General features: G+C 72.9%; 54 protein-coding genes and 1 riboswitch (2 of these 55 cut by a window edge). Of the genes, 34 read left to right on the top strand and 20 right to left on the bottom strand.

Translation table 11 applies throughout. The features are described from left to right. From JL106_RS06620 to JL106_RS06605, 4 genes are all read left to right on the top strand, one after another. Positions 1 to 703, top strand: partial view of an RNB domain-containing ribonuclease gene (locus JL106_RS06620; RefSeq protein WP_205259890.1) — the 3' portion only. The gene continues 767 nt to the left of window position 1, outside the view; only the last 703 of its 1470 coding nucleotides appear in the window; its start codon lies beyond the left edge, outside the window; its stop codon occupies positions 701 to 703. 123 nt (positions 704 to 826) lie between these two features. Further along, positions 827 to 3319, top strand: a complete 2493-nt coding sequence (locus JL106_RS06615) for a CaiB/BaiF CoA transferase family protein (RefSeq protein ID WP_205259889.1) — start codon at positions 827 to 829, stop codon at positions 3317 to 3319. Positions 3320 to 3396: 77 nt separating this feature from the next. After that, positions 3397 to 3594 carry a hypothetical protein gene (locus JL106_RS06610; RefSeq protein WP_205259888.1) on the top strand — a complete coding sequence of 66 codons (198 nt, stop codon included), beginning with the start codon at positions 3397 to 3399 and terminating at the stop codon, positions 3592 to 3594. 81 nt (positions 3595 to 3675) lie between these two features. Further along, the gene (locus JL106_RS06605; RefSeq protein ID WP_205259887.1) at positions 3676 to 5364 is read left to right on the top strand and encodes an alpha/beta hydrolase; all 1689 of its coding nucleotides are present in this window, start codon (positions 3676 to 3678) and stop codon (positions 5362 to 5364) included. 28 nt (positions 5365 to 5392) lie between these two features. Here the strand turns inward: JL106_RS06605 and JL106_RS06600 are convergent, their stop codons facing one another. Next, positions 5393 to 5725, bottom strand: a complete 333-nt coding sequence (locus tag JL106_RS06600; RefSeq protein WP_205259886.1) for a hypothetical protein — start codon at positions 5723 to 5725, stop codon at positions 5393 to 5395. A gap of 136 nt (positions 5726 to 5861) precedes the next feature. On the opposite strand from JL106_RS06600, the gene JL106_RS06595 reads away from it, so the two are divergent. Next, complete coding sequence (locus tag JL106_RS06595; protein WP_205259885.1) at positions 5862 to 7202, top strand: glutamine synthetase family protein; 1341 nt, start codon at positions 5862 to 5864, stop codon at positions 7200 to 7202. A gap of 21 nt (positions 7203 to 7223) precedes the next feature. Here the strand turns inward: JL106_RS06595 and JL106_RS20785 are convergent, their stop codons facing one another. Further along, on the bottom strand, positions 7224 to 7547 hold the full coding sequence (locus JL106_RS20785; protein ID WP_205259884.1) for a DUF2087 domain-containing protein: 324 nt from the start codon (positions 7545 to 7547) through the stop codon (positions 7224 to 7226). A gap of 4 nt (positions 7548 to 7551) precedes the next feature. Continuing rightward, complete coding sequence (locus JL106_RS06585) at positions 7552 to 8223, bottom strand: DUF3043 domain-containing protein (protein ID WP_328841580.1); 672 nt, start codon at positions 8221 to 8223, stop codon at positions 7552 to 7554. 248 nt (positions 8224 to 8471) lie between these two features. Between JL106_RS06585 and JL106_RS06580 the strand changes: the two genes are divergently transcribed. From JL106_RS06580 to JL106_RS06570, 3 genes are all read left to right on the top strand, one after another. Then, a complete protein-coding gene (locus tag JL106_RS06580; RefSeq protein ID WP_205259882.1) occupies positions 8472 to 8846 on the top strand; it encodes a HesB/IscA family protein in 375 nt (124 codons plus the stop codon). A 100-nt stretch (positions 8847 to 8946) separates the two neighbouring features. Beyond that, positions 8947 to 10005, top strand: coding sequence for a carbohydrate kinase family protein (locus JL106_RS06575; protein ID WP_205259881.1), 1059 nt, complete (start codon positions 8947 to 8949; stop codon positions 10003 to 10005). Between the two features lie 25 nt (positions 10006 to 10030). Continuing rightward, positions 10031 to 10474 carry a VOC family protein gene (locus JL106_RS06570; protein WP_205259880.1) on the top strand — a complete coding sequence of 148 codons (444 nt, stop codon included), beginning with the start codon at positions 10031 to 10033 and terminating at the stop codon, positions 10472 to 10474. Between the two features lie 17 nt (positions 10475 to 10491). Here the strand turns inward: JL106_RS06570 and JL106_RS06565 are convergent, their stop codons facing one another. Beyond that, the gene (locus JL106_RS06565) at positions 10492 to 11163 is read right to left on the bottom strand and encodes an HAD family hydrolase (protein ID WP_205259879.1); all 672 of its coding nucleotides are present in this window, start codon (positions 11161 to 11163) and stop codon (positions 10492 to 10494) included. Continuing rightward, on the bottom strand, positions 11163 to 13112 hold the full coding sequence (gene asnB, locus JL106_RS06560; RefSeq protein WP_328841577.1) for an asparagine synthase (glutamine-hydrolyzing): 1950 nt from the start codon (positions 13110 to 13112) through the stop codon (positions 11163 to 11165). Before asnB ends, JL106_RS06565 begins: the two co-directional genes overlap by 1 nt. Positions 13113 to 13367: 255 nt before the next feature. Between asnB and ctaC the strand changes: the two genes are divergently transcribed. From ctaC to JL106_RS06535, 5 genes are all read left to right on the top strand, one after another. After that, positions 13368 to 14324 (top strand): aa3-type cytochrome oxidase subunit II, encoded by a 957-nt coding sequence (gene ctaC, locus JL106_RS06555; RefSeq protein WP_328841575.1) that lies wholly within the window; start codon positions 13368 to 13370, stop codon positions 14322 to 14324. A gap of 74 nt (positions 14325 to 14398) precedes the next feature. Then, complete coding sequence (ctaF, locus tag JL106_RS06550) at positions 14399 to 14803, top strand: aa3-type cytochrome oxidase subunit IV (protein ID WP_205260071.1); 405 nt, start codon at positions 14399 to 14401, stop codon at positions 14801 to 14803. A 175-nt stretch (positions 14804 to 14978) separates the two neighbouring features. Beyond that, positions 14979 to 16049, top strand: a complete 1071-nt coding sequence (locus JL106_RS06545) for a FecCD family ABC transporter permease (protein WP_205259877.1) — start codon at positions 14979 to 14981, stop codon at positions 16047 to 16049. Between the two features lie 14 nt (positions 16050 to 16063). Continuing rightward, positions 16064 to 17113 carry a FecCD family ABC transporter permease gene (locus JL106_RS06540; RefSeq protein ID WP_328841572.1) on the top strand — a complete coding sequence of 350 codons (1050 nt, stop codon included), beginning with the start codon at positions 16064 to 16066 and terminating at the stop codon, positions 17111 to 17113. After that, complete coding sequence (locus JL106_RS06535) at positions 17110 to 17964, top strand: ABC transporter ATP-binding protein (RefSeq protein WP_205259876.1); 855 nt, start codon at positions 17110 to 17112, stop codon at positions 17962 to 17964. The genes JL106_RS06540 and JL106_RS06535 overlap by 4 nt, the downstream gene beginning before the upstream one ends. Before the next feature lie 209 nt (positions 17965 to 18173). Here JL106_RS06535 and qcrB read toward each other — a convergent pair whose 3' ends face one another. From qcrB to ctaE, 4 genes are all read right to left on the bottom strand, one after another. Continuing rightward, positions 18174 to 19778, bottom strand: a complete 1605-nt coding sequence (gene qcrB / locus JL106_RS06530; RefSeq protein WP_205259875.1) for a cytochrome bc1 complex cytochrome b subunit — start codon at positions 19776 to 19778, stop codon at positions 18174 to 18176. Continuing rightward, on the bottom strand, positions 19778 to 20893 hold the full coding sequence (gene qcrA, locus JL106_RS06525) for a cytochrome bc1 complex Rieske iron-sulfur subunit (protein ID WP_205259874.1): 1116 nt from the start codon (positions 20891 to 20893) through the stop codon (positions 19778 to 19780). Before qcrA ends, qcrB begins: the two co-directional genes overlap by 1 nt. Further along, complete coding sequence (gene qcrC / locus JL106_RS06520; protein ID WP_205259873.1) at positions 20890 to 21708, bottom strand: cytochrome bc1 complex diheme cytochrome c subunit; 819 nt, start codon at positions 21706 to 21708, stop codon at positions 20890 to 20892. The genes qcrA and qcrC overlap by 4 nt, the downstream gene beginning before the upstream one ends. Positions 21709 to 21821: 113 nt before the next feature. Next, positions 21822 to 22439 carry an aa3-type cytochrome oxidase subunit III gene (gene ctaE, locus JL106_RS06515; RefSeq protein ID WP_205259872.1) on the bottom strand — a complete coding sequence of 206 codons (618 nt, stop codon included), beginning with the start codon at positions 22437 to 22439 and terminating at the stop codon, positions 21822 to 21824. A 204-nt stretch (positions 22440 to 22643) separates the two neighbouring features. On the opposite strand from ctaE, the gene JL106_RS06510 reads away from it, so the two are divergent. Both JL106_RS06510 and trpD read left to right on the top strand, forming a co-directional pair. Continuing rightward, positions 22644 to 23090 carry a hypothetical protein gene (locus JL106_RS06510; RefSeq protein ID WP_205259871.1) on the top strand — a complete coding sequence of 149 codons (447 nt, stop codon included), beginning with the start codon at positions 22644 to 22646 and terminating at the stop codon, positions 23088 to 23090. Next, entirely contained in the window at positions 23087 to 24190 is a 1104-nt protein-coding gene (trpD, locus tag JL106_RS06505) for an anthranilate phosphoribosyltransferase (RefSeq protein ID WP_407940108.1), read from the top strand. Before JL106_RS06510 ends, trpD begins: the two co-directional genes overlap by 4 nt. A gap of 29 nt (positions 24191 to 24219) precedes the next feature. Here the strand turns inward: trpD and JL106_RS06500 are convergent, their stop codons facing one another. Both JL106_RS06500 and JL106_RS06495 read right to left on the bottom strand, forming a co-directional pair. After that, a complete protein-coding gene (locus tag JL106_RS06500) occupies positions 24220 to 24501 on the bottom strand; it encodes an Lrp/AsnC family transcriptional regulator (RefSeq protein WP_205259869.1) in 282 nt (93 codons plus the stop codon). Positions 24502 to 24593: 92 nt separating this feature from the next. Further along, complete coding sequence (locus JL106_RS06495; protein WP_407940112.1) at positions 24594 to 26348, bottom strand: DEDD exonuclease domain-containing protein; 1755 nt, start codon at positions 26346 to 26348, stop codon at positions 24594 to 24596. Between the two features lie 226 nt (positions 26349 to 26574). Here JL106_RS06495 and JL106_RS06490 point away from each other — a divergent pair, with 226 nt between their 5' ends. The 6 genes from JL106_RS06490 to JL106_RS06465 all read left to right on the top strand — a co-directional run bounded on the left by JL106_RS06490 (position 26575) and on the right by JL106_RS06465 (position 32341). Further along, positions 26575 to 26883, top strand: a complete 309-nt coding sequence (locus JL106_RS06490) for a hypothetical protein (RefSeq protein ID WP_236006912.1) — start codon at positions 26575 to 26577, stop codon at positions 26881 to 26883. A gap of 288 nt (positions 26884 to 27171) precedes the next feature. Further along, positions 27172 to 27357: riboswitch (cyclic di-AMP (ydaO/yuaA leader) on the top strand. 95 nt (positions 27358 to 27452) lie between these two features. After that, the gene (locus JL106_RS06485; RefSeq protein ID WP_205259867.1) at positions 27453 to 28679 is read left to right on the top strand and encodes a C40 family peptidase; all 1227 of its coding nucleotides are present in this window, start codon (positions 27453 to 27455) and stop codon (positions 28677 to 28679) included. 24 nt (positions 28680 to 28703) lie between these two features. Further along, the gene (locus JL106_RS06480) at positions 28704 to 29873 is read left to right on the top strand and encodes a glycosyltransferase family 4 protein (protein WP_205259866.1); all 1170 of its coding nucleotides are present in this window, start codon (positions 28704 to 28706) and stop codon (positions 29871 to 29873) included. A gap of 43 nt (positions 29874 to 29916) precedes the next feature. Then, positions 29917 to 30708: a metallophosphoesterase family protein gene (locus tag JL106_RS06475; protein ID WP_205259865.1), complete on the top strand. Its 792-nt coding sequence runs from the start codon at positions 29917 to 29919 to the stop codon at positions 30706 to 30708. Between the two features lie 86 nt (positions 30709 to 30794). After that, on the top strand, positions 30795 to 31241 hold the full coding sequence (locus tag JL106_RS06470) for an SRPBCC family protein (RefSeq protein WP_205259864.1): 447 nt from the start codon (positions 30795 to 30797) through the stop codon (positions 31239 to 31241). Next, positions 31238 to 32341, top strand: coding sequence for an ROK family protein (locus JL106_RS06465; RefSeq protein WP_205259863.1), 1104 nt, complete (start codon positions 31238 to 31240; stop codon positions 32339 to 32341). Before JL106_RS06470 ends, JL106_RS06465 begins: the two co-directional genes overlap by 4 nt. Before the next feature lie 7 nt (positions 32342 to 32348). Here the strand turns inward: JL106_RS06465 and JL106_RS20780 are convergent, their stop codons facing one another. Then, positions 32349 to 33152 (bottom strand): hypothetical protein, encoded by an 804-nt coding sequence (locus JL106_RS20780; protein WP_236006911.1) that lies wholly within the window; start codon positions 33150 to 33152, stop codon positions 32349 to 32351. An 81-nt stretch (positions 33153 to 33233) separates the two neighbouring features. Between JL106_RS20780 and JL106_RS20775 the strand changes: the two genes are divergently transcribed. The 3 genes from JL106_RS20775 to JL106_RS06450 are packed head-to-tail and all read left to right on the top strand — an operon-like array spanning position 33234 to position 36046. Continuing rightward, a complete protein-coding gene (locus tag JL106_RS20775) occupies positions 33234 to 34082 on the top strand; it encodes a lysophospholipid acyltransferase family protein (protein WP_328841562.1) in 849 nt (282 codons plus the stop codon). Beyond that, the gene (locus JL106_RS06455) at positions 34079 to 34612 is read left to right on the top strand and encodes a polyadenylate-specific 3'-exoribonuclease AS (protein ID WP_328841561.1); all 534 of its coding nucleotides are present in this window, start codon (positions 34079 to 34081) and stop codon (positions 34610 to 34612) included. The genes JL106_RS20775 and JL106_RS06455 overlap by 4 nt, the downstream gene beginning before the upstream one ends. Positions 34613 to 34621: 9 nt before the next feature. Next, positions 34622 to 36046 (top strand): class II 3-deoxy-7-phosphoheptulonate synthase, encoded by a 1425-nt coding sequence (locus JL106_RS06450; protein WP_328841559.1) that lies wholly within the window; start codon positions 34622 to 34624, stop codon positions 36044 to 36046. A gap of 46 nt (positions 36047 to 36092) precedes the next feature. Here JL106_RS06450 and pknB read toward each other — a convergent pair whose 3' ends face one another. Next, entirely contained in the window at positions 36093 to 38183 is a 2091-nt protein-coding gene (pknB, locus tag JL106_RS06445; protein WP_205259861.1) for a Stk1 family PASTA domain-containing Ser/Thr kinase, read from the bottom strand. A 110-nt stretch (positions 38184 to 38293) separates the two neighbouring features. Between pknB and JL106_RS06440 the strand changes: the two genes are divergently transcribed. Beyond that, positions 38294 to 38701, top strand: coding sequence for an Rv2175c family DNA-binding protein (locus tag JL106_RS06440; RefSeq protein ID WP_205259860.1), 408 nt, complete (start codon positions 38294 to 38296; stop codon positions 38699 to 38701). 24 nt (positions 38702 to 38725) lie between these two features. Here JL106_RS06440 and JL106_RS06435 read toward each other — a convergent pair whose 3' ends face one another. Then, complete coding sequence (locus tag JL106_RS06435) at positions 38726 to 39886, bottom strand: polyprenyl synthetase family protein (protein WP_328841556.1); 1161 nt, start codon at positions 39884 to 39886, stop codon at positions 38726 to 38728. A 33-nt stretch (positions 39887 to 39919) separates the two neighbouring features. Between JL106_RS06435 and metF the strand changes: the two genes are divergently transcribed. The 3 genes from metF to JL106_RS06420 are packed head-to-tail and all read left to right on the top strand — an operon-like array spanning position 39920 to position 42763. Continuing rightward, entirely contained in the window at positions 39920 to 40810 is an 891-nt protein-coding gene (gene metF / locus JL106_RS06430; RefSeq protein ID WP_205259859.1) for a methylenetetrahydrofolate reductase [NAD(P)H], read from the top strand. Between the two features lie 40 nt (positions 40811 to 40850). Continuing rightward, positions 40851 to 42338: a potassium/proton antiporter gene (locus JL106_RS06425; RefSeq protein WP_205259858.1), complete on the top strand. Its 1488-nt coding sequence runs from the start codon at positions 40851 to 40853 to the stop codon at positions 42336 to 42338. Then, on the top strand, positions 42335 to 42763 hold the full coding sequence (locus JL106_RS06420) for an MmcQ/YjbR family DNA-binding protein (RefSeq protein WP_328841553.1): 429 nt from the start codon (positions 42335 to 42337) through the stop codon (positions 42761 to 42763). The genes JL106_RS06425 and JL106_RS06420 overlap by 4 nt, the downstream gene beginning before the upstream one ends. Before the next feature lie 275 nt (positions 42764 to 43038). Here JL106_RS06420 and ilvD read toward each other — a convergent pair whose 3' ends face one another. Next, positions 43039 to 44742, bottom strand: a complete 1704-nt coding sequence (gene ilvD / locus JL106_RS06415) for a dihydroxy-acid dehydratase (RefSeq protein WP_205260064.1) — start codon at positions 44740 to 44742, stop codon at positions 43039 to 43041. A gap of 185 nt (positions 44743 to 44927) precedes the next feature. Here ilvD and lspA point away from each other — a divergent pair, with 185 nt between their 5' ends. Next, positions 44928 to 45587 carry a signal peptidase II gene (gene lspA, locus JL106_RS06410; protein WP_328841549.1) on the top strand — a complete coding sequence of 220 codons (660 nt, stop codon included), beginning with the start codon at positions 44928 to 44930 and terminating at the stop codon, positions 45585 to 45587. A 37-nt stretch (positions 45588 to 45624) separates the two neighbouring features. Continuing rightward, on the top strand, positions 45625 to 46506 hold the full coding sequence (locus tag JL106_RS06405; protein WP_205260063.1) for an RluA family pseudouridine synthase: 882 nt from the start codon (positions 45625 to 45627) through the stop codon (positions 46504 to 46506). Here JL106_RS06405 and JL106_RS21545 read toward each other — a convergent pair. Beyond that, positions 46448 to 47329, bottom strand: coding sequence for a helix-turn-helix domain-containing protein (locus JL106_RS21545; protein ID WP_205259856.1), 882 nt, complete (start codon positions 47327 to 47329; stop codon positions 46448 to 46450). The two genes, JL106_RS06405 and JL106_RS21545, sit on opposite strands and share 59 nt — an antisense overlap. 90 nt (positions 47330 to 47419) lie before the next feature. Between JL106_RS21545 and JL106_RS06395 the strand changes: the two genes are divergently transcribed. Together JL106_RS06395 and JL106_RS06390 are read left to right on the top strand one after the other, a co-directional pair. After that, positions 47420 to 47926 (top strand): VOC family protein, encoded by a 507-nt coding sequence (locus JL106_RS06395; protein ID WP_205259855.1) that lies wholly within the window; start codon positions 47420 to 47422, stop codon positions 47924 to 47926. A 109-nt stretch (positions 47927 to 48035) separates the two neighbouring features. Further along, on the top strand, positions 48036 to 48566 hold the full coding sequence (locus JL106_RS06390) for a VOC family protein (RefSeq protein WP_205259854.1): 531 nt from the start codon (positions 48036 to 48038) through the stop codon (positions 48564 to 48566). 39 nt (positions 48567 to 48605) lie between these two features. Here JL106_RS06390 and JL106_RS06385 read toward each other — a convergent pair whose 3' ends face one another. Beyond that, on the bottom strand, positions 48606 to 50546 hold the full coding sequence (locus JL106_RS06385) for an ABC1 kinase family protein (protein ID WP_205259853.1): 1941 nt from the start codon (positions 50544 to 50546) through the stop codon (positions 48606 to 48608). Positions 50547 to 50778: 232 nt separating this feature from the next. On the opposite strand from JL106_RS06385, the gene JL106_RS06380 reads away from it, so the two are divergent. Further along, a complete protein-coding gene (locus JL106_RS06380; protein ID WP_205259852.1) occupies positions 50779 to 52092 on the top strand; it encodes a glycosyltransferase family 4 protein in 1314 nt (437 codons plus the stop codon). Here JL106_RS06380 and JL106_RS06375 read toward each other — a convergent pair. The 3 genes from JL106_RS06375 to JL106_RS06365 form a co-directional block, all read right to left on the bottom strand. Next, complete coding sequence (locus JL106_RS06375; protein ID WP_205259851.1) at positions 52067 to 52525, bottom strand: DUF4383 domain-containing protein; 459 nt, start codon at positions 52523 to 52525, stop codon at positions 52067 to 52069. The two genes, JL106_RS06380 and JL106_RS06375, sit on opposite strands and share 26 nt — an antisense overlap. Positions 52526 to 52708: 183 nt before the next feature. After that, positions 52709 to 54418 (bottom strand): MDR family MFS transporter, encoded by a 1710-nt coding sequence (locus tag JL106_RS06370; RefSeq protein ID WP_205259850.1) that lies wholly within the window; start codon positions 54416 to 54418, stop codon positions 52709 to 52711. A gap of 61 nt (positions 54419 to 54479) precedes the next feature. After that, complete coding sequence (locus JL106_RS06365; protein WP_328841543.1) at positions 54480 to 55118, bottom strand: TetR/AcrR family transcriptional regulator; 639 nt, start codon at positions 55116 to 55118, stop codon at positions 54480 to 54482. 297 nt (positions 55119 to 55415) lie between these two features. On the opposite strand from JL106_RS06365, the gene dnaE reads away from it, so the two are divergent. Next, positions 55416 to 56608: the beginning of a DNA polymerase III subunit alpha gene (gene dnaE, locus JL106_RS06360; RefSeq protein ID WP_205259848.1), read on the top strand. 2338 nt of this gene lie beyond the right edge of the window; 1193 of the gene's 3531 nt are visible here — the first part of the coding sequence; its start codon is at positions 55416 to 55418; its stop codon lies beyond the right edge, outside the window.

The following is a 56608-nucleotide window of genomic DNA, read 5'->3' as shown; positions in this document are numbered from 1 at the left end:
GATCCGCGGCGAGGTCGGGCTGCTCCGCACCCTGCCCGCGCCGTCGGCGCAGCAGGTCGAGGTGTTGCGCCGGGCCACCGGGGCGCTGGGCATCCACTGGCCCGCCGACCAGACCGCGGCCGACGTGGTCGCCCGGTTGGACGGCTCGCTGCCCCGGGACGCGGCGTTCCTGGAGGACGCCGTCCGACTGCTCCGCGGGGCCGGGTACACCGCGTTCGACGGGGCCCCGCCCGAGCGGTCCGAGCACGGCGGGGTCGGGGCGCCGTACGCCCACGTCACCGCGCCGCTGCGCCGGCTGGCCGACCGGTTCGGCTCGGAGATCTGCCTGGCCCTGGACGAGGGCCGACCGGTGCCCGACTGGGTCCGGACCGCCCTGCCCGAGCTGCCCGCGCTCATGTCCGCGGCTGACCGCAAGGCCTCGACGTTGGCCAAGGCCAACCAGGGTGCGGTGTCGGCGTTCCTGCTGCACGGACGTGAGGGCGAGCGGTTCCCGGCCACCGTGCTGCAGGTCGAGCCGGAACGCGACCGGGCGGTGGTGGTGCTCCACGAGCCACCGGTCCGGGCCAACTGCTCGGCCGACGGTCTGGTGGAGGGCACGGTCGTGGCGGTCCGGCTGGTGTCGGCCGATCCGGCCACCCACAAGTTCCTGGTGGAACCGGCGGACGGCACGCCGCGCGACGACGCTGCCACGCTGGCCGGTTGACCCGGGCGCGCCGCGATTGCGGCGACCCGGTGGCGCCCGCTACCGTTTCGGACACTGATCGTCCGAAACACCGTGGTCGAGGGCGACCGGCGGGACGGGCGGCTTCGACGAGGGAGTCGATCGATGGCGCTGCTGCCACCGCTGCGGGTGCTGGACCTGTCCGACGAGCGGGGACTGGTCGCCGGACGGGTGCTGGCCGACCTCGGCGCCGACGTGGTGCAGGTCGAGCCGCCGGCCGGGAGTTCCGCGCGGCGCCGGGTGCCGCACCGGCCCGGCGGCGGTTCGTACTACTGGGCCGCCTACGCGGCCAACAAGCGGGGGATCGTCGCCGATCTGGACGACCCGGCCGGTCAGGACCTGGTGCGCCGGCTCGCGACGGTGGCCGACGTCCTGATCACCACCGACGGCCCGGCGGTGACGGCGCGCCGCGGTCTGACACCGGAGTCGTTGCTGGCGGCCAATTGCCGACTCGTGGTGGTGAGCCTGACCGGGTTCGGGACCACCGGTCCCAAGGCGGACTGGGTCCACTCGGACCTGACGCTGTGGGCGGCCGGCGGGCCGCTGCACGAACACCGGGACGGCAGCCGCCCGCCGTTGCGCATCTCCATTCCGCAGGCGTACCTGCACGGCGGGCTGGATGCCGCCGGGGGCGCGCTGTTCGCCCTGCTGCAGCGCGACATCACGGGCCGTGGGCAGCATGTCGACGTGTCGGTGCAGGCGTCGCTGGGGGCCGCGACCCTCGGCCGGGTGCTCGGCCACGCCGTCGGCGACGTGGGCACGGCCAGCGCCAAGGGACTCTCGCTCGGCCCCAAGCGGGTGGACCAGTCGGGGAGCGGCAGCGGCACCGATCCGGCGCTCAAGAAGTGGCCCTGCCGGGATGGTCTCATCGAGTTCCACCTCAGCATCGGCCCGGCGTCCGGACGGTTCACCAACAACTTCCTGGACTGGATGAAGACCGAGGGAGCGCCGCTGGACCGGTTCGCCGACGTGGACTTCGTCGCGCTGCCCGAGCGGATGGAGTCCGGGGAGTTCACCGAGGACGACGGCGAGGAACTGCGTGGGCTCATCGGCGACTTCCTCGCCACGAAGACCAAGGCCGAGGTGCTGCAGGCAGCGCTGCAGTACAAGCTGCTGTGCGTCCCCATCGCCACCACCACCGACGTGGCCACCAGCCCACAGTTGGCCGCCCGCAACTACTTCCGCACCGTCGGCGAGGGTGACCGCGCCGTCACCGTGCCCGGGCCGTTCGCGCAGGTCTCCGAACCGGACGCCTGGTCGCTGCGGCGGCCGGCGCCGCTGCTGGGCGAGCACGCCGACGAGGTGCTCGCCGAGTGGCTCGACCACCGGGAGTCGGGACCGGTGCCGGCCGTGCAGGTGACCGAGCGCGCACCGGGCCGCCCGCTGGACGGGCTCAAGGTGCTGGACCTGAGCTGGGTGGTGGCCGGTCCGGTCATCGGGCGCGCCCTGACCGACTTCGGCGCCACCGTGATCCGGGTCGAGTCCTCCACCCACATCGAGACCGCGCGGTTCATGCCGCCGTTCCAGAACGGCGTCGTCCACCCGGAGAACTCGGCGCTCTACAGCGAGTGGAACACCGGCAAGTACGGGATGACCATCGACCTCCGCGCCGAACGCGGCCGGTCGATCGCCCGGGACCTGATCGCCTGGGCCGACGTGGTCATCGAGTCGTACTCGCCCGGCCTGATGCAGCGATGGGGGATGGACTACGCATCGCTGGCCCCCGACCGACCCGACCTGATCATGCTCAGCACCTCGATCAACGGGCAGACCGGGCCGCTGTCCGGCCTGGCCGGGTACGGCAACATCGGCGCCGCGCTGTCCGGGTTCCAGGCGATCGTCGGCTGGCCGGACGGTTCACCCATCGGCCCGTTCGGCCCGTACACCGACTACGTGGGGCCGCGATTCTCCATCGCCACCCTGCTCGCGGCCATCGACCGGCGCCGACGCACCGGGCTCGGCCTGCACATCGATGTCGCGCAGGTCGAGGCGGGGGTGTGGCTGCAGGCGCCCGAGCTGGCCGACAACCTGGCGAACGGGACGGTGCTGGAACGGCTGGGCAACGCCGATCGGGAGTTCGCCCCGCACGGGGTGTTCCCGTGCCGGCCCGATCCGCGCACCGGCGCCGGCCGGTTCGTGGCCGTGGCCGTCACCACCGACGAGCAGTGGCAGGCGCTGGTGGCCGTGCTGGGGCGCGCCGACCTGGCCGCGGACCCGGAGCTGCGGACCCCGGTCGGCCGACTGGCCCGGTCCACCGAACTGGAGGCGGCGGTGGCCGACTGGGCCGCGTTGCGGAGCGACGGCGAGGCTGAGGCCGAGTTGCAGGCCGCCGGGGTGCCGGCCCACCGCTCGGCCGACACCGTCGCGGTCTGCACCGATCCGCAGATCGAGCACCGCGGGCACCTGATCACGGTGCCGCACGTCCGGCACGGCAGCACCGTGGTCGAGGGTCCCCGGTACCTGCTCAGCGACTGCCCGGCCCGGGTCGACCGGGGCGCGCCCGTGTTCGGGCAGGACAACCGGCTGGTCCTCACCGAGTTCCTGGGGTACTCGGCCGAGCAGGTCGACGAGCTGCAGGCCGCCGACCTGCTGCGCTGAGGCCGCCACCGCGGGGGCACTCGCGTGATCATGGGGTCACGCTGCGCGAACGTCGGGGCGGATGAGAAGGTGCACGCATGGGCGACGAGATCGGTCAGAGCAAGGGTTGGTACTTCAACATCGTCACGCACGAGGTGGAGAAGGAAGGACAGAGCAAGGCCAAGGACCTGCTCGGGCCCTTCGCCACCCGGGAGGAGGCGGCCGACGCGCTGCAGATCATCCGGGCACGGGAGGAGCGCAAGGACGCCGAGGACCGGTCCTGGGGCAACTCCTGAGCCTCGGCTGAGCCGGCGGGCGCTTCACGGAGGCCTGTCGGGCGACGCTGTCAGAATGCGTCGGTGAGGTCGACGCGACGGATGCCCGGGACACTGCGATCCGGACGGGGGTCCACCGGTCGCCGCCGGGTGGCGGTCGGCGCGCTGACCGCGGCGCTGCTGCTCACGGCGGGGGCCTGCACCAGCTCGGTCGGTGGCAGGGCCGTCACGGGCACCGCGGGATCGGGAGCGTCGACCACCCGCGCCGTCCCGACCGATCCGGCGCCGGTGCCGGCCGGGTTGGAGCGGTACTACGAACAGCAACTCGACTGGACCGGGTGCGCCGAGTTCGCGCAGGACGCCCAGCAGCGGATGTACTACGGCAACGCGGCGCTGGAGTGCGCCTGGCTGGCCGTGCCGCTCGACTACGACGCACCCGAGGCGGACCCGGCCGACTCACCGGTCCGGCTCGCCGTGCTGCGCCGCGAGGCGTCCGGGTCCGACCGCATCGGGTCCGTCGTGTTCAACCCAGGGGGCCCCGGGGCGTCCGGCGTGGACTTCGCCGCCCAGCTCGGCGCGTACAGCCTGGCCACGACCCTGAACGAGCGGTTCGACCTGGTCGGCTTCGACCCGCGTGGGCTGGGTTCCTCGCTCCCGGCGCTGACCTGCCAGACCGACGAGGAGAAGGACGCCGAGCGCGCCGCGAACGTGCGGTTGCTGGACCAGGCCGCCATCGAGGCCGCGAACGCCCGCACCCGGGCCGCCGTCCAGGAGTGCGTGGACCGGACCGGCGCCGACGAGGGTGTCGACGGCGCGCAGTTCCTGGCCACCATGGGTACCCGCGAGGCCGCCCGGGACATGGACGTGCTGCGCGCCGCACTGGGGGATCGGCAGCTGACCTACGTCGGCTTCTCCTACGGCACGCTGATCGGCGCGGTGTACGCCGAGCTGTTCGGCGGCAACGTCCGGGCCATGGTGCTGGACGGGGCGGTCGACCCGGCCGAGGACCCGACCGAGTCGACGGTCGCACAGACCGCGGCGTTCCAGTCCGCGTTCGAGTCGTTCGCCGCGTGGTGCACGGAGCAGGACGACCCGTGCCCGCTGGGTGACGACGCGACCGATCCCACCGCGGCGACCGCCGCCTTCCAGGCCCTGGTCCGGCCGCTGCTGGCCGATCCGTTGCGGCTGCCCGACGGGCGGGTGCTGACCTTCTCGGACGCCACCACCGGCGTCGTGCAGGCGTTGTACAGCGACGCGCTCTGGCCGACGCTGGCCAAGGCGCTGCAGGACCTGGCCGACGGTTCCGGCGTGACGATCATGGCGCTGGCCGACGCGTACCTGGGGCGGGACGACACCGGGCACTACGCGACCACGCTGGACGGGCTCACTGCGGTGCGCTGCCTGGATTCGCCGCGGGAGGCGCCGGATCCGGACCGCGACCGGCAGGACGCGCAGCGCATCGCCGAGGCCGCACCGTTCCTGGACTCCGGGGATCCGCCCGTGTCCGTGCAGGACGCCTGCACCTCCTGGCCGGCCGAGCCGACGCTGCCCGAGGTGGACGTCGAGCCCGGCAGCCTGCCGCCGCTGCTGGTCATCTCGACCACCGGCGACCCGGCCACCCCGTACGAGGCCGGCGGCCGGCTGGCCGAGGAGCTGGGCGGCGAGCTGCTCACCGTGGTGGGCGACTCGCACACCGCGTACCTGAGCACCGGCAACCGCTGCGTGGACCGGATCGCCGACGCCTACCTCATCGATCTGGACGTGCCGGCGCCGGACACCATCTGCGACTGACGGCGGCGCCGGGTCATTCGTCGTCCGGTCACTCGTCGTCCAGCGACAGCTCCATCCGGGAGGCGCCCAGGGCGACGTTCCAGCCGGCGGCGTAGCTGGCCGTGCCGCTGACGATCGAGGTGACGCTGGTCAGCAGCAGGAACTCGATGCCCTGCTCCACGTCGAACCATCCGGCGATCATGGCGACGACGATGCCGAGGGCGACGACGATGCCGGTGATCACGGCGATCGCCGCCCACATGCGCAGCGTGCCGCCCGCCTCCCGGGCGTTGGCGATCTCGGTGCGGTAGCGCACCTGTCGGGCCGCCCGCAGGTCCGGCCCGGGCTGGCCGCCGGCCCCGGCGGTCGACGGTTCGGTCATGGAGGTCCCCCCGGTGTGCTCACGGCCGGCCGCGCCGGACGGCGATCATGGTGTCGCCCGGTGCGTCGGGTCCGTGTGGGACGTCCTCCGGCGAGGCGGTGGACCCAGTGCCCCGCTGCCTCCCTAGGCTGTGCCCATGGATCGCCAGCAGCAGTTCGTCCTGCGCACCCTGGAGGAGCGGGACATCCGCTTCGTCCGCCTGTGGTTCACCGACGTCCTGGGCTACCTCAAGTCGATGGTCGTCGCGCCGGCCGAGCTGGAGGGTGCCTTCAGCGAGGGCATCGGCTTCGACGGGTCGGCGATCGAGGGCTTCGCCCGGATCTTCGAGTCGGACATGGTCGCGCGGCCCGATCCCTCCACCTTCCAGGTGCTGCCCTGGGAGGCCGATCAGGGCAAGACCTACTCGGCCCGCATGTTCTGCGACATCACCATGCCGGACGGCACCCCGTCCTGGGCCGATCCGCGGCACGTGCTGCGCCGGGCCATGGGCGAGGCCGCGGCGATGGGCTTCACCTGCTACGTGCACCCCGAGATCGAGTTCTTCCTGTTCAAGGACCTGCCGCAGGACGGCACCCCGCCGGAGCCGGCGGACCGCGGCGGCTTCTTCGACCAGGCCTCGCACAACGTGGCGCCGCACTTCCGGCGGGCCGCCATCGAGTCGCTGGAGTCGATGGGCATCTCGGTGGAGTTCTCCCACCACGAGGGCGCCCCCGGCCAGCAGGAGATCGACCTGCGCTACGCCGATGCGCTGACCATGGCGGACAACATCATGTCGTTCCGCTACGTGGTCAAGGAAGTGGCGATCACCCAGGGGGTGTGGGCGTCCTTCATGCCGAAGCCGTTCGTGGAGCAGCCCGGGTCGGCCATGCACACGCACTTCTCGCTGTTCGACGGCGAGACCAACGCCTTCCACGACGCGGAGGACCCGTACCAGCTGTCCAAGACGGGCAAGGCGTTCCTGGCCGGCCTGCTGCGGCACGCGCCGGAGATCACCGCGGTGTCGTGCCAGTGGGTGAACTCCTACAAGCGGCTGGTCATCGGCGATGAGGCGCCCACCACCGCCTCCTGGGGTCAGGCCAACCGCTCCGCCCTGGTCCGGGTGCCGAACTACTCGCCGGGCAAGGCGTCCAGCCAGCGGCTCGAGTTCCGGCTGCCGGACGCCGCCTGCAACCCGTACCTGATGTTCGCGGTGGTGATCGCGGCCGGCCTGCGGGGCATCCGCGAGCAGTACGAGCTGCCGGCCCCGTCCCAGGACGACATGTGGGCGCTGTCCGACGTGGAGCGGCGGGCCCTGGGCTACCAGCGGCTGCCCGGCTCGCTGGAGGAGGCGCTGCAGGTGATGGAGGGCTCCGAGTTGGTCGCCGAGACGCTCGGCGAGCACGTCTACGACTTCTTCCTGCGCAACAAGCGCTCGGAGTGGGAGGCCTACCGGCGGCAGGTCACGCCGGAGGAGCTGCGCCGCTACCTGACGCTCTGAACCCTGGCCAGGGTCGCCGGCTCAGCCGAACTCGACCGTGCCGCCGCTGCGCCAGTACTCGCCGGCGGCCCGGTCGAGCAGTCCGAAGTCGACCAGGGCCCGGCGCAGGGTCACGTGGTCGGCCGGGTACACGCGCCGGAGCACCCGGTTGACCTCGGTCTCCGAGTAGTGCAGACCCGGTTCGAAGCGTTGCGCCACCGCATCCAGCACCGGGCGCAGCCGCGACTGCTTGGCGGGCAGACCGATGAGCCGGCCGTCCGGGGTGAAGTAGCGCGCGGTGACCGGGTCGAGTGACCAGCCGGCGGCGGGGTCACCCGGGTCCGGGCGTGCGGACGATCCGATCACCGGATCAGTCGACGGCCTGTCCGGCCTTGACCCGCGGCCGCGGCGCGCGCATCCGGCGGGGGAGGCAGGCGCGGTTGAAGCCGTAGAAGCCCAGGGCGCCGCCCTTCATGGACAGCCCGCTCGGATCACCCTTGGGGAACTTCGCCTGCGCCTGACGCGCCAACCGCCGGCCGAACAGGGCCGAGTCGACGACGGCGGCCAGCAGGGCGACCAGCAGCACCATCGGGCCGTAGGTCCGGATGATCAGGTTCGGCAACATCATCACGATGATCGACAGCACGGCGAACGGCAGCAGCAGGCCGGCCAGGTTGCGGCGCGAGTCGACGACGTCCCGGACGTACGCGCGGACCGGACCCCGATCACGCGGCAGCACGTACGCGTCATCGCCGCGCATCATCTTCTCGCGGCGTTCCGCGGACAGCGCCCGGCGCTCGTCCTTGGTCAGCTTGCGACCGTCAGGAGTCTGCTTGGCCCGCTTGACCGCCTCGCGCTGCGTCATCGGCGGCGGGGCCACCGGTCCGCGGCGCTGTCCCTGCGCCTCGCGCCGCTTCGGGGTGGGCCGGCCCTTGCCGGCGGTGACGGCGGGGGACGCGGGCACCGTGGGCGCCGCAGGCACGGCCGGCTCGGCCGCCTCGACGGACTCGGCGGTCGCGGACTTGCGGCGCAGCAGATTCACAGCGTCCAGGGTAGCGGCGATCTGCGGTGATGACGGCGCGTCCGGGACCGGGAAGAAGCGCGTCGGGACGGGAAGCATCCGGCGCCCGCACCGGTTGCACCAGGTGGTGATGTGCGTCGGCGAGCCCGCTCGCGGGGGTCGTGCGTGGCATCATCGTCAGTGCCCAGCCCACCGGACTCCGCACGCGACGACGCCCAGCCGGCGGATCGCGACGAGGACGGTGCCGACGCCGAGGGAATCGAGACGACATGACCGCTGCAGAGACCGCCCCCACCGCTGCCGAGGGCACCAAGGCCGCCCACGGTGTGACGCTGTCCGCCACCGCGGCCGCCAAGGCCAAGGACCTGCTGGACCGCGACGGCAGCCCGGAGATGGTGCTCCGCATCGCCGTGCAGCCGGGTGGCTGCTCGGGTCTGCGCTACGAGCTGTTCTTCGACGACCGTTCGCTCGACGGCGACGCGCTGGTCGACTTCGGCGGCATCGGGCTGGCCGTCGACCGCATGTCCAAGCCCTACCTGGACGGCGCGGTCATCGATTTCGTCGACACCATCGAGAAGCAGGGCTTCACCATCGACAACCCGAACGCGCAGAACTCATGCGCCTGCGGCGACTCGTTCCACTGAGTCACCGGCACCACTGATCGGCTGTCCAGGGGGGCCGGTCCGGCGATCGCCGGACCGGCCCCTCGCCGTGTCCCCACCCAGCGCACCGGGAGCGCCTGCCATGACTGGATCCACCGGGATCGGGACCATCGCGGTCGCCGGCTCCATCGCCACCGACCACCTCATGCACTTCCCGGGCCGGTTCCAGGACCTGCTGCTGCCCGACCAGCTGGACCGGGTGTCGCTGTCGTTCCTGGTCGACGACCTGGTGGTGCGGCGCGGCGGGGTGGCCGCCAACATGGCCTTCGGCATGGGCGTGCTCGGGGTGCGGCCGGTGCTGGTCGGGGCGGTCGGCGCCGACTTCGCCGAGTACCAGGCGTGGCTGGAACGTCACGGGGTGGACTGCTCGGCCGTGCTGCACTGCCCGGACGTGCAGACCGCGCGGTTCGTCTGCACCACCGACGAGGCGATGAACCAGATCGCCTCCTTCTACGCGGGCGCCATGGCCCGGGCCCGGGACCTGGACATCGCCGGCGTGGCCGAGGACGCCGCGGCCGCCGGTCGCCCGGTGCAGCTGGTCGTCGTCGCCGCTGACGACCCGGCCGCCATGGTCCGGCACTCGCAGCGCTGCCGGGAGACCGGCCTGCGGTTCGCGGCGGACCCGTCGCAGCAGCTGGCCAGGATGGACGGGCCCGACGTGATCGAGCTGCTCACCGGCGCCTCGATGCTGTTCTGCAACGACTACGAACTCGGCCTGCTGCAGAGCAAGACCGGCTGGGACGTCGAGCGGATCACCGCGACGGTCGGCCTGCGGATCACCACCCACGGGTCCCGCGGGGTGCAGATCGTGCATGCCGACGGCAGCGGCCTGTCCGTCCCGGTGCTGCCCGAGCGGGCCAAGGCCGATCCGACCGGGGTGGGCGACGCCTTCCGCGCCGGCTTCCTGGCCGGCCGTAGCCGTGGGCTGGAGCTGGAACGGTCGGCGCAGCTCGGGTCACTGTTGGCCACCGCGGTGCTGGAGACGGTGGGTACCCAGGAGTACCAGCTGGATCCGGCCGATGCGCGCATCCGGCTGGCCGAGGCCTACGGGGCCGACGCGGCGACCGAGATCGCGGCAGCGTTGGCCTGGACCGGGACTGGCACCCTGACCGCGGCGGGCCGACTGGTCGCCGGCCGGTGAGGGGAGATCCGGTGAGGGGAGATCCATGGAGACACGCATCAGTCTGGTCACGCTCGGCGTCCGCGACCTGGACCAGTCCGAGGCGTTCTACCAGGAGCTCGGCTGGGTCGGGCAGCGGACGCAGGAGACAGTGTTCGTCCAGGCCGGGCCGCTGGCCCTGGTCCTGTGGGACCGCGCCAAGCTGGCCCAGGACAGCGGGGTGGCCGATCCCACGGCTGGCGACCGCGTGTTCGGCGGTTTCACCCTGGCCCAGAACGTGCGCAGCCGCGACGAGGTGGACGCGATCCTGATCGCCGCGGCGGCCGCCGGCGGCACCATCGCCAAGCCCGCCCAGCAGACGTTCTACGGCGGCTACGCGGGGATCTTCCTCGACCCCGACGCGACGACGTGGGAGATCGCCTTCAACCCCGGCTTCGCGCTCGCCGAGGACGGCGCGCTGGTGCTGCCGGACTTCGGCACCGGCAGCTGACCGCCGGGTGATCCGGCTCAGCTGACCAGCGGGCCGTGGTCCAGGGTCGCGAGCAGGCCGGCGACGTCGTCGTGGACGGCCATCGCGCCCGCGTCCCGCAGGTCGGCGTCGGCCGCGCCGCCGGAGCGCACCGCCACGAAGCGGACCCCGGCGCGGGTGGCCGCGGCGCCGTCCCACACCGCGTCGCCGACGAACACCGCGTCGGCCGCGTCGGCGCCGACCTTGTCCAGGGCGACCTGGACGATGTCCGGGTCCGGCTTGGCCGTGTCGACGTCGTCCGAGGAGGTGACCGCGGCCAGCCACGCCTCGGCGTCGAGCACCTCCAACAGTGCTGCGAGCTCTTCCGGCGGGGCCGAGGTGGCCAGCACCACCCGGTGGCCGCGCTCGGCCAGGGAGCGCAGCAGCTCCCGGGCCCCGTCGAACGGACGCAGCCGGTGCCTCACGGCCCGGTACAGCTCGCGGTGCGCCGACTTGGCCCGCTGGGCCGTCTCGTCGTGGTCGACCTGGTCCTCGTCGAGCTCCAGCAGCGCCGCCAGCAGCTTGGCCGAGTCCATGCCGATCGCCCGGTGGATGCGCCAGTCGTCGACCGGGCGCCCCGCGTTGACGAACGCCTGCGACCAGGTCGCGATGTGCAGGTAGTTCGAGTCGACCAGGGTGCCATCGATGTCGAACAGGACGGTGCGGGCCATCAGAGCTTGACCGGGTAGGCCGGCTCGGGGATCTCCGGGGTGATGGCCCCGGTGACGAAGATGCCGTGCCAGACCATGAAGACGAGCACGGTCCAGATCCGCCGGGAGTGGTCGGCCTGGCCCGCGCGATGGGCGTCGAGCATCCGCAGCACCGCGGCCGGGTCGAGGTACTGGTCGGTCTGCGCGCTGGTGATGATGTCCCGGGCCCACTCGTACGAGTCGCCGGCCAGGAAGTGGCGGATCGGCACCGGGAACCCCAGCTTGCGGCGGTGCAGCACGTGCGCCGGCACGATGCGTTCCATCGCCTCGCGCAGGGCCAGCTTCGTCGTCTGCCGGGTGACCTTGGCCTCGCTGCCGATGGTCCGGGCCACGTCGAAGACCTCGGGGTCCAGGAACGGCACCCGCAGCTCGAGCGAGTTGGCCATGGTCATCTTGTCGGCCTTGACCAGGATGTCGCCACGCAGCCAGGTGAACAGGTCGACGTGCTGCATCCGGGCCACCGGGTCCCAGCCGACCGACTGCTCGTAGACCGGGTCGGTGACGTCGCGGAACGAGTGACCGGGGGAGTACGTGTGCAGCAGTCCGGTCAGCTGGTCCTCGCGGAAGATGCGGGCGTTGCCGTAGTACCGCTCCTCCAGGTCCAGCCCGCCACGACGCAGCAGGTCCTTGCCGCGGAAGCCGTCCGGCAGCGCCCGGCCGACCGCGGACAGGCCCTTGCGCAGACCGCCCGGCAGTCCGGTGATCGAGGCCAGGCTGGCGGGCTCGCGATAGATGTTGTACCCGCCGAACAACTCGTCGGCACCCTCGCCGGACAGCACCACCTTGACGTGCTTGCGGGCCTCGTTGGCCACGAACCACAGCGGCACCAGGGCCGGGTCGGCCACCGGGTCGTCCAGGTACCAGACGATGGACGGCAGCACGTCGCGGAACTCGGCCTCGGTCACCGGCCGGACGATGTGCTCGACCCCGATGGCCGCGGCGGACTCGGCGGCCACGTCGATCTCCGAGTAACCCTCTCGCTCGAACCCGGTGGTGAAGGTGAGCAGGTCCGGGTTGGACCGCTTGGCCAGCGCGGCGATGGCGGTGGAGTCGATCCCGCCGGACAGGAACGATCCGACGGTGACGTCGGCGCGCATGTGCGCGGCCACGGAGTCCTCGAGCGCGGCGGTGATCCGGTCGACCAGGGCGCGTCGCTCCTGCGCGTCGGTGGCCGGGCGGCCGGCGAAGACGGGGTGGAAGTACCGCTCGTACACCGGCGCCTCGCCCGGCCGGACGGTGAACCGGGTGCCGGACTCGACCTTGCGGATGGCCCGGTCCATCGTGGCCGGCTCCGGCACGTACTGCAGCACGAGGTAGTGCTGCAGGGCCCGCTCGTCCACCTCGGCCGGCTGCTCGAGCAGGTCGCGCAGGCCCTTGGCCTCGGAGGAGAAGGCCACGCCGTCCGGCAGCGCGGCGGTGAACAGGGGCTTGATCCCGAACGGATCCCGGGCGCCGAACAGCTGCTGTTCGACGTTGTCCCAGATCAGGAAGGCGAACATGCCGCGCAGGCGGCGGACCGCATCGGGGCCCCAGTGGTGCACCGCGGCGACGATCGCCTCGCCGTCCCCCTCGGTGGCGAACTCGACGCCGAACTCCCGGCGCAGCTGCTCGCGCAGTTCCAGGTAGTTGTAGATCTCGCCGTTGAAGACGAGGGCGTACCGGTCCGGCGCCTCCGGCGGGCCCCAGCGCAGCGGCTGGTGCGAGGACTCCAGGTCGATGATCGACAACCGGTTGAAGCCGAAGACGACGCATCCCGAGCCGACCCGCGGATGACCTTCGTCACCGACGTCGCTCCAGGTGCCCGCCTCGTCCGGGCCACGGTGCCGCGCGCAGCGCATGCCGGCGGCCACCTGTTCGGTGCGGTCGGCCGCCCGCCCGGTGGACGAGACGAAGCCCATCAGTCCGCACACACTGCCTCCTGCGCCCGGAGGACCCCGGGTCGTCGCTCGAACGAACCTGCTCGCGCCCGGAGCCACCGGGCGTCGCGGCCAGTATTCCCGTCGGGACCGACAGCGACCGGCACCGACAGGGCCCGGCCCGTGGAACGGTGGGAATCGCGTGCGGGGTGGGCCAGTGACAGGTGTGCGCTGGCTGTAATCTCCATGGCACCGGGTACCTCCAGAGCCATCTGCTGCCCGCACCCGGTGAGACAGGAAGGCGCTTACGTGGCACGGTCCAGGAAAGCTCGGCGGCTGACGCTCACCGCCACGCTCGCCGCCGCCGGGTTGCTCATCACCGGGTGCTCGACCGAAGAGGCGCTCCGCTTCGGTTGGCCCGAGGGCATCACCCCGCAGGCCGAGCGGATGCGGCAGTTCTGGACGGGCTCGGTGATCGCAGCGCTGATCGTCGGCATCCTCGTCTGGGCGCTGATGTTCTGGGCGTTCATCGTCTACCGCAAGAAGAAGAGCGACCCGCTGTACCCGAAGCAGACCAAGGAGAACCTGCCGCTCGAGCTGATCTACACCGTGGTGCCCTTCCTCATGGTGGGCGTGCTGTTCTTCTTCACGGTGTCGACCGAGAACTTCGCGCTGGCCAAGGACGACGAGCCCGACGTCGTGGTCGACGTGACGGCGTTCAAGTGGAACTGGGACTTCGGCTACCAGGGCACCGAGGTACCCGGCGGCGGTGAGGTGCACACGGTCGGCTCCACCGAGGAGATCCCGATCCTGGTGCTGCCGACCAACCAGGTCATCCAGTACGAGCTGGAGTCCAAGGACGTCATCCACTCGTTCTGGGTCATCGACTTCAACTTCAAGCGCGACGTGTTCCCGGACCCCGAGGCCAACCAGTCCGACAACGTCTTCCAGAACACGATCGAGCGCGAGGGCGCCTTCGTCGGCCGCTGCGCCGAACTCTGCGGTACCTACCACTCGATGATGAACTTCGAGCTGCGCGCCGTCCCCGGCGACGTCTACGACGCCTACATCGACCTGCGCGAGTCGGAGAACCCGGCCACCGGTGCGCCGTACTCGGCGGCCGAGGCGCTGCGCCAGTTGCAGCAGGACTTCCCCGACTGCGGGGAGCTGTGCTCGCCCGAGGCGACCACGACCTACCCGTTCAACCCGGACCGCAACACCAAGACGGCGTCCGAAGCGGAACAGCCCCTGGCAGGAGGCAACTGATGGCCGGCGGACACGCAGCCGCGAACGTGCAGGACCGGGACGACTACGACAAGCCGGAGGCCGCCCGCGGCGGCATGCGCGTCGAGACCTGGATCTTCCTCGGGCTGACCGCGTTCTTCGTCATCGCCGCCATCGTCTACCTGGTGCTGATCGGGTACGAGGAGGTCGTCGGCGCGACGGCGCTGTTCCTCACCGCCGGCCTGACCCTCATCACCGGCACCTTCCTGCAGTTCTCGTCGCGGCGGCTCGAGGGGCCCCGCCCCGAGGACGACGACGACGCCGAGGTGGCCGACGGTGCCGGCGACTACGGTTTCTTCTCGCCCGGCTCGTACTGGCCGTTCGCCATGGCCGGGGCGGCGGCGCTGACCGCCATCGCCACCGCCTTCTGGCTCGTCTGGCTGCTGGTGATCGGCGTGTGCTTCCTCATGCTGGCCATCTGCGGGCTGCTGTTCGAGTACCACCGCCGCCCGGCGCACTGACGAACTGAGCCACTGACGCACTGAGCCAGAGGGAACAGGCCCACCCGGGATCCGGGTGGGCCTGTTCCGTCTCCGCGGTCGGTCTCGGTCGGCCGGTGGGTGGCCGGACCGACCGCGCACGCCGACTAAGGTCAGGCTGACTTCGTACCAGCCCGATCAGGAGACCGCCCACCGGATGTCCACGCCCGCCGCGCCGAAGCCGAGCCAGGTCGCACCGCCGGCTCCACCGGCGCCGCGGTGGCTGCTGGGCACGCCCGGACTGCGGGTCGCGGGACTGATCGGCGCGCTGGTCCTGGTGCTGCTGCTCGTGGTGTTGTCGATCATGGTCGGCAGCCGGACGATCGCGCCGGGCGAGGTGCTGCGGGTGCTGTTCGACCCGGACGGCGGCGAATCGTCGATCATCGTGCACTCGCTGCGCCTGCCCCGGACCGCGCTCGCGGTGGTGGTCGGGATCGCCCTCGGCCTGGCCGGCGCGGTGATGCAGGCGCTCACCCGCAACCCGCTCGCCGACCCCGGCCTGCTCGGGGTGAACGCGGGTGCGGCCACCGCCGTGGTCATCGGCATCGGCGCCTTCGGCGCGATCACCCCGCTGGCGTCCCTGCCGTTCGCCTTCGTGGGCGCCGGGCTCGCCGCGGTCATCGTGTATCTGCTCGGCTCGGCCGGCCGCAGCGGCGCCACCCCGGTCCGGCTCGCCCTGGCCGGCACCGCGGTCACCGCCGCGCTGGCCGCGGTGGTCAACGCGCTGACCGTGCTGGATCCGGCCACCTTCGACCAGTACCGGTTCTGGGCGGTCGGCTCCCTCGCTGCCCGCGGTCCGGACGTGCTCTGGCCGGTGCTGCCGGTGGTCGTCGTCGGCGCGCTGCTCGCCCTGGCGCTGGGTCCGGCCCTGAACGTCCTCGCGCTGGGCGACGACGTGGGCCGGTCGCTCGGCGCCCGGGTGGTGCGCACCCGGGTGCTGTCCGGGCTGGTCATCACCCTGCTGGCCGGCGCGGCCACCGCCGCCGTGGGCCCGATCAGCTTCGTCGGCCTGGCGGTGCCGCACATCGCCCGGGCCCTGGTCGGACCGGACCATCGCTGGGTGCTGGCGCACTCCGCCGTGCTGGCGCCGGCCCTGCTGCTGCTGTCCGACGTGCTGGGCCGGGTGGTGGTCCGGCCGGGAGAGCTGCCGGTCGGCATCATCACCGCCGCGCTCGGGGCGCCGGTGTTCATCGCTCTGGTCCGCCGGCACCGGGTCGCACAGCTGTGAACGGCGGACCGCTCGTGTCGCGGCTGCCCTCGTCGGCCGTCCGGTCGGTGCGGCTGGGACCGCTGAGCGTGCGCATGCACCCCCGGGTGGGCTGGACGACGCTGGCGCTCGCCGTGGCGGCCCTCGCTTCGCTGGCCTGGGCGGTGTCCGTGGGGGACTACCCGGTCCCACTCGGTCAGGTGCTGGCCACGCTGGTCGGTCAGGGGCAGCCCGGCACCGACTTCGTCGTGCTCGGCCTGCGGCTGCCCCGGGCCGTCTGCGCGCTGGCCGTGGGGGCGGCGCTGGGCGCCGCGGGCTCGGTGTTCCAGTCGATCACCCGCAACCCGCTCGGCAGCCCCGACATCATCGGCTTCACCCAGGGCGCCGCCGTGGGAGCGGTCCTGCAGATCCTGGTGTTCCGCGGTTCGTCCACGGCGATCGCCCTGGGCGCGGTGGCCGGCGGTCTGGTCACCACCGCGGTGGTGCTGCTGCTGGCCGGTCGCGGGGGACCGCTGGGCTACCGGTTGATCCTGGTCGGGATCGGCGTCAACTTCCTGCTGGTCTCGTTCACCTGGTGGCTGATGATCACCGCTCGGCTGGAGGACGCCGCCAGCGCGCAGGTCTGGCTGATCGGCTCGCTGAACGGCCGGGGATGGTCCCAGGTGTGGCCGGTCGTCATCGCGGTGGTGGTGCTGGTCCCGGTGCTGACGGCGCTGTCCCGCCCGCTGGCCGTGCTGGAGATGGGCGACGACGTCGCCCGTGGGGTGGGCGTCGCCGCCACCCGGACCCGGGTCTGGGCCATCGCCCTGGCCGTCGTCCTCACCGGCGCCGCGGTGGCCACCGCCGGGCCGATCGCCTTCGTCGCGTTGGCCGCCCCGCAGCTGGCGCGACGGCTGACCGGTGCGACCGGACCGGCGGTGCTGCCCGCCGCCCTGATGGGAGGGTTCCTGCTCGTGGTGAGTGACATCGCCGCCCAACGAGTGTTCGCGCCGACCCAACTGCCGGTCGGCATCGCCACCGGGGTGGTCGGCGGCTGCTACCTGGCCGGGCTGCTGGTCGTGCAGTGGCGGCGGAACCGCGGATGAGCCCGCAGCCGCCCCCGGCGCCTCGCCTCCGGGCCGAATCGGTGACGCTGGCCTACGAGTCCCGGGTCATCACCCAGGACCTCACGGTGGCCGTCCCGGACGGCGAGTTCACCGTCATCGTCGGTCCCAACGCCTGCGGCAAGTCCACGCTGCTGCGCTCGCTGGCCCGCATGCTCACCCCGCGGGCCGGGGAGGTGGTGTTGGACGGGCGGGCCATCTCCTCGCTGCCGTCCAAGGAGGTCGCCCGCCGGCTCGGGCTGCTGCCGCAGTCGCCGGTCGCGCCGGACGGGATCACGGTGACCGACCTCGTCGCCCGCGGCCGCTATCCGCACCAGCGGCTGCTCCGGCAGTGGAGCCCGGCCGACGAGGCCGCCGTCGGCGAGGCGATGGTGGCCACCGGCGTGGCCGACCTCGCCCTGCGCGGGGTGGACGAGCTGTCCGGCGGACAGCGGCAACGCGTGTGGATCGCCATGGCCCTCGCCCAGCAGACGCCGATCCTGCTGCTCGACGAGCCCACCACCTTCCTGGACATCGCACACCAGATCGAGGTGCTCGACCTGTGCGCCGATCTGCACGTCGAGCAGGGCCGCACGGTGGTCGCCGTGCTGCACGACCTGAACCACGCGTGCCGGTACGCCACCCACCTCATCGCCATGAAGGACGGGCGGGTGGTGGCCGAGGGCCGGCCCGGTGACGTGGTGGACGCCGACCTGGTGCGCGAGGTGTTCGGCCTGGCGTGCCGGGTCATCACCGATCCCGAGACCGGCACGCCGCTGGTGGTGCCGCTGCGGCGTGGCGCGCGGCAGCGAGGTCGGGACCAGGGCGCGGCGCTCGACCTGCGCAAGGACTGATCGCGGGGGAGCGGGGTCCGTCCCACGTGTCGGGTCGTTGCCGCGGCAGGTACGACCGTCCACATGCGGCGGCACCGCCGGCGCCGGATCCATTCAGGTGTCGGGTCGTTGCCGCGGAATGTACGACCGTCCACATCGATCGGTCCGTGACGACGAACGGCCCGTTCCCTCCGGGGAGGGAACGGGCCGTTGCGATCCGAGCAGTTGCGTCAGTGCCGTTCGGTCGAGGTGCCGGACAGCTCGTTGTGGTCGCTCTTGACGCCCGAGTTGTCCTTGGGGGACCAGAAGCCGGGCATCGCCTCGCCGGCCGAACCGAGCTGGTTCATCCGCTTCGGCACGGCGGCGCCCTGGTACTCCAGCGGGATCGGGTGTCCGTGAGAGTCGACTGGGCCGAGCGGCTGGTGGACCTCGACGAACTGCCCGCTGGGCAGCCGTTTGATCACGCCGGTCTCGATGCCGTGCTCGAGGTTGGCCCGGTCGCTGTGCTGGAAGCCCAGGCACAGGCGGTAGGTGATCACGTACGTGACCAGCGGCAGCAGGATGGAGCCGATGCGACCGATCCAGGTCATCACGTTCAGCGAGATGTCGAACTTCAGCGCGATGAGGTCGTTGGCCCCGTTCATCAGGTTCAGGATGTAGAAGGCCAGGAAGGCGGCACCCAGGGCGGTGCGGACCGGCACGTCGCGCGGACGCTGCAGCAGGTTGTGCGCGGCCTTGTCCTTGGTGAACGCCCGCTCGATCCAGGGATAGGCCAGCACGATGATCATCAGCAACGTCGACCCGAGGATGGCCGGGAAGAACACCGCGGGAATCATGTAGTGCCCGAACAGGTTCCGGATCTCCCAGTCGGGCCAGACCCGGACCATGCCGTCCAGGAAACCCATGTACCAGTCGGGTTGGACGCCGGCGGAGACTTGCGCCGGGTTGTACGGGCCCAGGTCCCAGATCGGGTTGATCTGGAAGATGCCGGCCATGACCACGATCACGCCGACGACGACGGCGAAGAAGCCGCCGCCCTTGGCCGCGAAGGTGGGCAGCACGCGGACGCCGACGACGTTCTTCTCGGTCGCGCGCGGCCCGGGGAACTGGGTGTGCTTCTGGAACCAGACCAGCGCCAGGTGGACACCGATCAGCGCCAGGATGATGCCCGGGATGACCAGGATGTGCAGCGAGTAGAACCGGCCGATGATGATGTCACCCGGGTAGTCACCGCCGAACACGGCCCAGTGCATCCAGGTGCCGATGACCGGGATGGACAGGATGAACGCCGAGACGGCGCGCAGGCCAGTGCCGGACAGCAGGTCGTCCGGCAGCGAGTAGCCCATGAAGCCCTCGGCCATGGACAGCACCAGCAGCAGCACACCGATGATCCAGTTCGCCTCACGCGGCTTGCGGAACGCGCCGGTGAAGAAGATGCGCATCATGTGCAGCGCCATCGAGAACAGGAAGATCAGCGCGGCCCAGTGGTGGATCTGCCGGATCAGCAGGCCGCCGCGGACCTCGAACGAGATGTCCAGCGTCGAGGCGTAGGCCATCGACATCGGCACGCCGCGGAGCTTGTCGTAGACACCGTTGTAGACCGTCTCGGCCATGGAGGCGTCGAAGAACAGCGTCAGGTACACGCCGGACAGCAACAGGATGAGGAACGAGTACAGCGCGGCCTCGCCCAGCATGAACGACCAGTGGCTGGGGAAGACCTTGTTGAGCTGGGTCCGGATGGGCCGAGCGTTGTGGTACCGCTGGTCGAGCCCGTCGAGCTGCTGGCCGACCAGCGACGGACCCGCGGTGCGGGTCGGGGTGGTGAGTCGAGACATCAGCTCGATCCCTTCGGAGTGGAACCCCAGGCCGGGAACTTGCCGTTCTCCCAGAAGCCGGGCCCGACGGCTTCCACGAAATCACTGGCGGCGACGAAGTACCCCTCGTCGTCCAGTTCCAGAGGCAGCTGCGGCAACGGACGAGTGGCGGGACCGAACACGGGCCGGGCGCCGTCGAAGACGTCGAACTGCGACTGGTGGCAGGGGCACAGGATCCGGCCGGTCTGCTGCTCGTAGAGCGAGACCGGGCAGCCGACGTGGGTGCAGATCTTGGAGTAGGCGTAGTAGTCGCCGTACTCGAAGCCCTGCTGCCCGTCACGGATGGAGACGGCCTGACCGGGACGCAGGCGGAAGAGCATGACCGCCGCGTCGGAGGCCTTGCCGCCGCCGGGCACGGCCGGGAACACGGTGGCCATGGCGCCGGCCTCCAGATCGGCCGGGCTGACGGGAGTGCCGTCGACCTGGACCATCCGGACCTTGGTGCCGTCCGGTGCCGGGGCCCACGGGGTGACCCACAGCTGCGACTCGGGACCCTCGGCCCACGGGTTCTTGATGAACCCGCCGAGGATCGGGATGGCCGCACCCAGGGTGAGGCCGCCACCGGCCAGCACCAGCGAGCCCTTGAGCACACCGCGCCGCTTGATCAGGCCCGCCTTGTCGCCGGCGTCCATCACCTCGGCGACCAGGGTGCGCCGGTCGACCTCGGCCGAGCCGCCCTCGTGCCGGGCCTGGACCGCGACCTCGTGCGGCATCAGCTTCTTGGCCATGGCGACCACGCCGATGCCCAGGGCCAGGATGCAGCCGCCCAGGGTGACCCCGAGCACCGGCGTGTACAGCGCGTACAGCCACTGGCGATCGGAGTAGGCGTCCTCGTAGCCGGCCGGCCACCAGATGAAGGCGACCGCGGCAAGCACGCCGAGCAGGCCGGCGAGCAGGAACCAGAAGGCGACCTTGCGCTCGGCCCGCTTGTCGGCGGGGGAGCCCGGCACGTACCGCTCGCCGTACTCGACGAGCTCGACACCGTCCAGGCGGGAACCCAGGCGGGCCAGCTCGTCGTTGGACATCTGCGCGAGCTCGGCGTCGCCGGGGATTTCGACGTCGGAATGGCTGGTCATGTCCGCGATCCCATCCACAGGGTGAAGCCGACGATCGCGCCCATGCCGACCAGGAAGGCGATGAGGCCTTCCGGAGCCGGACCGAAGCCGCCCAGCGAGTTGCCGCCCGGGGCGATCGAGTCCTTGTTGACGTTCTGGATGAAGGCGATGATCGCCCGCTTCTCGTCCGGGGTCAGCTGGCCGTCACCGAACTTCGGCATGTTCTCCGGACCGGAGAGCATGGCCGCGTAGATCTCCTCGTCGGTGGCCTGGTCCAGCGCCGGCGCGTACTTGCCCTGCGACAGCGCGCCGCCCTGACCGGTGAAGTTGTGGCAGGAGGCGCAGTTGAGCCGGTAGAGCTCGCCGCCCTTGGCCAGTTGCTCGCGGTCCTGCAGGTTGCCCTCGGGGACGACCGGGCCGCCGCCGTTGGCCTGGATGTAGGCCCCCAGCTGGTCGATCTCCTGCTCGTTGAAGAAGGGCTCCTTGCGCGGCGCCTGGGCGGACTGCTCGGCCAGCGGCATGCGGCCGGTCGCGACCTGGAAGTACACCGCGGCCTGGCCGACGCCGACCAGCGACGGGCCACGGTCCTGCACGCCCTGCAGGTTGGCGCCGTGGCAGGTGATGCACGAGTTGACGTACAGCTGCTCGCCGGCGGCGACCGCCTCGGCGTCAGGAGCGGCGGCGACCGCCGTCTGCGGGGTCGGCGCCAGGGCCGTGTAGACCAGGCCGACCGTGGACAGGGCGAACAACAACGCCAGGGCGCCGGTGATCCGACGCACCGTCTTGGTGCGCCGGAATCGCCACCGGCCTCGGGGCGGCTGCTGCGTCGAACTCATGCGGGACACCTCATGGGTCGGTTGGCTTCCGGGATCGGACGACAGGGGTGGGGTGCGGCGGCGGGCCATCAGCTACCCGTGGGTACCGGTGACGGCGGTCGTTCCGGATGCGTTCATCGGATGATGTAGATGGTCGCGAACAGACCGATCCAGACGATGTCGACGAAGTGCCAGTAGTACGAGACGACGATCGCGCCGTTGGCCTGGGCCGGGGTGAACTTGCTGATCTTGGACCTGACGATGATCAGGATGAACGCGATCAGCCCGCCGATCACGTGCAGCCCGTGGAAGCCGGTGGTCAGGTAGAAGACCGTCCCGTACGCCGACGACGACAGCGTGGTGTCGTGGTGCGTCACCAGGGTGTGGTACTCGTTCGCCTGCCCGAGCACGAAGATCAGCCCCATGATGAAGCTGACGATGTACCACCGGCGGAGGCCGAACACGTCGCCCTGCTCCGCGGCGAACACGCCCATCTGGCACGTGAAGGACGACGCGACCAGGATGGTCGTGAAGACCACGGCGTAGGGGATGTCCAGCTCGGTGGGGGGCGGCGGCCACTCACCGACGTTGGTCGCGCGGGCGGTGAAGTAGATGCCGAACAACCCGGCGAAGAACATCAGCTCGCTGGACAGCCACACGATCGTGCCGATGCTGACCATGTTCGGCCGGTTCAGCGTGTGGATGCGTGAGCTGAAGGAGGAGCTGCTCGGCGGGCTCGTCGCTGTCGTCACGTGCCGATTATGAACTGCGCCGGGGCGTGACGCGCCCGTGGGATGGCAACGATCTGTGTCGGGACTGGGAGCCGCGTGCGTCTGCCCTGATCAGGGCATGGGAACTTGTTCGACAATGTGTCGAAAATGATGTGCCCGGCGTGCCGCACCGGAGTGGGCGCGGTCCGCAGGGCCGGGGTGGGACGGCTGGCCTACCATCGGCGCATGACCGGTGCGGACGACGCGGGCCACCGGCGGGTGCTGGTCTACAGCCACCGCGCCGAGGTCCGCGAGCAGATCATGAACGCCATCGGGAGCCGGCCGGCGCCCGACGTGGGCACCATCCGGTACCAGGAGGCCGCGGGAGTGGCCGACGTCCTGGTCGCGGTGGACGGCCGGGAGGTCGACCTGCTGGTGCTGGACGCCGAGGCGCAGCCGACCGGCGGCATCGGCATCAGCCGGCAGCTGCACCTGGAGACCGGGCGGCACGGCGGAGCCATGCCGCCGGTGGTGCTGGTGGTGCGCCGGGCCGCCGACCGCTGGCTGGCCACCTGGGCGGGCGCCGACGCGGTGGTCATGCACCCGCTCGACCCGGTGACCGCGGCCCAGACCGTGGCCGAGACGCTCCGTCGGGTCGCGGCCGGGACGCCGGCGCCCGAACCCGCGCTGTGACGGGCCGGACCGCGTCCGTCCCCGCTCCCGCCGCCGGTCCGGTGATCACCTGGCCCGGGGTCCTGACTCGCCTGCTGGACGGTCAGGACCTGGACCGAGAGCAGTCCCGCTGGGTGATGGACCGCATCCTGGGCGGCGACGCGACCGCCGCCCAGCTGGCCGGGTTCGCCGTCGCACTGCGGGCCAAGGGGTCCACGCCGGTCGAGGTGGCCGCGCTGGCCGAGAGCATGCTCGACCACGCCGTCCGGGTGCACGTCCCGCACCGGGCGGTCGACATCGTCGGCACCGGCGGCGACCGGGCCAACACGGTGAACATCTCCACCATGGCCGCGGTGGTCACCGCGGCCGCGGGGGCTCCGGTGGTCAAGCACGGCAACCGGGCGGCCTCGAGCAAGTGCGGCGCGGCCGATCTGCTGGAGGCCATGGGCGTGGCCGTGTCGGCCGGGGCCGAGCACGTGCAGGCGTCGGTGGCCGAGGTCGGCATCGGATTCTGCTTCGCGCCCGTGTACCACCCGTCCTACCGGCACGCCGCGGTGCCGCGGCGCGAGCTGGGCGTGCCCACCGTCTTCAACTTCCTGGGGCCGCTGACCAATCCGGCGCAGCCGGCGGCCGGAGCGATCGGGTGTGGCACCGCGGCCATGGCGCCGGTGCTCGCCGAGGTGTTCGCCGGCCGGCAGGTGAGCGGTGGTGACCAGGACGGGGGCGTCGACGTCCTGGTCTTCCGCGGCGACGACGGCCTGGACGAACTGACCACCACGACGACCAGCACCGTCTGGATGGTCCGCGACCGCACCGTGGAGCGGGCCGTGGTCGATCCGCAGCGCCTCGGTCTCCCGGTCAGCCGGGCGGAGGACCTGCGGGGCGGCGACGCCACCGAGAACCTGGCCGTGGCCCGGGCGTTGTTCGACGGCGCCCACGGTCCGGTGCGGGACGCCGTCGTGCTGAACGCGGGCGCCGCGCTGGCCGCGCACCGCGGGCTGACCGGTGACCTGGACGCCGACCTGGCCGCCGGCATCGAGCGCGCGGCCACCGCGCTGGACACCGGGGCCGCGGCGACGCTGGTGCAGCGCTGGGTGGCGTTCGGCGCCCAGGCCGGCTGAGCCCGCCGGTCAGCCTTGGTCGGGCGCCGTCAGGCGCCGGAGCCGATGGAGAAGGCGTCGTCGGCGTCCCGCTGCGAGTAGGAGCGGAACGCGATGTGGGTGACCGTGCGCAGCACGCCGGGCACCTTGGAGATGTGGCCCGGCACCAGGTCCGCGATCTGCTCGTGGTCGGCGGCGTGGGTGATGGCCACCAGGTCGACGTCGCCGGCGCACGAGTAGACCTGGTCGACGCCCGGGAGGTCGGCGATGGCCTGCGCCGCCTCCGGGATCGCGGACGACTCGACGTCGATGAGCACGATGGCGGTGACCACGGTTGCCTCCCGGCTGCTCGGTGCTGCGCTCGCCGCGCAGGCCGATCACCCGCGCGTTCGGATCGTAGGCCGACCAGCGGGGTCGGCCGGGGTCACCAGTGGTCCAGCAGCTGGCGGCGCGCCAGTCCGGCCGCCTCGACGTATGACCGCCAACGGGCCGCGGCGAACCGGGGAGTGGACCACGGGGCGCTGGTCCGGACCAGTCGGGTGCCGGGCCGGGCCATCCAGCGCAGCACGGTGCCGGTCTCCTCGGCACTGGCCGCCGGCAACGGCCCGGTCCCCGGCAGCACCGTCTCCGCGGACGCCACCAGCAGATCGACCACCGGCATCGGGTCGATGCCGCGCGGCGCCGAGCCGCCGGCCACGAACCGGCCGTGCCGGACCACGGCCAGGTGCCAGCCGCCGGAGCCGTCCGCCTGGGCCACCACCAGTTCGGCGATGCCGGCCAGGTCCCGCAGCCGCTGCCCGCGGTCGACCGCCTCGACCAGCGCGGAGAGCCGGTCCCGCAGCGCGGCGGCGCGGTCGAACCGACCGGACGCGGCCAGCACCGTGAGCCGGTCCAGCAGGGTCTGCAGCACCTCGTCGGACTCGCCCCGGATCAACGCGCGGATGCGGGCCACGTGCGCGGCGTAGTCGTCCACCGGTTCGCGCCCCGAGCAGGGCGCGCCGCAGCGGCCCAGCTCGGCCAGTGCGCACGCGGTGCCCTGCGGGGCGACGCGCCGGATCCGGATGGTGCACCGCCGGACCGGGACCGCGTCCTGCAGCGCCTCCACCGCAGCCTGGGCCCGCACCCGGCTGGAGAACGGACCCAGACAGTGCTCCGGCGGATGCCGGCCCGGGCGGCTGACGATGCTGAGCCGGGGGAATGCCTCGTCGGTCAGCACGATCCACGACGCCTTGTCCGGCGCGCGCGACCGCCGGTTGTACGGCGGCTGGTGGGCGGCGATGAGTCGTTGCTCACGCACCTCGGCCTCGAGCGCATGGGCGCACTGCACGTGGTCGACCCGCTCGGCCAGCAGCACCATGCGCTTGATGCGGTCGCGCTGCTCGGCCGCGGAGAAGTAGGAGCGGACCCGGTGCCGCAGGTTGCCTGAGGTGCCGACGTAGAGCACCTGATCGCCGGGCCCGCGGAACAGGTAGACGCCGGGGGCGGCCGGGAGGTGGTCGGCCAGGGTGTGCTTGCGGCGGCGGGCCGGGTCGACGTCCCTGGACGCGTCCTGCAGCTCGGGCAACGTGTGCACACCCAGCGATCCGAGCCGTTCCAGCAGCCCGTGCAGCACCTGCACGGTGGCCCGGGCGTCGGTGAGCGCGCGGTGGTCGGGCTGCACGGTGCTCGCGAAGATCCGGGCCAGCGCTGAGAGCTTGACCGAGGGGGCCTCCGCCTTGCTCAGGGCCGCCCGGGCCACCCGCACGGTGTCCACCACCGGGGCGGCCGGCCACGGTACCTGCATCCGCCGGCACGCCGCCTTGAGGAACCCGACGTCGAAGCGGGCGTTGTGGGCGACCAGCACCGCCCCGCGGGCGAACTCCAGGAACGCCGGCAGCACCTGCTCGATCCGGGGGGCGTCGAGCAGCATGGCGTCGCTGATGCCGGTGAGCATGGTGATCTGCGGGGGCACGGACCGACCCGGATCGACCAGGGTGGCGAACTCGCCCAGCACCGCGCCGCCGCGGACCTTGACCGCGCCGATCTCGGTGATGGCGTCCGTCTCGGCCGAGCCGCCGGTCGTCTCCAGATCGACCACGACGAACGTGGTCTCGCGCAGTGGTGGGTCGAGGTCGGCGAAACTCGGCTGCACCGGCGGCGCGCCGACCGCTCCTGCCCGGGACGTGCGGGCGGGAGCGATCGGTCGCCGGTCGAGCAGGGCGGGACGGAGCACGTCGCGGACGCTAGGCGGGCACACCGACAGTGCCGGGGATCCGGGGTCCGGCGGGCGTGCCGAGGGGGTCGGGACGGTCCGGGAACGGGGACCGGAGGCTGGTTGTCGGGGGTACCGCCTAGCGTCCGCGACGTCCGGCGGATGAGCGGTGGTGACTCGTCCAGGGGTCGGCGTCAGGGAGGGAGTTCGAGCCATGGGCGGTGTGTGGGGCGGTGCCCGCAGCGATGCGTGGGACGGGGACGGGCAGGCGGCGGGTCCGGTCGGTCCGTCGGCCGGGGCCGAGCCGGTGCACGTCGACTGCGGCACCTGCACGGTGCGTGGGGCGGCGTGCACCGGGTGCGTGGTCACCGTCCTGCTCGGGGCGCCCCCGGAGGGGGTGGCCTGGGACGAGACGGAACGGGCAGCGCTGGGGGTGCTGGCCGGGTCTGGACTGGTGCCGCCGTTGCGACTCGTCCGTCCGGTCGATCAGGGGGGCCGGCCGGCCGTCCGGCACGCCGGATGAGGACCGGCGGACCTCCCGGTGATCATCCGTCCGGACGATCACCGGACTCGTCCATCCGGTGGATCGTCGACGTCGATGACCCGACCGACACGCCGCGTGAGCAGCGCCACGTGCCGCCGTGCGGGGCCGTGATCACCCGGTCGGTCCAGGTGGGGGACGGTCCAGCGGCGGGGTGACGGACAGCACACCCTTCCCACTGACCGCCGGACGCAACCTGCGCTGGACTCGCGCGTGTCCGTCTCGTAACCTGTTCGAGACCTTGCGTCGGGCCGCCGCTCCTGGAGGCCCAGAGGTCGACCGCCGAGTCGGTGCACCCGCAGTCTGCCGGGGCGTCGAGCCGGGGACCCAGGTTCGTTGGGGTGAATCCCATCACCGTGGAACGGGTGCGCTGACGCGTGCCCGGAACCGGGTGTGGGTAGGGCTTTTCTCGGCCCGAATCCGTCAGCTAACCCGGTAGGCGGCAAGAGAAAGGCACGGCTGCGTTGGGACCTCGAGTCCGTCTCTCCTCCAGTGTCCCGACCGGTTCCCGGCCGCGCCGGGCGCGGGCGCTGATCGCCGGGTCCGCCGTCGTGCTGGCCACCGCGCTGCTGCCGATGACCGCGTCGGCCGATCCTGTGGACGGGCCGACGCCGAGCACGTCCGAGCAGGCGAAGCAGGCCTGGCTGGACGCCGAGCGTCAGGCCGAGATCCTCAACGAGGACGTGCTGGAGGCCCAGCAGGCCGCCGCCGATGCCGCGACCGCGGCCGCGGACGCTGCCGCTGCCGCCGAGCAGGCCAGCTCCGAGGCCACCGTGGCCGGCGAGCAGGTCACCGTCGCCGACGCCGCCGCCGCCGAGTTCCAGGGCAAGGTCGACAAGTTCGCCAACGCCAGCTTCCGGGGTGCCCGGCTGAACGAGGTGAGCGCGCTGCTCACCGCCGAGTCCGCGGACGACTTCCTGGACCAGGCCACCTCGCTGGACCGGGTGGCCAAGGACTCGCAGGCCACCCTGACCGAGGCCTTCGCCGCCAAGGAGGCCGCCGCCCAGGCCAAGGCCGAGGCGGACGCCGCCGCGACCACCGCCGCCGCGGCCAAGAGCGAGGCCGAGGCGAGCAAGGTCGCCGCCGACGACGCCGTGGCTGACGCCAGCGCCCGCAAGGTCCAGCTGGACGCCCAGGTCGCCGAGTACGAGCGCCTGTACGAGCAGCTCTCGGAGCAGGAGCGGGAAGCCGCCCTGGCTGCCGAGGAGGCCCGGGTCGCGGCCGAGAACGAGGCCGCCGCAGCGCAGGTCGCCCAGGCCACCGCCACCGAGGCCGCCGCCGCGGCCCCAGCCCGCGCCGACCGGTCCACCCGGACCGAGCCGCTCGCCGCGGCAGCTCCCGTCCCGGCGGCCGCTCCCGCCGCGGCGCCGTCGAGCGCCGCCCCGGCTCCGGCCGCCGCCGCGCCCGCCGCCGCCCCGGCCGGCAGCTCCAAGGCCCAGGCTGCCGTGGCCGCCGCCCTGTCCAAGGTCGGCAGCAGGTACGTCTACGGCGCCGCCGGCCCGAACTCGTTCGACTGCTCCGGGCTGACCTCCTGGGCCTGGGCCCAGGCCGGTGTCACCATCCCGCGCACCTCACGGGCGCAGGCCGGACTGCCGAGCGTGCCGCTGAGCCAGCTGCAGCCGGGCGACCTGGTCACCTACTACTCGCCGGTGAGCCACGTCGGCATGTACATCGGCAATGGGCAGATCGTGCACGCATCGACCTCGTCCAAGCCGGTCTACGTGACCACCGTCGCCGGCGGTGGCCCCAACCCGACGGGACACCGCGTCACCGGCTGATCCGGTCGGCCGAGCGGCGCCGCCGTGTCTCCCCAGTCGGCTGGATCCGATCGGATCCTGCTGGTCACCAACGACTTCCCGCCACGCACGGGTGGGATCCAGTCGTACGTGCACCGACTCGCCGGGTTGCTCCCGGCCGGCAGCCTGCGCGTGTACGCGCCGGCCTGGCCGGGAGCGGCGGAGTTCGATGCCCACCAGCCGTACCCGGTCCACCGGCACCCGACCTCGCTGATGCTGCCGGTGCCGTCGGTGCACCGACGGGCGGCCGAGCTGATCGACGAGCACCGGATCGGCAGCGTCTGGTTCGGTGCCGCAGCGCCGCTGGCGCTGCTGACGCCGGGTCTGCGACGGCACGGCGTGCGCCGGGTGGTGGCCAGCACGCACGGCCACGAGGTCGGCTGGTCGATGGTGCCGGTCGGGCGACAAGCCCTGCGACGCATCGGGTCCACCGTGGACGTGGTCACCTTCGTGAGCCGGTACGCGCGCTCCCGGGTGGCCGCCGCGTTCGGCCCGCAGGCCGCGCTGGAGTACCTCCCCCCGGGGGTGGACGCGCAGCGCTTCACCCCGGATCCCCGGGCCCGTGCCGCAATTCGGGGGCGGCACGGGCTCGGGGACGCCCCGGTGGTGGTGTGCGTCTCCCGGCTGGTCCCGCGCAAGGGGCAGGACACGTTGATCCGGGCGATGCCCGCGTTGACGGCGGCGGTGCCGGAGGTGCGGCTGCTCATCGTCGGGGACGGCCGCATCTCCGGCCGGCTCGCGACGTTGGCCGAACGGCTCGGCGTCGCCGACCGGGTGGTGTTCACCGGATCCGTTCCGGCGGAGGAGCTCCCGGCCCACTACGGCGCCGGCGACGTCTTCGCCATGCCGTGCCGGACCCGCGGTGGCGGGCTGGACGTCGAGGGCCTGGGCATCGTCTTCCTCGAGGCCTCGGCCGCGGAACTGCCGGTGCTGGCCGGGAACTCGGGTGGAGCCCCGGAGACCGTGCGACCCGGCCGGACCGGCGAGGTGGTCGACGGGCGTGACCCGGGAGCGGTCGCCCAAGCGGCCGCGACGGTGCTGCGCGATCCACTGCGCGCCCGACGGCTGGGCCGGGCCGGACGCGACTGGGTGTCGGAGACCTGGACCTGGGCAGCTTCGGGGGACACCCTCACCCGCCTGCTGGTCGGTGACGGCCGCGGGTCCGGGTCGGGCTGATCGCGGCGTCGGCCGGGAACCGGCCTGGAACTAGCCTGATCCCATGCGGGTCAGCTTCGTCTCGGACGTGCACGGCAACTACGACGGTCTGGCCAGGATCGCCGAGCGGGCCGAGCGGTTGGTCGTGCTCGGCGACCTGCTGGACTACGTCGACTACCACGAGCCGGGCAACGGCATCCTGGGCAGCATCTTCGGCGCCGACCGGATCCGGACCTTCACCACGCTGCGGGCCAACGGCGACTTCATGGAGCTGCACGCCTACAACCGGGATCTCTGGGAGACACTGGCCGATCCGGTGGGCACGCTCACCGAGGTGGTCACCGGCCGGTACGAGCAGGTCACCCGGATCCTGCCGCAGGACGCCGCCGTGATCCTCGGCAACGTCGACGTCGAGTCGGTGTGGCGTCAGGTGGTCGGCGACCGGTGGCCCGACCTGGACGGCACCGTCCTCGAGATCGGCGGCCGGACACTGGGATTCGTCGCGGGTGGGTCGACCCGGCCCGGGGTGCAGCTGCGCCCGTCGACCGGCCCGTGGCGGCCGTACGTCCGTGACGCGCGGGACTTCCGGGCGTCGCTGGACCGCCTGGGGCCGGTCGACGTGCTGTGCAGCCACGTGCCGCCGGACGTGCCCCGGTTGCGCTACGACACCGTCCCGGCGCGGTTGGAGATGTTCGGGCCGGGACTGATCGAGGCGATCGATGCCCACCAGCCCGAGCTGGCGGTGTTCGGGCACGTGCACCAGCCACTGGCCCGCCGCATCCGCCGGGGCCGCACCGAGTGCGTGAACGTCGGGCACTTCCAGCGTTTCCCGGACGCCTTCGAGATGCAGTGGTGAGGGCGCCCGGGCATCCGGTCGGCGCGCCGAGCGGCGGTGCGTCCGGGCACCGGTCGGGCATCGCCGCTGCTGGGTAGCCTGCTCCCATGCCCGAACCCTCCACCCAGTCGCTGACCATGGCCGCCGAGCCGGCGGCGATCATGGCGGTGATCGCCGACTTCCCGGCCTACCCGCAGTGGGCCGGGCAGGTGAAGGCGGTGGAGGTCACCCGACCGGGCGCGGACGGCCGGGCTGACCGGGTGCGCTTCTCGATGGACGCCGGGCCCATCCGGGACACCTACGAGCTGTCCTACCGGTGGGCGCCGGACGGCTTGGCCGTCTCCTGGCAGCTGGTCTCCGGGCAGCTGCAGAAGTCGCAGCAGGGGTCGTACGTGCTGCGACCCGGGCCGGGTCCGGCACCGAGCACGGTGGTGACCTACTCATTGGCCGTCGAGCTGACCATCCCGATGATCGGTCCGCTGCGCCGCAAGGCCGAGAAGGTCATCATGGACACCGCACTGAAGGCGCTGCGGACCCGGGTCGAAGGCACATGACCCGCGTCGCCCGGCGCACCGGCACGGGCGCACCCGCCGCGGCACCGGACACGGACCCCGATCCCGACCGCACCCCGGACCCGGTGGGCCGCACCACCATCGGGATCGACATCGGCGGTACCTCGGTCCGCGCCGGGGTCGTCGACGCGGACGGCGCCGTGCTCGACCAGGCCCGGGCGGCCACGCCCAGCACGGTCGCCGCGACCGAGGACGTGATCGTCGACCTGGTCGGCCGGCTGGCCCCCCGGTTCCGCGGGACGGCGCCGGTCGGGGCGGTGGGGCTGGCCGTGGCCGGCTTCCTGGACCGCGACCGCACCACCGTGCTGTTCGCGCCGCACCTGGCCTGGCGGGCCGCGCCGGTGCCCGAGGTCATCGCCCGGCGGGTGGGCGTGCCGGTGGTCATGGATCACGACGTCAACGCCGCGGCCTGGGCCGAGTACCGATCGGGCGCGCTGGCCGGCGCCCGGGTCGGGCTGCTCATCGCACTGGGCACCGGCATCGGCGCCGGCCTCGTGGTCGACGGCACCATCTACCGGGGCGCCCACGGCGTGGCCCCGGAGCTCGGCCACCTCACCGTGGTGCCGGACGGGCGACCGTGCGCGTGCGGCAAGCGCGGCTGCTGGGAGCGCTACTGCTCGGGCACCGCGCTGGCCACCACCGCGGGCGAGCTGTGGGCGCAGCAGGACGCCCCGGTGCTGCGGTCGCTGGTCCCGGAGGGCCCGGACGGGCTGACCGGCAGCCTGGTCGCGCTGGCCGCGGCCCAGGGCGATCCGGTCGCGGTGGCGGCCATGGCCGACCTGGCCGGGTGGCTGGCCCGCGGCCTGGCCCTGGTCGCGGACGTGCTGGATCCCGACGTGGTGGCCATCGGGGGTGGGGTGTCCCGCTCCGCCGAGGCGTTCCTGCCGGACGCGGTGGCGGGGTTCGGCAGCATGGTCACCGGGTCCGCCCACCGGGCGTTGCCGGAGGTGCGGGTGGCACGGTTCGGTGGCGGAGCGGGACTCCTGGGGGCGGCCTGGCTGGCCGAGCAGTCGCTGCACGAGCCGCCCGGCCGGGCGGTGGCCGGCGCGGGGAACGGCCGGGCCGGGACCACCGGACGCTGAGCCGGAATCAGACCTCGGCGCCGTCGGGGGAGTCGTCCGGCCCTCGACGCCGGCGCGGGCCGAAGATCAGCCAGCCGCCGCCGCCGAGCACGAGGGCCACCGCCAGCACCAGCCGGATGACGGCGTCGATCGGCAGCAGGGACGGCCAGATGACCAGGACGAGCCCGGCCGCGATGGCCAGCAGCGCGGCCGCCGTGCGAGGGGCCGGATGGGGCAGCGGTGGGGGTGGCGGCGGTTCGAAGTGGTCCGTGTCAGCGGCCCGCTCGGCCTCCTGCCGCGCCCGCTCGGCGGTGAACGCCTCGAGCTCCAGCTCGCGTTCCAGCCGGCGCAGCCGCCGGCGCTCGGCGCGAGCCGCGCGCGAGGACGCGTCGCCGGGATCGTCCAGGTCCCCGGGTGTCCCGCCGAGATGGCGCGGCGCCGGCGGTGGGCGACGGGGCCCGGCCGCGGGGGTCGGCCACGGCCCACCACCGGCGGATCCGGCCGGTCCGGTCGGTCCGGGCGGTCCGGCGTCCCACGGTCCGCCGGAGCCGTCCGGGTGGGCGGTCCGGCGCGTCGGTCGGTCGTGGAACCGCGCGACGATGGCGGCGAACTGGGCGTCGATCTCGGCGTCGATGTCAGGATCCTCACCACCCGGCGAGCCGGGCCGGACGGACGTGTCGCCGGGCTCATCGCAGGGACGATCGCCGGGACGATCGTGGTCGGCGTCGCGGCCCGGCCCGAGGTCGCCGTCCGGCCATCGAGCAGGATCCCGGTCGGGGTCCCACTCGGAGTCGTGGTCGCCGGGGGGTCCCGGGGGCGGCGCGACAGGCATGCTGTCCATGGTCCCATTGCTGCCCGCGGGCGTCCGACCGGCGTAGCGTGTCCCCATCGTCGGGGAAGCAAGGAGCGTCCGGTGCTGTACGCGCTGTGCAAGTACGTCCTGATCGGTCCGCTGTTGCGGGTCTCCTTCCCGGCGACGGTGATCGGTGCCGAGTACGTTCCGGAGACCGGCGGCGCCATCCTGGCCGGCAACCACGTGTCCGTGGCCGACAGCTTCTTCACCCCGCTGTATCTCAAGCGCCGGGTGTCGTACCTGGCCAAGAGCGAGTACTTCACCGAGCGTGGTCTCAAGGGCCGGATCAAGAAGTTCTTCTTCACCGGCATCGGCCAGGTCCCGGTCGATCGCAGCGGCGCCTCCGCCGCCCGCGCCGCGCTGGACACCGGCATCCGGCTGCTGCGGGACGGTGAGCTGCTGGGCATCTATCCCGAGGGCACCCGGTCGCCCGACGGCCGGCTGTACAAGGGCAAGACCGGCGTTGCGCGGATGGCGCTGGAGGCCGGCGTCCCGGTCGTCCCGATCGTCATGCTGGGCACCGACAAGGTCAACCCGATCGGCTCCAAGGTCTGGCGCCCGCACAAGATCACCATGATCGTCGGCCGCCCGCTGGACTTCTCGCGCTACGAGGGCATGGCCGGCGACCGGTTCGTCGAGCGTTCGATGACCGACGAGATCATGTACCGGCTGATGGAGATGTCCGGGCAGGAGTACGTCGACGTCTACGCGGCCAAGGCCAAGGAGGAGATCGCCAACGGCACCCGGCCGCGCAGCGCCCCTCGGCAGCTGCCGGCCGCCCGCCCGTCCGCGCTGCGCCGGCTGGCCCAGCGCCTGCGGCTGTCCCGTCGCCCCGAGCTCCGTCCGCTGCCGGCCGAGGGCCGTGGTCCGGGCACCGTCACGCGGCTGCCGCGGAGCAAGGCCGGGTGAGTCCTCCGCTGGCGCCGCCGGAGCGGGTGGCGCGCTACTTCTACGACTGCGAGTTCATCGAGGACGGCCGGACGATCGAGCTGGTCTCGATCGGTGTCGTCGCCGAGGACGGCCGCGAGTACTACGCCGTGTCCACCGAGTTCGACCCGGCTCGGGCCAATCCGTGGGTGCGCCGGCACGTGCTGGACAAGCTGCCCTCGCCGGCCGACAAGGCCTGGCGGTCGCGCACCCGGATCCGTGACGAGCTGCTGGAGTTCTTCACCGCGCCGGGACTGCCGGTGGAGCTGTGGGCCTGGTACGCGGCCTACGACCACGTGGTGCTGGCCCAGTTGTGGGGGGCCATGACGGATCTGCCGGCGGTGGTGCCCAGGCTGACCCGGGAGATCCGTCAGCACTGGGAGGCGGCCGGGTGCCCGCCCATCCCCGGGCCGGGCGCGGACCGGCACGACGCGCTGGCCGATGCCCGGTTGGGCTTCCAGCGCTGGCAGCGTGCTCAGGACGTGGTCGGGGCCGGCGTGAGCAGTGCCTAGTCTGTACGCGTGAAGTGGAATCTCGATTTCCGCGAGGCCGACCTGCCCACACTGCCGCCGTTGCCGGCGGGCCTGCGTGCGCGACTGGACGACGCCCTGTCGCGTCCGGCCGCCCAGCAGCCCGCGTGGCCCGACGCCGACGTGGTCCGCTCGGTCCGCACCGTGCTGGAGGCGGTCCCGCCGGTCACCGTGCCCGGCGAGGTCGACCGGCTGTCCGAGAAGCTGGCCGCGGTGGCCCGCGGCGAGGCGTTCCTGCTGCAGGGCGGTGACTGCGCGGAGACGTTCGCCGACAACACCGAGCCGCACATCCGGGCCAACATCCGCACCCTGCTGCAGATGGCGGTCGTGCTCACCTACGGCGCGTCGATGCCGGTGGTGAAGGTGGCCCGGCTCGCTGGGCAGTACGCCAAGCCGCGTTCGTCGGACACCGACGCGCTCGGCCTGCCGTCCTACCGCGGTGACATCGTCAACTCGCTGGCCACCACGCCCGAAGCGCGGGTCGCCGACCCGGCCCGGATGGTCCGGGCGTACGCCAACTCGGCCGCGGCGATGAACCTGATGCGGGCCATCACCAGCACCGGCATGGCCGACCTGACCAAGGTGCACGAGTGGAACCGTGAGTTCGTCCGCACCTCCCGTGCCGGCGAGCGGTACGAGCGGGTGGCCGGCGAGATCGACCGCGCGCTGCGCTTCATGGAGGCCTGTGGGGTCGACTCGCACAGCCTGCACGAGGTGGAGATCTTCTCCTCGCACGAGGCGCTGCTGCTCGACTACGAGCGCGCCATGCTGCGGCTGGACAGCGCGGCCAGCACGGTGGCGGGCCCGCCCGACCGCCCGGCGGTGGCCGAGCCCAAGCTGTACGACCTGTCCGGCCACTTCCTGTGGGTCGGCGAGCGCACCCGGCAGCTGGACGGCGCGCACATCGCGTTCGCCGAGGTGCTGACCAACCCGATCGGCGTGAAGATCGGGCCGACCACGTCGCCGGAACTGGCGGTGGAGTACGTGGAGCGGCTCGATCCGCACAACACCCCGGGCCGGCTCACGCTCATCTCGCGGATGGGCAACGGCAAGGTGCGCGACGTGCTGCCGGCCATCGTGGAGAAGGTCGAGGCGTCCGGGCACAAGGTCATCTGGCAGTGCGACCCGATGCACGGGAACACCCAGGAGTCGTCGACCGGCTACAAGACGCGGCACTTCGACCGGATCGTCGACGAGGTGCAGGGCTTCTTCGAGGTGCACCACGAGCTGGGCACCCATCCGGGAGGCATCCACCTGGAGTTCACCGGCGAGGACGTGACGGAGTGTCTGGGTGGCGCCCAGGAGATCTCCGACCTGGATCTGGCCGGTCGCTACGAGACGGCGTGTGATCCGCGGCTGAACACCCAGCAGTCGCTGGAGCTGGCGTTCCTCATCGCGGAGATGCTCCGCACCTGACGGGAGGCCGGCCCGCCCCGCCGATCCGTCGTCGGGGTCGGCCGGATCACCACCAGGCCGAGACGGACACCGTCGAGCCCGGGGCCAGGCGGGTGCCCGGCGCGGGGGACTGGCTGTCCACGCCGGACTGATCGACGCTGCCCCAGCCGATCGTCTTGCTGGCCCGCAGCTGCAGCCCGAGCGCGGTGACCCGGTTCCGGGCCTCGGCCACCGTGCCGTCGGTGAGGTCGGGCACCGTCACGGCGCTGGACGGGACCAGGGTGACGAGCAGGTCGCCCGGCACGCCCGGATCGAGCCGGGTGCCGGCGGCCGGGACGCTGCGGACCACCGCGCCGCCGGCCACGTCGGCGTCGAACTCCGGCTCGCCGAACTCGACCCGCAACCCGGCGGCCAGCAGCCGGTCACGGGCGTCGTCCAGGTCGGCGCCGGTGACGGCCGGGACGGTGACGGACGTGGCCACCACCAGGGCGACGGTGCTGCCGCGCGGCCGGTCCACGCCCCGGGCCGGTTCGGTGCCCAGCACGGTGCCCGCCTCCGCCGTCGCGGTGAACCGCTGCACCGTGGGGGCCGGGGCGAACCCGGCGGCGACCAGGGCGTTCTGCGCGTCCTCGGCCGACTTGCCGGTGACCGCCGGCACCGGCACCGGGGGGCCGGCCGACACGTCGAGCTCGACCGGTGAGCCTCGCAGCTGCCGCTCGCCCGCGGCCGGGTGCACGCCGGTGACGGTGCCGGCCGGCGCGTCGTCGACGGCCGTGTGCACCACCGGGACCAGGCCGGCGTCCCGGATGCGGTCCTCGGCGTCGTGTTGGGTGAGCCCGACGGTCACCGGCACCGCAGCCCAGCGGCCGCCCAGCCACCAGCCGCCCGCGGCGGCCGCGGCGGCGACCAGCAGCACCACCACGACGGCAACGAGCCAGCGGCGCAGCCGCACCTGCGGTGAGCCGGACCGGCCCAGCACGTCCGGGCGGGGCTCGGCGGCGGTGTCCGGGACGGCGGGCTGATCGGCCCGCGGCTGCACCCGGGTGTGCAGGGTCGTCGCGCCGGGATCCGGTTGCGGGTCCAGGTGGGGGGCCGGGTCGGCGCCGGTCGCGTCGTCGTCGGTCGGCGGCGCGACGGGTCGATCGACCCGGCGGGTCGCGGCGGCGCGCGCCGCCGGAGCCGGACGGTCCACCGGGTCGGCGCTCGGCACCGGCACCGGCGGCAGCCACAGCCCGGCGTCGCGGCGCAGCTCGACCAGCGAGGCCAGGAACTCCCCGGCATCGGTGGGCCGGTCCCGCGGATCCCGGCTGGTGGCCGCGTAGAGCAGGTCGTCGAGCTCCGGCGGCAGACCCGCGGCGAGCAGGTCGGGTCGCACCTCGCTGACCCGCGGCACGTCGGAGTGCACGTGCTGGTAGGCCACCGACATCGGGCTGTCGCCGACGAACGGCGGTGCTCCGGTGAGCATCTCGAAGGCCAGGATGCCGACCGAGTACACGTCGGACCGGGCGTCGGCCGCGCCGGTCTCCACCTGCTCGGGGGACAGGTACGCGACGGTGCCCAGGATGACGTTCCCGGTGACGGTGCCCGACTGGGTACCACCGGTGACCGCGCGGACCAGGCCGAAGTCGGCCAGTTTCACCTCGACCGGGTGCGGCTGGGCACGGGTCGGGTCACCGGTGTCGAGCAGCACGTTCTCCGGTTTGACGTCCCGGTGCACCAGGCCGGCCGCGTGCGCCGCGCCCAGACCCTGCAGCAGCGGCTCCAGCACGGCCACGGTCTCGCCGACGCTGAGCCGGCCCCGCTCGGCCAGCAGGGCGCGCAGCGTGCCGCCGTGCACCAGTTCCATGACCAGGTACGCCACCGCCCGGGCGCCGTCGCCGTCCTGGCCCTGGTCGTACACCGCCACGACGCCGGGGTGCCGGAGCCGGGCGGCCAGCCGGGCCTCCCGCTCGAACCGGGCGACGAACGCCGGGTCCGCGCTGTAGTGGGGGTTCATCACCTTGACCGCGACGTCCCGGTCCAGGCGGGTGTCGATCGCCCGGAACACCGCGGACATGCCGCCGCGGGCGATCAGTCCGGTCAACCGGTACCGGCCGTCCAGCACCCGGCCCAGCAGATCGCGCGGCGTGCCGGACGCGCGCACGGTCACCCCGTCCACCGCCCCACCCCCGATCCGCAGCACCGTCCCACCCGGTCCGACCGGCCGACCCCCGGCCCGTCCGCTGCCCTGACCGATCATTCTGTCAGGTGGATGGCAGGCTGGAGGGCGTGTCGAACGCGCAGTCCGCCGGTCCGTCGGCTGATCCCGAGTCCTCTGACGCTCCCGAGGGAGCGCCCACGCCCAGCCCGAGCTGGGATCCCATCTCCGTTCCGGCGGTCGCCGAGCGGCTGGGGCTGGTCGTCACCAAGGTCCACCAGCTCATCAGGGAGCGCACCCTGCTCGCGGTGCGGGTGGACGGGGTGCTGTCCGTCCCGGCCGGCTCCGTGGTCGACGGGGTGGTGGTCAAGGGCCTGCCGGGCACCATCACGCTGCTGTCCGACGCCGGGTTCTCCGACGAGGAGATCATCGGCTGGCTGCACACCCCGGACGAGTCGCTGCCCGGCCGCCCGATCGACGCGCTGCGGGAGAACCGTGGCCGGGAGGTGCACCGCCGGGCCCAGGCCGCCGGGTTCTAGCCGCAGATTCCTGGCGGCGGGGTTCTAGGCGCGTCGGTCGGTGGCCCGGCGCAGCAGCTCCCGCAGCTCGTCCCGGGCCGGCTCGGCCAGCACCGGCCGGCCGTCGGCGCCGGCCGTGTCCAGGGTGGCGGCGGCCGACTCGCCCAGCCGGGCGATCTGCGACTCGATCCGCTGCGGCGCCCCGGAGGCGTGCACGATCGCGGCCAGCCGCTCGGTGTCGGCGCCCGCCGCACCCAGCCCGGCCTCCAGTTCGGCCAGACCGTCCGGGTCGGACGCCACCCCGCCGTTGGCGAGGGCGGCCCGGGCATCGGCGACGAGCACGGTCCGCTTGCCCTCGCGCAGATCGTCCCCGGCCGGCTTGCCGGTGACCGCGGGGTCGCCGAAGACCCCGAGCAGGTCGTCCCGCAGTTGGAAGGCGATGCCCACGTCCACGCCGAACCGGCGCAGCGCGACCACGCACTCGGGGTCGGCCCCGGCCAGTGCGGCACCCAGGTGCAACGGCCGCTCCACCGTGTAGGCGGCGGTCTTCCAGCGGTTCACGGCCATCGCGTCGGCGGCGGCGAGCCCGGGATCACCTTCGGGTGCGGCGGTGACCAGCAGGTCGAGGAGCTGCCCGCCGAGCACCTCGGTCCGCATGGCCTGCCAGACCGGCGCGGCCGCGGCCACCGCGGCGGGACCGATGGCCAGGCTGCCCTCCAGGAACAGGTCGTCCGCCCAGGCCAGCGCCAGGTCGCCGAGCAGCAGTGCCGCGGAGACGCCGAAGTGGTCGCCATCACCGAGCAGGCCGGCGGCGGCGTGCTCGCCGGCGACGGCGCGGTGGGTGCTGGGGGCGCCGCGCCGGGTGTCGGACCGGTCGATGACGTCGTCGTGCAGCAGGGCGCACGCCTGCAGCAGCTCCAGTCCGACCGCCACCGTGCCGAGTCCGGCCGGTTCCGGTCCGGTGCCGGCGGCCAGCCATCCGCACCGCAGGAACCGGGGTCGCAGCCGCTTGCCGCCGCCGGCCACGAAGGCGATGAGCCGGTCGGTCAGCGGGGCCAGTCGTTCGTCCACCGCCACCACCCGGCCGCGCCGGTCGGCCAGCACGATCTCGATGAGCCGGTCGATCGAGGGACCGCCCCGAGCGGCGCCGGGCTCGTCGACGGCAGCGTCGAGCACAGTGATCTTGTCGTCCCGCCCTGGCGTCACAGGCACAGTCTGCCCGGCACTACGCTTCCAGCCATGACGACCGTCCGGGAGCGCCTCGAGACGCCCGGGCAGAAGTTCTCGGTCGAGTTCATGCCGCCCCGGGACGACCGCGAGGAAGCGGTCCTGTGGGACTCGGTGCGTCGCCTGGAGCCGCTGCGCCCGGCGTTCGTCTCGGTCACCTACGGGGCCGGCGGCTCGCAGCGGGACCGCACCATCCGGGTCACCGAGCGGATCGCGTCGTCCACCACGATGCTGCCGGTGGCCCACCTGACCGCGGTCGGGCACAGCGTGGCCGAGCTGCGTCAGATCGTCGGCGAGTACGCCGCGGTCGGCGTGCGCAACATCCTGGCCCTGCGCGGCGATCCGCCGGGGGATCCGTTGGGCCCATGGACGAGTCATCCCGCAGGGGTCGAGTACGCCGCCGACCTGGTCCGCCTGGTGCGCAGCCTCGGTGACTTCTCCGTCGGCGTGGCGGCGTTCCCGGCCATGCACCCCCGGTCGCCCGACGAGGAGACCGACATCCGGCACTACGCGGCCAAGATCGCGGCCGGCGCCGACTACGCCATCACCCAGATGCTCTTCTCGGCCGAGGACTGGCTCCGGCTCCGCGACAAGGCCGCGGCGGCCGGCGCGAGAGCCCCCCTGCTGCCCGGCATCATGCCGATCGTGTCCTTCGCCCGTCTGCAGCGGATCACCCAGCTCTCCGGCCAGCCGATGCCGGACGAGCTGGGCCGCCAGCTGCAGGACGTGGCCGACGACCCGGTCGCGGGCCGGGAGCTCGGCATGGCGCACGCGATCGCGATGAGCGAGCGGCTGCTCGCCGAGGGCGCCCCGTGTCTGCACTTCTACACGTTCAACCGGTCGCGGGCGACGCTGGAGGTGCTGGCCGCGCTGGGGATGGCGCCTGTTCCGGTGCCGCGATGACGAGCGGGCGTGCCGGCCGTCCCGAGCGGTCCTGATCGACATGGACCTCGGCACGCTCGAGAACGCCTTCGGACTGTCCTCGCTCGTGCTCATCGCCGCCCTGATCGTGGTGCGCCTGACCCGCCGGCTCGGGCTGCCGTCGCTGCTGCTCTTCCTGGCCATCGGTCTGGTCCTGGGCAACGGTGGGCTGGGCATCGACTTCGACAACACCCTGCTGGCCGAGCAGCTCGGGCTGGCCGCGCTGGTGTTCATCCTGGCCGAGGGCGGCCTGACCACCCGCTGGTCGACGGTGCGACCGGCGCTGGGCCTGGGGGTGGCGCTGGCCACCGTGTCGGTGGTGGTCTCGATCGGCGTGGTCGCCGTCGGTGTGCACCTGCTGCTCGGGTTCGACTGGCGCACCAGCCTGGTCTGGGGTGCGGTGCTGTCCAGCACCGACGCCGCCGCGGTGTTCTCGGTCCTGCGCGGGGTCGGGGTGAAGTCGCGGCTGGCCGCCGCCCTGGAACTGGAGTCCGGCCTGAACGACGCGCCGGTGGTCATCGCGGTGGTGCTCTTGGCCGGCACCGACCCGATCACCTGGACCGCGCCACTGCTGGTGGTCTACGAGCTCGTCGTCGGAGCGGTCCTCGGCGTCGCCGTCGGAGTGGTCGGCGCCTGGGGCCTGCGCCGGGTCGCGCTCCCCGCGGCCGGCCTGTACCCACTGGCCGTGGTCGCCCTCGTCGGCGGGGCGTACGCACTCGGCCAGGTGGCGCACGCGTCCGGCTTCCTGGCCGTCTACGTCTCCGCGCTGCTGCTGGGCAACTCCCGGCTGCCGCACCGGGCGGCCACCCTGTCGTTCGCCGAGGGTCTGGGATGGCTGGCGCAGATCGGGCTGTTCGTGATGCTCGGGCTATATGTCGACCCGTTCGAGCTGCCCGAGGCGCTGCTCCCGGGCCTGGTCATCGGGCTGGTGGTGTTGCTGGTGGCCCGGCCGATCTCGGTGATCGCCGCGGCGTTGCCGTTCCGGTTGCCCTGGCGGGAGCAGGCGTTCCTGTCCTGGTCGGGGCTGCGCGGCGCGGTGCCCATCGTGCTGGCCACGATCCCGCTCATGCTCGGGCGGGAGCACTCCGACCAGTTGGTCAACGTCATCGTGGTGGTGGTGGTCATCTACACGCTGGTGCAGGGCACGACGCTGCCGTGGGTGGCCCGCCGGCTCGATGTGGTGCAGGGCGGGCAGGCGACGGAACTGCAGCTGGACGCGGCGCCGCTGGAGGAGATGGGGGCGTCGGTGCTGCAGGTGACGCTGCCGCCCGACTCGCGGATGCACGGGGTGTACGTCAACGAGCTGCGGCTGCCGGCGCCCGCGGTGGTGTCACTGCTGGTGCGGGACGGGCGGCCGGTGCCGGTCGCCCCGCTGGTGCGGCTGCAGGCCGGCGACCAGTTGCTGGTGGTGGCCCCGGAGCAGGTGCGGGCCGCGGTGGAGCGGCGGCTGCGGGCCGTCGGCCGCGGCGGCGCGCTGGCCGCCTGGTTCCAGCGGGGTGAGCAGCTGTGACCGGGAACGACCACGTCGAGCGCGACCTGGCCGCGCCCCGGCTGCACGCGACCGCGGCCCGTCGGGCGACCGAGCTGCTCGACGTCACCCGTTCCTTCCCGTTCGGCCCGGACACCGAGGCCTTCAAGGTGCGCGAGCGGATCTTCCTGATGACCGGGCGGCTCACCGGGTCGCCCATCCTGACCATGAAGTGCGACCCGCTGCAGGGGGAGTCGCTGCGGGCGGAGCTGGCGGTGATCACGCCCGGCCACCACATGAACAAGCGTCACTGGATCAGCGTGGCGGCGGGGCCGGGCGTCACCGCCGAGCTGATCGACGAGCTGGTCACCGACGCGTACCTGCTGGTGGTCGGGGCGCTGCCGCGGGCCCGGCGACCGGCGCTGCCGGACGAGTTGGCGCGGCTGGTGCGGCGGCCGGGCTCGTAGCGGCGGTCGTCGGCTGAACGACGCGACAGGATCGGGGCAGTGACCGTGACGCAGCGTCGAGGTCGTGGATCACGGCGCTGCGTGCCCGGATGGCTCCTGGGACGAGGGACGCACTGGATCACGCGGGGCTCGTCGAGTCCCGCCGCCATGGCCGAATGCATCGCGCGTGCTCGGACCCGGTCGGACGAGAGCCGGCGGCCTGCCACACCGAGTGCATGCGGCCGTCCGGCCGGGGATCGAGCTGAGCTGAGCTCCCGGGCCCGGACCGGTACGGGTCAGATGCAGACGGCGCCGACCGACGCCGGCTGCACCTGCTTGGCGTACTTGGCCAGCACCCCGCGGGTGTAGACCGGTGGGAGCGGGGCCCAGCCCTCGTGGCGGCGCTCCAGTTCCTCGTCGTCGACCAGCACCTCGAGGGTCTTGCCGGCCACGTCCAGCCGGATCCGGTCGCCGTCCCGGACGAAGGCGATCGCGCCGCCGTCCACCGCCTCCGGGGCGATGTGCCCGACGCACAGCCCGGTGGTGCCGCCGGAGAACCGGCCGTCGGTGAGCAGCAGCACGTCCTTGCCCAGGCCGGCGCCCTTGATCGCGCCGGTGATGGCCAGCATCTCCCGCATGCCCGGGCCGCCCTTGGGGCCCTCGTAGCGGATGACGACCACGTCGCCGGCGGCGATGGTGCCGTCCTCCAGCGCATCCAGCGCGGCCCGCTCCCGGTCGAACACCCGGGCGGTGCCCTCGAACACCTCCGAGTCGAAGCCGGCGCTCTTGACCACCGCGCCGCCCGGCGCGAGATTGCCGTGCAACACGGTGATCCCGCCGGTCCGGTGGATCGGGTTGTCCAGCGCCCGCAGCACCGTGCCGTCGACGTCCGGCGGGGCGATCTCGGCCAGGTTCTCGGCCATGGTGCGGCCGGTGACGGTGAGCGCGTCACCGTGCAGCAGCCCGGCGTCCAGCAGCGCCCGCATCACCACCGGGATGCCGCCGATGCGGTCCACGTCGACCATCACGTGCTTGCCGAACGGCTTGAGGTCGCCCAGGTGCGGGACCTTGCCGGCGATCCGGTCGAAATCGGCCAGGGACAGCTCGACCTCGGCCTCGTAGGCGATGGCCAGCAGGTGCAGCACCGCGTTGGTCGACCCGCCGAGCGCCATGACCACGGCGATGGCGTTCTCGAACGCCTCCTTGGTCAGGATCCGCCGCGCGGTGATGCCCTGGGCCAGCAGGTTGACCACGGCCTCGCCGGAGCGCCGGGCGAACCCGTCCCGGCGGCGGTCGGTCGCCGGCGGGGCGGCGCTGCCGGGTAGGGACATGCCCAGCGCCTCAGCCGCGGCGGCCATGGTGTTGGCCGTGTACATGCCGCCGCAGGCGCCCTCGCCCGGGCAGATGGCCCGCTCGATGGCGTCCAGGTCCTCGCGCGGCATCAGCCCGCGGGAGCAGGCGCCCACCGCCTCGAACGCGTCGATGAGGGTGACCTCGTGCTCGCTGCCGTCACTCAGCCGGGCCCGGCCGGGCAGGATCGTGCCGGCGTAGAGGAACACGCTGGCCAGGTCGAGCCGGGCCGCGGCCATGAGCATCCCGGGCAGCGACTTGTCGCAGCCGGCCAGCAGCACCGAGCCGTCCAGCCGCTCCGCGCTCATCACCGTCTCCACCGAGTCGGCGATGACCTCCCGGGACACGAGCGAGAAGTGCATCCCCTCGTGGCCCATGGAGATGCCGTCGGACACCGAGATGGTGCCGAACTCCAGCGGGTAGCCCTGGGCGGCGTGCACGCCGTCCTTGACCGCCTTGGCCAGCCGGTCCAGCGACAGGTTGCAGGGGGTGATCTCGTTCCAGCTGGACGCCACTCCGATCTGCGGCTTGACCCAGTCCTCGTCGCCCATGCCGACGGCGCGGAGCATGCCGCGCGAGGCGGTGGCCTCCAGCCCGTCGGTCACCTGCCGGCTGCGTGGCTTGATGTCCACGCCGGGCGCGGTGGTGATGGGGGAGCGGCGGGTCTCGGGGGCCTGCGTCGGCGCAGGGGTGTCCAGGCTCACGTCGGGGGAGTCTATGCGGAGGGATCGGACGAGCGAGGGACGAGCGAGGGCGGGTCCCCGCCCATCGGGTCGCCCGGTCCCGACCGTCGCCGGAGCGGCTCGCGGTCGGCCGGATGCGTCAGACTGGACGGGTGAGTGAACCTCGTCCGGACGACCACGACCCGGCCGCCGACCCCGGCCCGACCGATGAGCCGACCGCGTCGGGGGCTGCTCCCGTCACCGAACCGGCCACTGATCAGGTCGCGCAGCCGCAGCGCCCGCGCCGGGTGGCCCTGCTGGCCGTGATCGCCTCGGTGATCATCGTGCTCGACCTGATCACCAAGATCATCGCGGTCGCGCTGCTGACGCCGGGTGAGTCGCCGCGCATCCTGGGCGGTCTCGTCTACTTCTCGCTGATCCGGAACCCGGGGGCGGCGTTCTCGATGGCCACCGGGATGACCTGGGTGCTGGCCGTCATCGCCGTCATCGTCGTGGTGGTCATCATCCGGATGGCCGCGCGGTTGCGGTCGGTGCCGTGGGCGGTGTGCCTCGGTCTGATCCTGGGTGGCGCGATCGGCAACCTGATCGACCGGATCTTCCGCTCGCCGGGCTTCATGCAGGGGCACGTGGTCGACTTCGTCTCGGTGTTCGGGCCGAACGCCGAGTACTTCCCGGTGTTCAACGTGGCCGACTCGGCCATCACCATCGGCGGCATCACCCTGGTCGTCACGGCCCTGCTGGGCATCGACTTCGACGGCACCCGGCTGCGCGGCAAGGAACACCAGCAGGCCCAGGAGCCCGGGCGTGGGTGAGACGCGAGCGCTGCCGGTGCCCGACGGGCTGGTCGGCATGCGGGTGGATGCCGGGCTGGCCCGGTTGCTCGGGCTGAGCCGGACGACGGTGGCCGGGATGGTCGATGCCGGGGACGTGCTGGTCGACGGCTCGCCGGCCAAGCGCTCCGACCAGCTGGTCGCGGACGCGATGCTGGTCGTCACCCTGCCGGACCCGCCGAGGCCGGCGGTCGAGGTGCCGCGCGAGGTGCACGGCATGACCGTGCTGTACCGGGACGCCGACATCGTGGTGATCGACAAACCGGTCGGGGTGGCCGCGCACCCCAGCCCGGGCTGGGACGGGCCCACCGTGACCGGTGGGCTGGCCGCCCTCGGCATCCCGGTGACCACCTCGGGATCGGCCGAGCGACAGGGCATCGTGCACCGGCTCGACGCGGGCACCACCGGCGTCATGGTGGTGGCGCTGTCCGAGCACGCCTACACGGTGCTCAAGGACGCGTTCCGCGAGCGGACGGTCGAGAAGATCTACCACGCGGTCGTGCAGGGCCATCCGGATCCCAGCACCGGCACCATCGACGCGCCGATCGGCCGGCACCCCAAGGCGGACTGGAAGTTCGCCGTCGTCGCCGGGGGGCGGGAGAGCGTCACCCACTACGCGACGCTGGAGGCGTTCCGGGCCGCGTCCCTGCTGGAGATCCACCTGGAGACCGGCCGCACCCACCAGATCCGGGTGCACTGCGCCGCGCTGCACCATCCGTGCGTGGGCGACCTGACCTACGGGGCCGATCCGACGCTGGCCGCCCGGCTGGGCCTGTCCCGGCAGTGGCTGCACGCCCGCACGCTGGGTTTCGCGCACCCCGAGGACGGTCGCTGGGTCGAGTTCACCAGCCCGTACCCCGCCGATCTGGAGTCGGCGCTGGAGCGGCTGCGCGACGCCTGATCCGCGAGATCGACGCAGGATCCGGGCATGCGGCGCGCGCCTGGGCCAGTTCACCCTCCCGCGCGTAGCGCCCGGGTGGCCGTCCCAGCAGCCGGCGGAAGTCGCGGGTCAGGTGGGCTTGGTCGTACCAGCCCAGCTGCACGGCCAGCTCGGCGACGTTCAGCTCCGGCTCCAGCTCCAACCGGTGCGCCGCCTCGAGCAACCGCAGCCGGGTGATCACCCACTTCGGGCTCACCCCGACCATGGCCCGGAACACCCGCTGGGTGCCGCGGACCGACCAGCCGGCCAGCGCGGCCAGCTGCTCGACCCGGACCACGGTCGGGTCGGCCGCCACCGCGTCGAGCAACGCGGTGAGCTCGGCCAGCACCGGCGGCGGCTCCGGCGCCCGGTCGGCCAGCCAGGTCGCCAGCTCGGCGCCGTCGTCCGGCACCGCCGGTCCGAGCAGCGACCGGGCCGGCAGCACCCGGTCGGTCAGGTCATCGACGTCCCGCCCGCAGAATGCGGCGAATCCGCCGGCGCGGAACCGCACCCCGACCACCGATCCGGCGCCGGCCAGCTCCACCGAGAACATCCGGGTGACCACGCCGTGCACCAGCGTGGCGGGCAGCGGGTGTCCGTGCCGCACCTCGCCCGGCTCGCCCCGTTCCACCGTGACGTGCACGGACGGCGCCGGGATGACGGCGGACGGGTGGGCGGGGCCGGCCGGGTCGAGTGACCAGTCGACGGTCCAGCCGTGCTCGGCGAACGGTGCCAGCGCATCCGGGACCGCAGACCGGCCGAGCCGGAACGGGGACGCCTCGGTCCGGTGCACCGGACCCTTCACCGGGCCGGGTTCCCGCCCCGCAGGCAGCGCTGTCGGTGCTGTCGCGTTGGTCCAAGCCGGCACGGCCGCAGTCTAGGAAGGCTGTCCGACATGACCAGCCAGACCGATCCCCAGACCCCGGCCGTCGCGCCCGTCCCGGCCGGATTCACCAGCCTCACCCCGTTCCTGGTGGTGACCGACGGCCCGGCCGCCATCGACTTCTACTGCGACGCGTTCGGGGCGTCGGTGGTGAGCCGGATGGACGGGCCGGACGGGCGGGTGCAGCACGCCGAGCTGCAGTTCGAGCAGGGTCGCCTGCAGCTGGCCGACGCCATGCCGGACTTCAAGCTGGTGGCCCCGGAGGTCACGCCTGGCCAGGACCCGTCGGTGAACCACTCCACAGTGCTCTACTGCGGCGACGTCGATGCGGTGGTGGCCCGGGCGCAGCAGCTGGGCGGGACCGTGCGGGAGCCGGTCTCCACGTTCGTCACCGGCGACCGGTTCGCCTCGATCCTCGATCCGTTCGGGCACCGCTGGGCGGTGATGACCCGGGTCGAGGACGTGTCGCCGGAGGAGGCCGAGCGCCGGCTCGCCGCCTGGGCCGAGCAGGCCCTGTGACCCGACCGCGAGCCCACTGACGGCGGACCGGTCGGCGGCCCTGCCTGCTCTTCCGCCCGGCCGCCGGGCGGGCCAGGATGGCCGACGGACCCAGCCACCGGGAGGTGTCATGACCGACGACGTCACGGGAGTGCCGGGCACGGTGCGGCCGGCGTTCGCGGGCGTCGACCACGCCGCGCTCACGGTCACCGACCTGGCCACCAGTGAGCGGTTCTGGGTGGACGTCCTGGGCTTCACCGTGGTGCTCGACCTCGGCTCGGGCCTGCTGTGCATCCACAAGGGCACCGGCTTCACGCTCGGGTTGCTGCGGCCCGACGACGCGACCGGTGGTGCGTTCGACCACCGCGCCACCGGGCTCGATCACCTGGGCCTGGCCGCGCGCGACCGGGACGAACTGGTGGCCTGGCAGCAGCGGCTGGAACGGCACGGGGTCGAGCACTCGCCGATCCAGGACGAGCCGCTGGGCCACCATCTGAACTTCCGCGGTCCCGACGGCCTGGCCCTGGAGCTGTACGCGCCGTCGCCGCGGTACGCCGCTGCCCGCGCCGAGCTGCGGTCGCGGGACGTGCCCGATGCGGAGCTGCGGGCGTTGGCCGCCTCCCGGCTCGGCCTGGGCGACCTGGTCGCCGACCGTCCCTGACCCCTCGCACGGTCCCGACCCGGCGGCGGTGCCGCCACCTCAGCGCTCGCTGATGCCCTGTCGCTGCAGCGCCTGGGCGACCACCCGCATCAACATGATCCCGGACGAGGCCAACCCGAAGTAGCCGATGATCTGCAGCGTCAGCACCCCGGGCCGACCGTCGGCGAAGGTCGCGGCCACCAGCATCCCGGTGGAGGCCAGCAAGCCGACCGCGCCGACCGCGGCGAACAGCACCCGGTCCACCCAGCCGCCGACCTCGCTGCGCACCCGGTCGGAGATCGGATCGACCTGCACCGACATCCGGCCGCTGCGCAGTTGCAGCGCGAGGTCCTCGGTGAGCGCGGGCAGGGACCGCAGCGACGGCAGGGTGCGCAGCGTCTCCTTGCGGAGCATGTCCCGCAGGTCGCCGGGCGAGGTGGGCAGGGCGTCCCGGCCGCCGAGCTCGGTGACCGCGCTGGCGGCGACGTCGAACCTCGGGCTGATCACCCGCAGGGTGCCCTCGATGGTGACCATGGCCCGGCCCAGGATGGTCAGCGCCGGGGGCACCGGGATCTGGTGGTGGCCCATCACGTCGATGATCTGCTGCAGCACCCGCGGGTCGAAGCCGCCGGCGTGCCGCTGCTCGGAGAGCAGCCGGCTGAGCTCCGCGGTCAGGGTGTCGCTGTCGATGGCGTGACCGCTGCCGCCGGCCATGGTCCGCAGGGCTCGGGTGACCAGGCTCGGCTCGCCGGTCGAGACGCCGATGCCCATCAGGGCCACCGCCTCGTGGGTGACCGGGTCGAGGATGCCGACCGCGCCGAAGTCGATGAGCCACAGCGTGCCCTGCCGGTCCAGCAGCACGTTGCCCGGGTGCGGGTCGGCATGGAAGATCCCGGTCCGGATCACCGAGCCGAGGAACGACCGGAACAGCCGGGCGGCCAGGTCGGCCCGGTCCACGCCCATCGACTCGGCGTCGACGAGCGCCTGAGGATCGGACAGCGGTCGCCCCTCCACCCGTTCCAGCACCAGCACGCCGGTGGTCGAGACCGTCTCGACCACCGCGGGCACCTGCACCCCCGGCACCGGCGGCAGGGTGTCGCGGAATGCGCGCCCGTTGGCCGCCTCGTGCACGAAGTCCAGCTCGCGGCGCAGCGAGCTGACCACCTCGTCGGCCAGCTGGACCAGGCCCAGCTGCCGGGCCGCGGCCGAGCGGCGCACCGCCACCTTGCTCACCCAGCGCAGCACGGCGGTGTCCCGGGCCACGTTGATCTCGACGCCCGGACGACGGACCTTGACCACCACGTCGCGGCCGTCCGGCAGCCGGGCGCTGTGGATCTGCCCGATGGAGGCCGCGGCGAGCGGTACCGGGTCGAACGCGGGGAACAGCTCGGCGACCGGCGCGCGCAACTCGTCCTCGATCTCCTCGAGCACGTCCTCGACCGGGAACGGACGGACCCGGGCCTGCAGGTGGGAGAGCTCCTCGACCAGACCGGGCGGCAGCAGATCGGACCGGGTGGCGGCGATCTGCCCGAACTTCACGAACACGCCGCCGGCCTCCTCCAGGAACAACCGGATCCGCCGCGCGGTCTCCGGGGTACCCAGCCCGGCCCGGGAGGCGACGCGCCAGCCGGTGAGCCCCTGCCGCTGGGCGATCCGGGTGACCTGCCAGATCCGCCGCGCCACCGTGCTGCCCGCCCGCATCCGGTTGGCCAGCGACAGCCGGGCAGTGGGCCGACGCGGCCGCAGCAGCAGTTCCAGCCCGACGGACAGCAGCATGGTGGCCAGGAAGGCGAACCCCAGGTCGGCGAGGCCGAACTCGAGCCGTTCCCGGACGCTGATCTCGCCGGGTGCCAGGGCCCCGGTGCAGATCTGGCCGATGATCCAGCCGAGCAGGCCCGCGGTGATGGCCCGGGCCGGCCCGCGCCGGATGCCCAGCACCCGGCCGGTCACCACGCCGAGCACGCCCATGAGCAGCAGCGACAGGATCAGGTTCCACCACATGCGACACACTCTGGTGGTCACGGAGCGTCATGTCTACCGGACTTTGCGTGACATCGTGTGGGCGGACGCCCCGCGAGGTGCTCGTCCGCAGCCGGGCGGTGCGCTGCGAGACGTCGTGTCGGACGTTCCGGACGATCGGCGGCGATGATGATCGGACATCCGCGGGTCGCCACCGAGTCGGGTCGCCGACTGCCCGGGTGTTCACCGGTACCCGTGTGTCGAGGAGGCCATGATGGATCGGTCGCGGCACGTGCTCCGGCTGGCCTCGGTGTTCGAGCCGCCGGTGTCAGAGGCGCACCAAGTCCAGGCGCAGGCGGGATACGACCCGATCGGCGGGATGCAGAACCACACGGCGCTGCTCACCCGAGCGCTGGACGCACGTGGGGTGCGGCAGACCGTGATCACCTCCCGGTTGGGTGGTCCGGCCACCGTGGCCACGCTGGGCCGGCACGCCCGGATCCACCGGGTCGGACTGCCGATCCGGCATCTGCGCCAGGCCTGGGCCGCGGCGGCGCTGGCACCGGCGCTCCGCGCCGGGCCGGTCGACCTGGTGCACGCCCACCAGGGGGAAGACCTGGTCGCACTACCGCTCGCGCTGCTGGCCGCGCGCCGGGCCGGCTGTCCGCTGGTGGTCACGTTGCACACCAGCGTGCGGCTCACCGTGGCCGCCAGCGGACCGAAGCTCACTGCCGTCCGCGTGGTGGGCGGGCCGCTGGAGTCGGCCGCGCTGCGCGCCGCAGACGCGGTCATCGCGCTCACCTCGGCCACCGCGGACCGACTCGGTGACGTCCGTGATCGCACGGTCGTCATCCCGTCCGGCGCCGATGCGGGGCGGTTCCCGGCGTCGCCCGGTCCGCTGCTGGCCGGCGTGCCCGGCCCGATCGTGTTGTACCTGGGGCGGCTCGCCCGGCAGAAGTCGGTGCCCACCCTGGTCGAGGCGTTCGGACGGATGACGACGCCGGCCGTAGGACCGCCCTCCCTGGTCATCGTCGGGGATGGCCCGGACGCACCGCGGGTGGCGGCCGCGATCGATGCTCTTCCCGGTGACGTCAGGTCCCGGGTGCACCGGTTCGGCTTCCGCCCCCACGACGAGGTGCCCGCCCTGCTCGCCGCGGCCGACCTGTTGGTGCTGCCGTCCATCTACGAGGAGATGGGATCCATCCTGGTGGAGGCACTCTCGGCCGGACTGCCGGTGGTGGCCAGCCGGGTCGGCGGCATCCCGCAGGTGGTGCGCGACGGCACCACCGGCCTGCTGGTGCCGCCGGAGGACCCGGCCGCGCTGGCCACGGCGATCGGCCGGGTGCTGGCCGACCCGGAGCTGGCCGGGCGGATGCGGGCCGCGTCGCTGCAGGCCGCGCGCCGGTACGACTGGACCGAGCTCTCCGGCCAGGTGCTCGAGGTGTACGAGGCGGCCCTGTCGTCCCGGCCCGTCCGCCCGGCCTCGCGGCGCCGCGCACCGGGACGGACGGCCGACCGGGACACGGTGCGCCGGCTCGGTGCAGGCCGGGCCGGGACCGGCGTCAGCGGGTCCGGGTGTCCGCGGTGATCGGCCGACGTCCCAGCACCAGGCCGATGGCGATCATGCCCAGGGCCAGGATCAGGTGCAGCCAGTTGTCTGCGGAGTTCAGCGGCACGAAGTTGGCCGCCGTGTCGTGCCCGATGACCAGGCCGTAGATGAACAGCACCAGGTAGATCACGCCGCCGGCCAGGAAGTACGCCCGGGAGCCGGTGTACGTCCTGGCCGCGGCCAGGCCCCAGACGCCGAACAGCAGGTGGACGATGTTGTGCAGGATCGAGACCTGGAAGACGCCGAGGAGCTTGGCGTCGGATTCGTGGCCGGCGAACGACATGGTGCTGAAGTCGGTGGTGACCCCGGGGATGAACCCGAGGATGCCGACGGCCAGGAACACCACTCCGACCACCACGGCGGCCTTCTGGATGGCGGTCCGGGTGTGGTGGCCGGTCGTGTGCTGGGTCATGATGACCTCCCCCTGCCCGGCTGGACGGCGCCGCCGGGCGCGGCTCCGTCGCGCGGCGTTGGACGACTGGAGCTGATCACTCCGGTACCCGGTTGGCACGCCCGGAAACGGACCCGCGACCCGGCGCCGGTCACGGTTCGGCGTCGGGTCGCGTGGGGACGGCGATCGGTCGCCGCCGTCGGCTCAGTCGGCCCGGTGCCGCCCGCCGCTGGGCACGGCGTCGACCTCGTCGGTCCCGGCGCCCATGGTCAACTCGGTGCCGGTCTGGGCCGCGTCGACGGGCTGGGTGGCACTGGTGGGCGCCGGCGTCGCCCCCGCGACCACCGCCTCACCGCGCGCGACCATGCCGGCCACGTCCGACAGCGGGATCTCCTTGAGCATCAGCGCCAGCACCAGGGCAACCCCGAACGCGGGGAGCAGGTACCAGAACACCGGCGCCAGGGCGTCCGCGTAGGACCCGACGATGGCGCCGTGCAGCGGTTCCGGGGTGGCGTCGACGGCCTGCGGCACCAGGTTGTTCGGATCCAGCCCGGAGGCGGCCGCCTGGTCGGCGTGCTGGGTGAACGCACCGGTCAGGTTGTCGATGAGCCGGCTGGAGAAGATCGAGCCGAACAGGGCCACGCCCAGGGACGCGCCGACCTCGCGGAAGTAGTTGTTCGCGCTGGTCGCGGTGCCGATGTCCTGCGGCGAGACGGCGTTCTGCACCACCAGCACGATGACCTGCATGATCAGGCCGAGCCCGAAGCCCAGCACGAACAGCATGGTGCAGATCAACCAGAGCGGCGTCGTCGCGCTCAGCGTGGTCATCCAGAGCATGCCCAGGCCGGTGATGATGACGCCGACCACCGGGAAGATCTTGTAGCGCCCGGTCTTGGTGATCGCGATGCCGGAGCCGATCGCGGTCATCATCAGTCCGACCATCATCGGGATCATCAACAGGCCGGAGACCGCGGCCGAGGTGCCCGAGGCCATCTGCAGGAACGTCGGCAGGAAGGCCAGCGCCGAGAACATGGCCAGGCCCAGCACCAGGCCCAGCGTGGTGGCGATGACGAACACGGAGTTCTTGAACAGGTTCAGCGGGATGATCGGCTGCTCGGCCCGGTGCTCGGCCAGCACGAAGGCGATGACGAACACCACGAACGCGGCGATGAGCGAGAGCACCTGCCAGGAGTCCCAGGGGTAGGTCTTGCCGCCGAAGTCGGTGAACAGGATGAGGCTGGTGGTGGCGCCGGACAGGAACACCACGCCGGCCCAGTCCAGCCGGCCGGTGTTGCGCCGCTTCGGCAGGGTGAGGGTGAAGAACCCGACCGCGAAGGCGATGAGGCCGACCGGGATGTTGATCCAGAACGCCCAGTGCCACGACAGGTGATCGGTGAAGAAGCCACCGAGCAGCGGCCCGGCCACCGCGGACAGACCGAAGATGGCGCCCAGCGGGCCCATGTACTTGCCGCGCTCCCGGGCCGGGACGATGTCCGCGATGATCGCCTGGGACAGGATCATCAGGCCGCCGCCGCCGACGCCCTGCAGGCCGCGGAACACCACGAACTGCGTGAAGTTGGTGGCCAGCGCCGCACCGGCCGAGGCCAGGGTGAACACCCCGATGGCGAACAGGAACAGGTTCCGGCGGCCGAACAGGTCACCGAACTTGCCGTAGATCGGCATGACGATGGTGGTGGCCAGCAGGTAGGCCGTGGTCACCCAGGCCATGTGCGAGACACCGCCCAGGTCACCGACGATCGTCGGCATCGCGGTGGACACGATCGTCTGGTCGAGGCTGGCCAGCAGCATCCCCGCGATGAGCGCGGAGAAGATCAGCCAGATGCGGCGCTGGGTCAGCAGCATCGGCGGCGCGTCGGCGGGCGGCGCGGCCGGGCTCGGGGTGGCGGTGGACATGCGGGAGCTCCTGAGGACGTGACGGGGCAGGGGAGTGCGCAGATGGAGTGGGTCGGGCTGGTCAGTCGGCGGGCGGGTCGGCCGGGCGGACCAGCGCGACCAGCTCGCGTGCGGCCTGCTCGATGCGGGCGCGCAGCGGCGCGGCGGGACCCGGGTCGGCGAACCACTCGGCGTATCCGCGGCGCACCACGGTGACGGCCGCGGCGGCCACCGTGCGGCACGCGGTGGTCGGCTCGGCGAGCCCCAGTCGCAGGGCCACCAGTCGGGCCACGTCGGCCTCGTGGGCCATGCCCCGGGTCAGGAACGCGGCGAGCACGCGTGGCTCGCGGGAGACCAGGTCGAACAGCTGCTGCACCCCGTCGCGGCCCTCCCGGGCCAGCTGATCGCTCGGGTCGAGCAGCGCGACCAGGTCGTCCAGCAGTGCTCCGGTGGGCCTGCCGGCCAGGAACGCGCTGATCGCGGCGTCCGGTGCCACCGCCTGGTCGGGGCCGAGGACGGCCGCGTCCTTGGTCTCGAAGTAGTTGAAGAAGGTGCGGACCGAGACGCCCGCGGCCGAACTGATCATCTCCACGGTCACGGCGTCCAGGCCGTGCTCGACGGCCAGCCGTCGGGCCGCGGTGGTCAGTTGTGTCCGGGTGGCCGCCTTCTTGGCTTCCCGGAGGCCGCCGGCTGCGTCGGGCCGGACCTGAGTTCCTTGCACGTCATGCATTATTGCACGGACTGCAGGATCCGGACGGCCGAGGTGTGGCTGACCCACGACCGGCCTGCCTGCCTGGCAGCGGAGGGTCCTCGGCTGGTAGTTCGTGCCGCCCGGCCGGATCTCGACCTCTGCTGGAGGGTGAGACACGCCGGAAGGCGTCCCACCTGGGAGGGCGTGCACGCCCGCCCGCGGACGGCGGGCAGTGTCGGCGCTGCGTGCTAGAACGATCGGGTCCCACCAGCACGGCCCATCCCGCACGGCCCGAGCGGCCCCGACCCGACCGGAGGGCCGCACCCGATGACCGCAGGAGCTGGGGACTCGTTCGTGCACCTGCACGTGCACACCGAGTACTCGATGTTGGACGGCGCGGCCCGGCTCGGCCAGCTGTTCGCCCGGACGGCCGAGATGGGCATGCCCGCGCTGGCCATGACCGACCACGGCAACGTCTTCGGGGCGCACGACTTCTACCGGCAGGCCCGGGCCGCCGGGGTCAACCCGATCATCGGCATGGAGGCCTACGTCACCCCGGGCACCACCCGGTTCGACAAGACCCGGGTGCGCTGGGCCGACGGCGGCGAGGACGACGTCTCGGGATCCGGGTCGTACACGCACATGACGCTGCTCTCGGAGACCACCGAGGGCATGCACAACCTGTTCCGGCTGGCCTCCCGGTCCTCGCTCGAAGGCTTCTACTACAAGCCGCGAGCCGACCGGGAGCTGCTGGCCGAGTACGCCACCGGGCTGATCGCGACCACCGGCTGCCCGTCCGGTGAGGTGCAGACCTGGCTGCGGATCGGCAACTACGACAAGGCGGTGGCCGCCGCGGCCGACTTCCGGGACATCTTCGGCCGGGACAACTACTTCCTGGAGCTGATGGACCACGGCCTGGGCATCGAGACCCGGGTGCGGGACGGGTTGCTCAGGCTCGGCCGGGATCTCGGCCTGCCGATGGTGGCCACCAACGATCTGCACTACACCGACGCGGCCGACGCCGACGCCCACGAGGCGCTGCTGTGCGTGCAGTCGGGCAAGACCCTGGACGACCCGAACCGGTTCAAGTTCGACGCCCGGGACTTCTACCTCAAGTCCCCGGCCGAGATGCGGTCGCTCTGGCAGGACAAGTACGAGCTGCGCGAGGCGTGCGACAACACGCTGCTCATCGCGGAGCGCTGCTCGGTCGAGTTCGACGAGTCGTCCTCGTACATGCCCCGGTTCCCGGTGCCCGCGGGCGAGGACGAGACCTCCTGGTTCATCAAGGAGGTCGACCGCGGGCTGGCCGTCCGGTTCCCCGACGGCATCCCGCCGGAGGTGCGCAAGCAGGCCGACTACGAGGTCGGCGTCATCACCCAGATGCGGTTCCCGGGCTACTTCCTGGTCGTGGCCGACTTCATCAACTGGGCCAAGAGCAACGGCATCCGGGTCGGCCCCGGCCGTGGTTCCGGCGCCGGCTCGATGGTCGCGTACGCGATGCGGATCACCGATCTGAACCC

Source organism: Nakamurella leprariae (assembly GCF_016918035.1).
In the GTDB taxonomy this organism is placed as follows: Bacteria; Actinomycetota; Actinomycetes; order Mycobacteriales; family Nakamurellaceae; genus Nakamurella; species Nakamurella leprariae.
This window is presented reverse-complemented; position numbering and strand designations above follow the sequence as displayed.

What these genes read in the sequence shown, in the direction of transcription:
- JL106_RS06615 (WP_205259889.1), top strand. Translation starts at nt 827, where the DNA reads ATGGCGCTGCTGCCACCGCTGCGGGTGCTGGACCTGTCCGACGAGCGG.
- JL106_RS06610 (WP_205259888.1), top strand. Translation starts at nt 3,397, where the DNA reads ATGGGCGACGAGATCGGTCAGAGCAAGGGTTGGTACTTCAACATCGTC.
- JL106_RS06605 (WP_205259887.1), top strand. Translation starts at nt 3,676, where the DNA reads ATGCCCGGGACACTGCGATCCGGACGGGGGTCCACCGGTCGCCGCCGG.
- JL106_RS06600 (WP_205259886.1), bottom strand. Translation starts at nt 5,725, where the DNA reads ATGACCGAACCGTCGACCGCCGGGGCCGGCGGCCAGCCCGGGCCGGAC.
- JL106_RS06595 (WP_205259885.1), top strand. Translation starts at nt 5,862, where the DNA reads ATGGATCGCCAGCAGCAGTTCGTCCTGCGCACCCTGGAGGAGCGGGAC.
- JL106_RS06580 (WP_205259882.1), top strand. Translation starts at nt 8,472, where the DNA reads ATGACCGCTGCAGAGACCGCCCCCACCGCTGCCGAGGGCACCAAGGCC.
- JL106_RS06575 (WP_205259881.1), top strand. Translation starts at nt 8,947, where the DNA reads ATGACTGGATCCACCGGGATCGGGACCATCGCGGTCGCCGGCTCCATC.
- JL106_RS06570 (WP_205259880.1), top strand. Translation starts at nt 10,031, where the DNA reads ATGGAGACACGCATCAGTCTGGTCACGCTCGGCGTCCGCGACCTGGAC.
- JL106_RS06565 (WP_205259879.1), bottom strand. Translation starts at nt 11,163, where the DNA reads ATGGCCCGCACCGTCCTGTTCGACATCGATGGCACCCTGGTCGACTCG.
- ctaF (WP_205260071.1), top strand. Translation starts at nt 14,399, where the DNA reads ATGCGCGTCGAGACCTGGATCTTCCTCGGGCTGACCGCGTTCTTCGTC.
- JL106_RS06545 (WP_205259877.1), top strand. Translation starts at nt 14,979, where the DNA reads ATGTCCACGCCCGCCGCGCCGAAGCCGAGCCAGGTCGCACCGCCGGCT.
- JL106_RS06535 (WP_205259876.1), top strand. Translation starts at nt 17,110, where the DNA reads ATGAGCCCGCAGCCGCCCCCGGCGCCTCGCCTCCGGGCCGAATCGGTG.
- qcrB (WP_205259875.1), bottom strand. Translation starts at nt 19,778, where the DNA reads ATGTCTCGACTCACCACCCCGACCCGCACCGCGGGTCCGTCGCTGGTC.
- qcrA (WP_205259874.1), bottom strand. Translation starts at nt 20,893, where the DNA reads ATGACCAGCCATTCCGACGTCGAAATCCCCGGCGACGCCGAGCTCGCG.
- qcrC (WP_205259873.1), bottom strand. Translation starts at nt 21,708, where the DNA reads ATGAGTTCGACGCAGCAGCCGCCCCGAGGCCGGTGGCGATTCCGGCGC.
- JL106_RS06510 (WP_205259871.1), top strand. Translation starts at nt 22,644, where the DNA reads ATGACCGGTGCGGACGACGCGGGCCACCGGCGGGTGCTGGTCTACAGC.
- JL106_RS06490 (WP_236006912.1), top strand. Translation starts at nt 26,575, where the DNA reads ATGGGCGGTGTGTGGGGCGGTGCCCGCAGCGATGCGTGGGACGGGGAC.
- JL106_RS06475 (WP_205259865.1), top strand. Translation starts at nt 29,917, where the DNA reads ATGCGGGTCAGCTTCGTCTCGGACGTGCACGGCAACTACGACGGTCTG.
- JL106_RS06470 (WP_205259864.1), top strand. Translation starts at nt 30,795, where the DNA reads ATGCCCGAACCCTCCACCCAGTCGCTGACCATGGCCGCCGAGCCGGCG.
- JL106_RS06465 (WP_205259863.1), top strand. Translation starts at nt 31,238, where the DNA reads ATGACCCGCGTCGCCCGGCGCACCGGCACGGGCGCACCCGCCGCGGCA.
- JL106_RS20780 (WP_236006911.1), bottom strand. Translation starts at nt 33,152, where the DNA reads ATGCCTGTCGCGCCGCCCCCGGGACCCCCCGGCGACCACGACTCCGAG.
- metF (WP_205259859.1), top strand. Translation starts at nt 39,920, where the DNA reads ATGACGACCGTCCGGGAGCGCCTCGAGACGCCCGGGCAGAAGTTCTCG.
- JL106_RS06425 (WP_205259858.1), top strand. Translation starts at nt 40,851, where the DNA reads ATGGACCTCGGCACGCTCGAGAACGCCTTCGGACTGTCCTCGCTCGTG.
- JL106_RS06405 (WP_205260063.1), top strand. Translation starts at nt 45,625, where the DNA reads ATGCGGGTGGATGCCGGGCTGGCCCGGTTGCTCGGGCTGAGCCGGACG.
- JL106_RS06395 (WP_205259855.1), top strand. Translation starts at nt 47,420, where the DNA reads ATGACCAGCCAGACCGATCCCCAGACCCCGGCCGTCGCGCCCGTCCCG.
- JL106_RS06390 (WP_205259854.1), top strand. Translation starts at nt 48,036, where the DNA reads ATGACCGACGACGTCACGGGAGTGCCGGGCACGGTGCGGCCGGCGTTC.
- JL106_RS06385 (WP_205259853.1), bottom strand. Translation starts at nt 50,546, where the DNA reads ATGTGGTGGAACCTGATCCTGTCGCTGCTGCTCATGGGCGTGCTCGGC.
- JL106_RS06380 (WP_205259852.1), top strand. Translation starts at nt 50,779, where the DNA reads ATGGATCGGTCGCGGCACGTGCTCCGGCTGGCCTCGGTGTTCGAGCCG.
- JL106_RS06375 (WP_205259851.1), bottom strand. Translation starts at nt 52,525, where the DNA reads ATGACCCAGCACACGACCGGCCACCACACCCGGACCGCCATCCAGAAG.
- JL106_RS06370 (WP_205259850.1), bottom strand. Translation starts at nt 54,418, where the DNA reads ATGTCCACCGCCACCCCGAGCCCGGCCGCGCCGCCCGCCGACGCGCCG.